General features: G+C 57.0%; 53 protein-coding genes, 3 tRNA genes and 1 other RNA gene (2 of these 57 cut by a window edge). 17 read left to right on the top strand and 40 right to left on the bottom strand.

What is annotated here, in order from left to right; genetic code table 11:
- Window positions 1-773 carry the 3' portion of a gluconeogenesis factor YvcK family protein gene (locus tag AC6I8E_RS05575; RefSeq protein WP_033782368.1) on the top strand. It extends 151 nt beyond the left edge of the window, so 773 of the gene's 924 nt are visible here — the last part of the coding sequence; its start codon lies beyond the left edge, outside the window; it ends in the stop codon at window positions 771-773.
- On the opposite strand, the gene uvrB is transcribed toward AC6I8E_RS05575, so the two are convergent.
- Window positions 757-2778, bottom strand: coding sequence for an excinuclease ABC subunit UvrB (gene uvrB, locus AC6I8E_RS05570; protein WP_033731912.1), 2022 nt, complete (start codon window positions 2776-2778; stop codon window positions 757-759). The two genes, AC6I8E_RS05575 and uvrB, sit on opposite strands and share 17 nt — an antisense overlap.
- 891 nt (window positions 2779-3669) lie before the next feature.
- Between uvrB and AC6I8E_RS05565 the strand changes: the two genes are divergently transcribed.
- Window positions 3670-4392 carry an ABC transporter ATP-binding protein gene (locus AC6I8E_RS05565; protein WP_013357183.1) on the top strand — a complete coding sequence of 241 codons (723 nt, stop codon included), beginning with the start codon at window positions 3670-3672 and terminating at the stop codon, window positions 4390-4392.
- A 121-nt stretch (window positions 4393-4513) separates the two neighbouring features.
- Here the strand turns inward: AC6I8E_RS05565 and bioD are convergent, their stop codons facing one another.
- Genes bioD through bioB form a run of 4 tightly spaced genes read right to left on the bottom strand, consistent with a single transcriptional unit; the run spans window position 4514 to window position 8103 of the window.
- Entirely contained in the window at window positions 4514-5185 is a 672-nt protein-coding gene (gene bioD, locus AC6I8E_RS05560) for a dethiobiotin synthase (protein ID WP_147788509.1), read from the bottom strand.
- Window positions 5182-5937, bottom strand: coding sequence for a malonyl-ACP O-methyltransferase BioC (gene bioC, locus AC6I8E_RS05555; RefSeq protein WP_147788510.1), 756 nt, complete (start codon window positions 5935-5937; stop codon window positions 5182-5184). The genes bioD and bioC overlap by 4 nt, the downstream gene beginning before the upstream one ends.
- Window positions 5921-7072 (bottom strand): 8-amino-7-oxononanoate synthase, encoded by a 1152-nt coding sequence (gene bioF / locus AC6I8E_RS05550; RefSeq protein WP_147788511.1) that lies wholly within the window; start codon window positions 7070-7072, stop codon window positions 5921-5923. Before bioF ends, bioC begins: the two co-directional genes overlap by 17 nt.
- On the bottom strand, window positions 7072-8103 hold the full coding sequence (bioB, locus tag AC6I8E_RS05545) for a biotin synthase BioB (protein ID WP_033782361.1): 1032 nt from the start codon (window positions 8101-8103) through the stop codon (window positions 7072-7074). The genes bioF and bioB overlap by 1 nt, the downstream gene beginning before the upstream one ends.
- An 86-nt stretch (window positions 8104-8189) precedes the next feature.
- On the opposite strand from bioB, the gene bioA reads away from it, so the two are divergent.
- Together bioA and AC6I8E_RS05535 are read left to right on the top strand one after the other, a co-directional pair.
- Window positions 8190-9494: an adenosylmethionine--8-amino-7-oxononanoate transaminase gene (gene bioA, locus AC6I8E_RS05540; RefSeq protein WP_147788512.1), complete on the top strand. Its 1305-nt coding sequence runs from the start codon at window positions 8190-8192 to the stop codon at window positions 9492-9494.
- 75 nt (window positions 9495-9569) lie between these two features.
- Window positions 9570-10046, top strand: coding sequence for a kinase inhibitor (locus tag AC6I8E_RS05535; protein ID WP_013357177.1), 477 nt, complete (start codon window positions 9570-9572; stop codon window positions 10044-10046).
- A 333-nt stretch (window positions 10047-10379) separates the two neighbouring features.
- On the opposite strand, the gene pgl is transcribed toward AC6I8E_RS05535, so the two are convergent.
- Window positions 10380-11381, bottom strand: coding sequence for a 6-phosphogluconolactonase (gene pgl, locus AC6I8E_RS05530; protein WP_497824510.1), 1002 nt, complete (start codon window positions 11379-11381; stop codon window positions 10380-10382).
- Between the two features lie 155 nt (window positions 11382-11536).
- Here pgl and AC6I8E_RS05525 point away from each other — a divergent pair, with 155 nt between their 5' ends.
- Window positions 11537-12355 (top strand): pyridoxal phosphatase, encoded by an 819-nt coding sequence (locus AC6I8E_RS05525; protein WP_497824509.1) that lies wholly within the window; start codon window positions 11537-11539, stop codon window positions 12353-12355.
- Here the strand turns inward: AC6I8E_RS05525 and modC are convergent, their stop codons facing one another.
- The 4 genes from modC to AC6I8E_RS05505 all read right to left on the bottom strand — a co-directional run bounded on the left by modC (window position 12356) and on the right by AC6I8E_RS05505 (window position 15174).
- Window positions 12356-13414, bottom strand: coding sequence for a molybdenum ABC transporter ATP-binding protein ModC (gene modC / locus AC6I8E_RS05520; protein ID WP_013357174.1), 1059 nt, complete (start codon window positions 13412-13414; stop codon window positions 12356-12358).
- Window positions 13414-14103 carry a molybdate ABC transporter permease subunit gene (gene modB / locus AC6I8E_RS05515; protein ID WP_013357173.1) on the bottom strand — a complete coding sequence of 230 codons (690 nt, stop codon included), beginning with the start codon at window positions 14101-14103 and terminating at the stop codon, window positions 13414-13416. Before modB ends, modC begins: the two co-directional genes overlap by 1 nt.
- Window positions 14100-14873 (bottom strand): molybdate ABC transporter substrate-binding protein, encoded by a 774-nt coding sequence (gene modA, locus AC6I8E_RS05510; protein ID WP_041456714.1) that lies wholly within the window; start codon window positions 14871-14873, stop codon window positions 14100-14102. Before modA ends, modB begins: the two co-directional genes overlap by 4 nt.
- A gap of 145 nt (window positions 14874-15018) precedes the next feature.
- Entirely contained in the window at window positions 15019-15174 is a 156-nt protein-coding gene (locus AC6I8E_RS05505; RefSeq protein ID WP_033731900.1) for an AcrZ family multidrug efflux pump-associated protein, read from the bottom strand.
- Between the two features lie 136 nt (window positions 15175-15310).
- On the opposite strand from AC6I8E_RS05505, the gene modE reads away from it, so the two are divergent.
- Both modE and modF read left to right on the top strand, forming a co-directional pair.
- Entirely contained in the window at window positions 15311-16093 is a 783-nt protein-coding gene (gene modE, locus AC6I8E_RS05500) for a molybdenum-dependent transcriptional regulator (RefSeq protein WP_095707537.1), read from the top strand.
- A gap of 69 nt (window positions 16094-16162) precedes the next feature.
- Window positions 16163-17635, top strand: coding sequence for a molybdate ABC transporter ATP-binding protein ModF (gene modF, locus AC6I8E_RS05495; protein WP_201251523.1), 1473 nt, complete (start codon window positions 16163-16165; stop codon window positions 17633-17635).
- Between the two features lie 83 nt (window positions 17636-17718).
- On the opposite strand, the gene AC6I8E_RS05490 is transcribed toward modF, so the two are convergent.
- Window positions 17719-18006 (bottom strand): hypothetical protein, encoded by a 288-nt coding sequence (locus tag AC6I8E_RS05490; RefSeq protein ID WP_497824508.1) that lies wholly within the window; start codon window positions 18004-18006, stop codon window positions 17719-17721.
- A gap of 312 nt (window positions 18007-18318) precedes the next feature.
- Between AC6I8E_RS05490 and galT the strand changes: the two genes are divergently transcribed.
- The 4 genes from galT to gpmA all read left to right on the top strand — a co-directional run bounded on the left by galT (window position 18319) and on the right by gpmA (window position 22443).
- Window positions 18319-19365: a galactose-1-phosphate uridylyltransferase gene (gene galT / locus AC6I8E_RS05485; protein ID WP_013357169.1), complete on the top strand. Its 1047-nt coding sequence runs from the start codon at window positions 18319-18321 to the stop codon at window positions 19363-19365.
- The gene (gene galK / locus AC6I8E_RS05480) at window positions 19362-20510 is read left to right on the top strand and encodes a galactokinase (protein WP_497824507.1); all 1149 of its coding nucleotides are present in this window, start codon (window positions 19362-19364) and stop codon (window positions 20508-20510) included. Before galT ends, galK begins: the two co-directional genes overlap by 4 nt.
- Window positions 20504-21538: a galactose-1-epimerase gene (galM, locus tag AC6I8E_RS05475; RefSeq protein WP_497824506.1), complete on the top strand. Its 1035-nt coding sequence runs from the start codon at window positions 20504-20506 to the stop codon at window positions 21536-21538. The genes galK and galM overlap by 7 nt, the downstream gene beginning before the upstream one ends.
- A 152-nt stretch (window positions 21539-21690) precedes the next feature.
- The gene (gene gpmA, locus AC6I8E_RS05470; RefSeq protein ID WP_003851893.1) at window positions 21691-22443 is read left to right on the top strand and encodes a 2,3-diphosphoglycerate-dependent phosphoglycerate mutase; all 753 of its coding nucleotides are present in this window, start codon (window positions 21691-21693) and stop codon (window positions 22441-22443) included.
- A 420-nt stretch (window positions 22444-22863) separates the two neighbouring features.
- Here gpmA and aroG read toward each other — a convergent pair whose 3' ends face one another.
- A complete protein-coding gene (gene aroG, locus AC6I8E_RS05465) occupies window positions 22864-23916 on the bottom strand; it encodes a 3-deoxy-7-phosphoheptulonate synthase AroG (protein WP_013357166.1) in 1053 nt (350 codons plus the stop codon).
- A 287-nt stretch (window positions 23917-24203) separates the two neighbouring features.
- Here aroG and AC6I8E_RS05460 point away from each other — a divergent pair, with 287 nt between their 5' ends.
- The 4 genes from AC6I8E_RS05460 (at window position 24204) to zitB (ending at window position 29293) form a co-directional block, all read left to right on the top strand.
- Entirely contained in the window at window positions 24204-24572 is a 369-nt protein-coding gene (locus tag AC6I8E_RS05460; protein WP_013357165.1) for a YbgS-like family protein, read from the top strand.
- Between the two features lie 98 nt (window positions 24573-24670).
- Window positions 24671-25252 (top strand): response regulator transcription factor, encoded by a 582-nt coding sequence (locus AC6I8E_RS05455; RefSeq protein WP_033782354.1) that lies wholly within the window; start codon window positions 24671-24673, stop codon window positions 25250-25252.
- Window positions 25234-28320 (top strand): hybrid sensor histidine kinase/response regulator, encoded by a 3087-nt coding sequence (locus AC6I8E_RS05450; protein WP_497824505.1) that lies wholly within the window; start codon window positions 25234-25236, stop codon window positions 28318-28320. Before AC6I8E_RS05455 ends, AC6I8E_RS05450 begins: the two co-directional genes overlap by 19 nt.
- Complete coding sequence (zitB, locus tag AC6I8E_RS05445; protein WP_497824504.1) at window positions 28298-29293, top strand: CDF family zinc transporter ZitB; 996 nt, start codon at window positions 28298-28300, stop codon at window positions 29291-29293. Before AC6I8E_RS05450 ends, zitB begins: the two co-directional genes overlap by 23 nt.
- Here zitB and pnuC read toward each other — a convergent pair.
- The 3 genes from pnuC to AC6I8E_RS05430 all read right to left on the bottom strand — a co-directional run bounded on the left by pnuC (window position 29287) and on the right by AC6I8E_RS05430 (window position 31754).
- On the bottom strand, window positions 29287-30009 hold the full coding sequence (gene pnuC / locus AC6I8E_RS05440; protein WP_013357161.1) for a nicotinamide riboside transporter PnuC: 723 nt from the start codon (window positions 30007-30009) through the stop codon (window positions 29287-29289). The genes zitB and pnuC overlap by 7 nt on opposite strands.
- Window positions 30010-30032: 23 nt before the next feature.
- Window positions 30033-31094, bottom strand: a complete 1062-nt coding sequence (gene nadA, locus AC6I8E_RS05435; RefSeq protein WP_013357160.1) for a quinolinate synthase NadA — start codon at window positions 31092-31094, stop codon at window positions 30033-30035.
- Between the two features lie 126 nt (window positions 31095-31220).
- The gene (locus AC6I8E_RS05430) at window positions 31221-31754 is read right to left on the bottom strand and encodes a methylated-DNA--[protein]-cysteine S-methyltransferase (protein WP_033782350.1); all 534 of its coding nucleotides are present in this window, start codon (window positions 31752-31754) and stop codon (window positions 31221-31223) included.
- Between the two features lie 158 nt (window positions 31755-31912).
- On the opposite strand from AC6I8E_RS05430, the gene AC6I8E_RS05425 reads away from it, so the two are divergent.
- Window positions 31913-33388 (top strand): AlkA N-terminal domain-containing protein, encoded by a 1476-nt coding sequence (locus AC6I8E_RS05425; protein ID WP_147788519.1) that lies wholly within the window; start codon window positions 31913-31915, stop codon window positions 33386-33388.
- Window positions 33389-33787: 399 nt separating this feature from the next.
- Here AC6I8E_RS05425 and AC6I8E_RS05420 read toward each other — a convergent pair.
- The 23 genes from AC6I8E_RS05420 to sdhC form a co-directional block, all read right to left on the bottom strand.
- A non-coding RNA gene (locus AC6I8E_RS05420) (RtT sRNA) lies at window positions 33788-33921 on the bottom strand.
- Between the two features lie 43 nt (window positions 33922-33964).
- Window positions 33965-34040, bottom strand: a tRNA-Lys gene (locus AC6I8E_RS05415).
- Between the two features lie 46 nt (window positions 34041-34086).
- Window positions 34087-34162, bottom strand: a tRNA-Lys gene (locus AC6I8E_RS05410).
- 69 nt (window positions 34163-34231) lie between these two features.
- Window positions 34232-34307, bottom strand: a tRNA-Lys gene (locus tag AC6I8E_RS05405).
- 164 nt (window positions 34308-34471) lie between these two features.
- Window positions 34472-35266 carry a cell division protein CpoB gene (gene cpoB / locus AC6I8E_RS05400; protein WP_033782347.1) on the bottom strand — a complete coding sequence of 265 codons (795 nt, stop codon included), beginning with the start codon at window positions 35264-35266 and terminating at the stop codon, window positions 34472-34474.
- A gap of 9 nt (window positions 35267-35275) precedes the next feature.
- Window positions 35276-35803 carry a peptidoglycan-associated lipoprotein Pal gene (pal, locus tag AC6I8E_RS05395; RefSeq protein ID WP_003853135.1) on the bottom strand — a complete coding sequence of 176 codons (528 nt, stop codon included), beginning with the start codon at window positions 35801-35803 and terminating at the stop codon, window positions 35276-35278.
- A 51-nt stretch (window positions 35804-35854) separates the two neighbouring features.
- Window positions 35855-37150, bottom strand: coding sequence for a Tol-Pal system beta propeller repeat protein TolB (tolB, locus tag AC6I8E_RS05390; RefSeq protein WP_013357155.1), 1296 nt, complete (start codon window positions 37148-37150; stop codon window positions 35855-35857).
- Between the two features lie 115 nt (window positions 37151-37265).
- Window positions 37266-38591, bottom strand: a complete 1326-nt coding sequence (tolA, locus tag AC6I8E_RS05385; RefSeq protein ID WP_013357154.1) for a cell envelope integrity protein TolA — start codon at window positions 38589-38591, stop codon at window positions 37266-37268.
- Between the two features lie 27 nt (window positions 38592-38618).
- On the bottom strand, window positions 38619-39047 hold the full coding sequence (gene tolR, locus AC6I8E_RS05380; RefSeq protein WP_013357153.1) for a colicin uptake protein TolR: 429 nt from the start codon (window positions 39045-39047) through the stop codon (window positions 38619-38621).
- A 13-nt stretch (window positions 39048-39060) separates the two neighbouring features.
- Window positions 39061-39747 (bottom strand): Tol-Pal system protein TolQ, encoded by a 687-nt coding sequence (gene tolQ, locus AC6I8E_RS05375; protein ID WP_003853142.1) that lies wholly within the window; start codon window positions 39745-39747, stop codon window positions 39061-39063.
- Entirely contained in the window at window positions 39744-40148 is a 405-nt protein-coding gene (gene ybgC, locus AC6I8E_RS05370; protein WP_010260759.1) for a tol-pal system-associated acyl-CoA thioesterase, read from the bottom strand. Before ybgC ends, tolQ begins: the two co-directional genes overlap by 4 nt.
- A 178-nt stretch (window positions 40149-40326) precedes the next feature.
- Entirely contained in the window at window positions 40327-40620 is a 294-nt protein-coding gene (ybgE, locus tag AC6I8E_RS05365; protein ID WP_013357151.1) for a cyd operon protein YbgE, read from the bottom strand.
- On the bottom strand, window positions 40620-40724 hold the full coding sequence (cydX, locus tag AC6I8E_RS05360) for a cytochrome bd-I oxidase subunit CydX (RefSeq protein WP_013357150.1): 105 nt from the start codon (window positions 40722-40724) through the stop codon (window positions 40620-40622). The genes ybgE and cydX overlap by 1 nt, the downstream gene beginning before the upstream one ends.
- Window positions 40725-40739: 15 nt before the next feature.
- On the bottom strand, window positions 40740-41879 hold the full coding sequence (gene cydB / locus AC6I8E_RS05355; protein ID WP_312216717.1) for a cytochrome d ubiquinol oxidase subunit II: 1140 nt from the start codon (window positions 41877-41879) through the stop codon (window positions 40740-40742).
- Window positions 41880-41890: 11 nt separating this feature from the next.
- Window positions 41891-43462, bottom strand: a complete 1572-nt coding sequence (gene cydA / locus AC6I8E_RS05350; RefSeq protein ID WP_061061929.1) for a cytochrome ubiquinol oxidase subunit I — start codon at window positions 43460-43462, stop codon at window positions 41891-41893.
- 575 nt (window positions 43463-44037) lie between these two features.
- Window positions 44038-44913, bottom strand: coding sequence for a succinate--CoA ligase subunit alpha (sucD, locus tag AC6I8E_RS05345; protein ID WP_013357147.1), 876 nt, complete (start codon window positions 44911-44913; stop codon window positions 44038-44040).
- Entirely contained in the window at window positions 44913-46079 is a 1167-nt protein-coding gene (gene sucC, locus AC6I8E_RS05340; RefSeq protein ID WP_003853151.1) for an ADP-forming succinate--CoA ligase subunit beta, read from the bottom strand. Before sucC ends, sucD begins: the two co-directional genes overlap by 1 nt.
- Window positions 46080-46146: 67 nt before the next feature.
- Window positions 46147-47370: a 2-oxoglutarate dehydrogenase complex dihydrolipoyllysine-residue succinyltransferase gene (gene odhB / locus AC6I8E_RS05335; RefSeq protein WP_195857234.1), complete on the bottom strand. Its 1224-nt coding sequence runs from the start codon at window positions 47368-47370 to the stop codon at window positions 46147-46149.
- Between the two features lie 15 nt (window positions 47371-47385).
- Complete coding sequence (gene sucA / locus AC6I8E_RS05330; protein ID WP_013357145.1) at window positions 47386-50193, bottom strand: 2-oxoglutarate dehydrogenase E1 component; 2808 nt, start codon at window positions 50191-50193, stop codon at window positions 47386-47388.
- A gap of 201 nt (window positions 50194-50394) precedes the next feature.
- Window positions 50395-51111: a succinate dehydrogenase iron-sulfur subunit gene (locus AC6I8E_RS05325; protein WP_013357144.1), complete on the bottom strand. Its 717-nt coding sequence runs from the start codon at window positions 51109-51111 to the stop codon at window positions 50395-50397.
- 14 nt (window positions 51112-51125) lie between these two features.
- The gene (sdhA, locus tag AC6I8E_RS05320; protein ID WP_095707548.1) at window positions 51126-52892 is read right to left on the bottom strand and encodes a succinate dehydrogenase flavoprotein subunit; all 1767 of its coding nucleotides are present in this window, start codon (window positions 52890-52892) and stop codon (window positions 51126-51128) included.
- The gene (gene sdhD, locus AC6I8E_RS05315; protein ID WP_095707549.1) at window positions 52893-53240 is read right to left on the bottom strand and encodes a succinate dehydrogenase membrane anchor subunit; all 348 of its coding nucleotides are present in this window, start codon (window positions 53238-53240) and stop codon (window positions 52893-52895) included.
- Window positions 53234-53623: a succinate dehydrogenase cytochrome b556 subunit gene (sdhC, locus tag AC6I8E_RS05310; RefSeq protein ID WP_033782341.1), complete on the bottom strand. Its 390-nt coding sequence runs from the start codon at window positions 53621-53623 to the stop codon at window positions 53234-53236. Before sdhC ends, sdhD begins: the two co-directional genes overlap by 7 nt.
- A gap of 632 nt (window positions 53624-54255) precedes the next feature.
- On the opposite strand from sdhC, the gene AC6I8E_RS05305 reads away from it, so the two are divergent.
- The gene (locus AC6I8E_RS05305; protein WP_033731874.1) at window positions 54256-55539 is read left to right on the top strand and encodes a citrate synthase; all 1284 of its coding nucleotides are present in this window, start codon (window positions 54256-54258) and stop codon (window positions 55537-55539) included.
- 338 nt (window positions 55540-55877) lie between these two features.
- On the opposite strand, the gene nei is transcribed toward AC6I8E_RS05305, so the two are convergent.
- Both nei and pcp read right to left on the bottom strand, forming a co-directional pair.
- Entirely contained in the window at window positions 55878-56666 is a 789-nt protein-coding gene (gene nei / locus AC6I8E_RS05300; protein ID WP_013357140.1) for an endonuclease VIII, read from the bottom strand.
- Between the two features lie 11 nt (window positions 56667-56677).
- Window positions 56678-57164, bottom strand: partial view of a pyroglutamyl-peptidase I gene (gene pcp / locus AC6I8E_RS05295; protein ID WP_033782339.1) — the 3' portion only. It continues 161 nt past the right edge of the window; 487 of the gene's 648 nt are visible here — the last part of the coding sequence; its start codon lies beyond the right edge, outside the window; its stop codon occupies window positions 56678-56680.

Below are 57164 nucleotides of genomic sequence, written 5' to 3'. Positions count from 1 at the left end.
GTCGATCCGAAGGCGGTATCGCCTGGGGCGACATGCGCAACTGTCTTAACCAGCTGATTGCAGAACCCAGCGTCGCCTCCGCGATGTTCGAGTACCGTTTTGCCGGTAACGGCGAACTGGCCGGTCACAACCTCGGCAATCTGATGCTACGGGCGCTGGATCACCTCAGCGTTCGCCCGCTGGAAGCGATCAACATCATCCGTAACCTGCTGAAGGTCGACGCCTTTTTAATCCCGATGTCGGAGCAGCCGGTGGACCTGGTGGCGATGGATGCCGAAGGCAATATGGTTTACGGCGAAACCGCCATCGATGAGATGAAGCAGCCGCCGCAGGAGCTGATGCTGCATCCCAACGTCCAGCCGACGCGGGAAGCGCTGCAGGCCATTGCAGAAGCGGATCTGATCCTGATTGGTCCAGGCAGTTTCTACACCAGCCTGATGCCGATTCTGCTGATGGAAGAGATGGCACAGGCCCTGCGTCGCACGCCTGCCACTATGGTGTTTATCGGCAATCTGGGCCGTGAGCTCAGCCCCGCCGCGGCCAGTCTTTCAGTGGCTGACAAGCTTCAGATGATGGAACGTTATATCGGCAAGCGGGTGATCGATGCCGTAGTGGTCGGACCGTCGGTCGCCACAGAGGGCATTGAAAACCGGCTGATTGTCCGTGAACCGCTGGAGGCCGCCGACATTAAATATCGTCACGACCGCCAGCTGTTACGGGTGGCGCTGGAACACGCCATTCAGAGCTTTGACGGCACTACGAGGCCGCGATAAACAGCGTTCGCAGCTCATGCAGCTGATCGCGCACGCTGGCCGCCTGTTCGAACTCCAGGTTCTGCGCGTGCTGCTGCATCTGCCCTTCCAGCTCGTGGATTTTCTTCTGCAGCGCCTGCGGCGTTAACAGCTGGAAATCGGCCAGTGCCTGAGCCTCGCCAGGACGAGCCGGTTTCGCTTTGCCGCGGGTTTTCACCACATTCTTGCCCAGCTCCAGAATATCCGTGATCTTCTTGTTCAGGCCCTGCGGCACAATGCCATTCTTTTCGTTGTGCAGCTGCTGTTTCTCGCGGCGGCGCTCTGTCTCTTCAATGGCACGCGCCATCGACGGCGTGATTTTATCGCCATAGAGAATCGCTTTACCGTTGATGTTACGCGCCGCACGACCAATGGTCTGAATCAGCGATCGTTCGGAACGCAGGAAGCCCTCTTTATCCGCATCCAGAATCGCCACCAGCGACACTTCCGGCATATCCAGCCCCTCACGCAGTAAGTTGATGCCCACCAGCACATCAAACTCACCCAGACGTAAGTCGCGGATAATCTCCATACGCTCTACGGTGTCGATGTCGGAGTGCAGATAGCGCACCTTCTCGCCATGCTCCGTCAGATATTCAGTGAGATCTTCCGCCATGCGCTTAGTCAGCACCGTCACCAGCACACGTTCGTTGATCGCCACGCGCTGATGGATTTCCGACAGCAGATCGTCAACCTGGGTGCCGACCGGACGCACTTCGATGATCGGATCCAGCAGACCGGTAGGACGCACCACCTGATCGACCACTTCGTCGCCCGATTTTTCCAGCTCATATTTGCCCGGCGTTGCCGAGACATAGATGGTCTGCGGGGCCAGCGCCTCAAACTCTTCAAACTTCATCGGACGGTTGTCCAGCGCCGACGGCAGGCGGAAGCCATACTCCACCAGCGTCTCTTTGCGCGCCCGGTCCCCTTTGTACATGCCGCCAATCTGCGGGATGGTGACGTGCGACTCATCCACCACCAGCAGGCCATCGGCAGGGAGATAGTCAAACAGCGTCGGTGGCGCTTCGCCCGGTCCGCGTGCGGAGAGGTAGCGCGAGTAGTTCTCGATGCCGGAGCAGTAACCCAGCTCACTCATCATCTCCAGATCAAACTGGGTACGCTGAGTAATACGCTGCTCTTCCAGCAGTTTATTGTTCTCCAGCAGCACCCGGCGGCGATCCGCCAGCTCGACTTTGATGTCTTCCATCGCCTGCAGAATGCGCTCACGCGGCGTGACGTAGTGCGTCTTGGGATAAATGGTAAAGCGCGGCACCACTGAATCGATCTGCCCGGTCAGCGGGTCAAACAGGGACAGACGCTCGACCTCTTCGTCAAACAGTTCGACGCGCAGCGCAATATCGTCCGACTCCGCCGGGAAGATATCGATCACTTCGCCACGCACGCGGAAGGTGCCGCGCTGAAACGCCTGGTCGTTGCGGGTGTACTGCAGCTCTGACAGACGGCGCAGAATGCTGCGCTGATCGATAATCATGCCGCGTGTCAGGTGCAGCATCATTTTCAGATAGAGATCGGGATCGCCCAGACCATAGATCGCCGAAACCGATGCCACCACGATAACGTCGCGCCGCTCCAGCAGCGCCTTGGTCGCTGACAGACGCATCTGTTCGATGTGTTCATTCACCGACGCATCTTTTTCAATAAAGGTGTCGGAGCTCGGCACATAGGCTTCAGGCTGATAGTAGTCGTAGTAAGAGACGAAAAACTCGACGGCGTTATCCGGGAAAAACTCTTTCATCTCGCCATAGAGCTGCGCCGCCAGCGTTTTGTTCGGTGCCAGCACCATCGTCGGGCGATTGAGGTCGGCAATGACGTTGGCGACGGTAAAGGTTTTACCGGAGCCGGTCACGCCTAATAAGGTCTGGTGGGCCAGTCCATCCTCCAGCCCCTCTTCCAGGCGACGGATCGCCTCAGGCTGGTCGCCCGAAGGTTTAAAGGCGGAATTGAGTTTAAAAGCTTTGGTCATGAATGCAGTTCCTGCTGGAGAAGTCGGCGGGCAGCCACTTATTTTACTCTGCTATGGTGATTTTGCCAGAAAATAATACTGGATATAAAAACAGTAATCGTGCAAGGTTAATGCAATCAGGGTAAGACTTAGCCCGCCTGCTTCAGATACGTGATATCGCAAAGCGTGTTGCGCAATGTTATCCCCAGACCGGGATCGGATTTAACATTTGTCAATAGAACGTCACAAAATTACAGTTCGGTTACCTGACAGAAAATTCGCAGGCTTGTTTTTTGATAACCAGCTGATTTTACTGGTTTAAGCTAATAAGGCCAGAATCTCGTCATTATGTTACCAGGCCGCGTATTTCCTCGCTTCTAACCGGTTTTCATTACCTAATGCACAAGGTTATCCACAGGAATAGTGGATAAGTGATGGCAGCCCCGCCGCCATCAGCTGTGTATAATTTTTCCCTGCCGTCCCGCCTCGTTGAAAATAATTTTTTTTGCGTTAAATTTCGCGTCGGCTGCTGACGGATTATTCTGCATTTTTAATCTGTCGCCTGGCGTGGCACGCAAATTTTCATCATTCCACTAAGATTCTTAATCAGACATTCTGCGTTACGCAGCATGTCTGCACCACAAACAGCGCCCGCAGGCACTGTAAAAGTGCAGGCGCGTGATGACCATGGGTAATTGATAAGTTTTTCTCACCTTTCCTCCCTGGTACAGCGCACTTCAGCAGGAAACAGGGCCGTTTTAAGATCTGGCCTGGGAATTGCAGGAGTCAGTAACGTCACCGCGCTTTACGCGCACTGTGCTGCAATGGTGAGGCTGCCGTTGCTGATGACTTGTTTGCCAGACGACAAAGAGCGGAAGCAATCAGGCTAATGATCGGGAAGGAGAGTGTCAGATGCTGAGTCTACGTTCGGTAAATCAATTTTACGGTCAGAACCATATCCTGTGGGATGTGGACCTGGATCTGTCGCCTGGCACCTGCACCGGCATTCTGGGCCGTCCTGGCATGGGCAAGACCACGCTGGTCAACTGCATCATGGGCAGACTGCCGATTAACAGCGGCACCATTTCCTGGAAAGAGGATGGCTCGCCGCCGGAAGATTTGCTGCTGCAACCGGCCGAACAGCGGGCGCAGATGGGCATCGGCTATGTGCCGCAGGGCCGCCATATTTTTACCCAGATGAGTGTGGAAGATAACCTGCTGATTGCCCTGCTGGCGGGTGCCAGCCAGCGCGATCGTCATCGCGCCATTCCCGAAATGGTCTTTGATTTGTTCCCGGCGCTCTACTCCCTGCGCCAGCAACGCAGCGGCGATCTGCCCATCGATCAGCAGCAACAGCTGGCCCTGGCGCGCGCGCTGGTGCTGCAGCCCAAACTGCTGATTCTGGATGAGCCGACTGATGGGATGTCACCGTGGCTGGAAGAGGAGATGGGCAACTTGATCCGCCGGCTTAACCTCGACTACGGGCTGACCATCCTGCTGCTGGAGCAGCGCCTGTCGCTGATTCGGCGGGTGGCGGACTATTTCCTGCTGCTGCACCGTGGCCGTAATGTGGCGCAGGGCAGCATGGAGCAGCTCGATGACCACACCGTGGATAAGTGGCTGACGGTGGCCTGACGCTGAGTCCCTGTCACGGCAGGCGTCAGGATTGCAGGCAGCGCGCAACAACCTGACGTTCAGGCTGGTGAGCACTGCACAGGCTCATACTGATTGAGCAAAAGCCGGTGGGGCCAGTTTTTTACTCTGGCAGCGTCAGATACTGTCCACAGGAGGCCTGCTGCTGCGCATCGGTGAGATACGGAATGGTGCCCAGACAGGGCGCAGGCAGTCGCTGCTTCAGGCTGGTGAGATATTCCTGATAGCGTTTGCCAGGCGGCTCGACGGTGTTGGCGATCCAGCCCACCAGTGGCAGGCCGCACGCACGCACCGCCTCGGCGGTGAGCATGGCGTGGTTGATGCAGCCGAGCTTAATTCCCACCACCAGAATCACGGGCAGCTGTTCGCTGACCACCCAGTCCGCATAGGTGTGCGTCTCTGACAGCGGGGTGTACCAGCCGCCTGCACCCTCGACCAGAATCCAGTCCGCCAGTGGCTCCAGCGCCGCCAGACCCGCTGACAGTGCCAGATGGGTGATCGGCCTGCCCTCTTCGGCGCTGACGATGTGTGGCGAGGTCGGCTCCATAAACGCCAGCGGATTGACCTGCTGATAGCTTAACGGCACGTTGCTGAAGCGCTGCAGCGCCAGCGCATCACTGTTACGAATGCCTTCTGGCGTCATCTCACAGCCTGACGCAACCGGCTTGTAGCCCGCACAGCGGTAGCCCGCTGCGGCGGCTGCCTGCAACAGTGCGCCGCTGGCGACCGTTTTACCGACTTCGGTGTCGGTGCCGGTGATAAAAAGCCGTTTCATGAAAGCGTAACTCCGTAAATTAAATGGTAACTCAGGCGATAGCCGTGCCGATCGCGCGGCCAGTGTGCCTCTAACTGGTTGAGCCGTTGTCGGGTGAGTATCTGCCTGTCGCGGCCCTGATGCAGATGGGTCGCGCCAATCCCTTTCAGCGAACGCATGGCACTGAGCGCATCGGGAAAATGCAGCGTCACCCTTTCTGCGCTGCAAACCAGTTGCTCTGCATGGCAGGCCGCCGCAATCTCCGCCTCGCTGAGAAAGCGGTTAGCATGGGGTAACGCATCCAGATGGGACCAGGCTTCATGCACCTCATGCAACGAACCGTCGCCCAGCGTGGAAAACAGCAGCGTGCCCTCGGGCCGCAGCACCCGCCGGAACTGGCGCAGCGCGCCGGGCAGATCCTCACTCCACTGCACCGCCAGGTTGCTCCACACCATGTCGATGCTGTTATCCGCCAGCGGCAGCGCGTCGATGTCGCCCGCCAGATAGTGCTGCGCCGCGTCGTTGTCCCGCGCCTGTTGCAGCATCTGTGGTGAGAGATCCAGCGCCGTGACCTGTTTGCCGCGTTCGCGCCACAGCCTGCTGTACCAGCCGGTGCCACACCCGGCATCCAGCAGCTGCAGCCCGCTGTGAGCCGGTGCGCGTGCCAGCAGCGCATCGCCGCTGAGCCGTTGCAGTGCCGCATGGGCATCGTAATGGCTGGCCGCCCGACCAAAGGCACGTGCCACCGCCTGCTTATCAACCCGCAGCGTCATGCAGCGCCTCCAGTAACCGATCGATATCTTCCGGGCGATGTGCCGCCGTCAGGGTAATGCGCAGCCGGGCCGTTCCCGGCGGCACGGTAGGTGGCCGAATCGCACTGACCCAGCAGCCCGCCTCCGCCAGCCGCGCCGAGAGCGCCATCGCATCGCCATTTTCACCGATCAGCAGCGGCTGGATCGCGCTGGCTGAGTCCATCAGTTGCCACGGCAGCGCGGCCGCGCCACGCCGGAAATGCGCAATGTTCTGCTGCAACAGCTGGCGCAGCGCATCACCCTGCTGAATTTCGCGCAGTGCCGCCTGTAGCGCCACAGCCTGCGCAGCGGGCATGGCGGTGGAATAGATCAGATGCCGGCTGAACTGCAGGAAATAGTCGGCGGTATCCGCATCGCACAGCAGCGCGGCACCGCTGACGCCAAAGGCTTTGCCAAAAGTGACCACCAGCAGTTCCGGCTTAACGCCCTGCTGCCAGCAGCTGCCCCGCCCCTGCTCACCTGCCACGCCGATGCCGTGCGCATCATCCACCAGCAGCCAGCCCTGTGCCTGACGCGTCTGTTGCGCCAGCGAAGCCAGCGGTGCGCTGTCGCCATCCATGCTGAAAATCCCCTCGGTCACCACCAGCGTTTCCCCCTCGCAGGGTGACGCGAGCCGTGCCGTCAGGCTCTCCGGGTCGTTATGACTGAAACGCCGCAGCTGCGCCGGGCTGTGGCTGGCGGCGTCGAGCAGCGAGGCATGGCTGAGTTTATCGGCCAGGATGCGATCGTTTTTCTCGCCCAGCAGATGAATCACTGCCTGATTGGCCGCGAAGCCGGAGATAAACAGCAGCGCACGGTCATAGCCGAGCCAGTCGGCCAGCTGCGCCTCAAGTTCGGCGTGCTGACGGTGATAACCGGTGACGTGACCTGAGGCACCCGCCCCCGCGCCCGCCAGCGCCGCGCCCTGCTGCCAGCCCGCAATCACCGCCGGATGGCGGGTTAAACCGAGATAGTCATTGCTGGAGAAGTGCAGATAGCGGCGGCCACCGCTCTCTAACGTGCGGGTGGCTTGCTGATCGATGATTCGACGCTGTCGCCAGCCATCGGCCGCACGGCGCTGCGCCAGCCCCTGCTGAAGTCGTTGCTGCCAGCTCATTACAGCGCCGCGTTGTAGAACTGTTCTGTATCGGCATGGAACAGCTGCTCGCTGAGGTGTTCTTCCTGCTGCTGATCGCCGTGTTGGGTGTGGGTATGCTCCGGGTTCAGCCCCAGTTTGCGGAACAGCACGCGGTCTTTATCCTCTTCCGGATTCGGCGTGGTCAGCAGTTTGCAGCCGTAGAAAATCGAGTTCGCCCCGGCCATAAAGCACATCGCCTGAGTCTGCTCGCTCATCTGCTCGCGGCCCGCGGAGAGGCGCACATGCGAGGTCGGCATCATGATGCGCGCCACCGCGATGGTGCGGATAAAATCGAACGGTTCAACGTCATCGTTATCCGCCAGCGGCGTGCCTTTGACTTTAACCAGCATGTTGATCGGCACGCTCTCCGGCGGGGTCGGCAGATTGGCTAACTGCACCAGCAGACCGGCGCGATCGTTCACGGTTTCGCCCAGGCCGACGATGCCGCCCGAACAGACTTTGATTCCGGCGTCGCGCACTTTGCCGAGCGTATCCAGACGTTCCTGATAGCTGCGGGTGGTGATGATGGAGCCATAGAATTCCGGTGAGGTGTCGAGGTTATGGTTGTAGTAATCGAGGCCCGCGCCCGCCAGCCGCTGCGCCTGTTGATCGCTGAGCGTGCCGAGCGTCATGCAGGTTTCCATTCCCATCGCCTTCACGCCTTCGACCATCTTTTCCAGGTAGGGCATATCGCGCTCGTGCGGGTTTTTCCACGCGGCACCCATGCAGAAACGGGTCGAACCGGCGGCTTTGGCCTGACGCGCGGAGGTCAGTACCTCCTCCACTTCCATCAGACGTTCCGACTCCAGGCCGGTCTTGTAGCGCGCGCTCTGCGGGCAATATTTGCAATCTTCCGGGCAGGCGCCGGTTTTGATCGACAGCAGGGTACTGACCTGCACCTGGCGCGGGTCGAAGTGCTGACGATGCACCTGCTGCGCTTTAAACATCAGTTCAAGAAAAGGTTGATCAAACAGCGCTTGCGCCTGTGCAATTGTCCAGCGTTGAGCCATTACGTACTCCAGAAAAGGGTGTCATCCCGACAGAAAGCAGGGGTATACTTGTAAACTATATTTTTTTATTTTGGTTTACAACTCCGATGACTACCCCCGTTTTCTCCTCCGATGATGCCCGTTTTGACCGCCAGCACATCTGGCATCCCTACACCTCGATGAAGGATCCGCTGCCCTGCTACCCGGTCGTCGCTGCGCAGGGTTTTCAGCTGCAGCTGGCCGATGGCCGTGAGCTGGTGGATGGAATGTCATCGTGGTGGGCGGCGATTCATGGTTACAACCACCCGCGACTGAACCGGGCGCTAACGGAGCAGGTCACGCAGATGTCGCACGTGATGTTTGGCGGCATTACCCATCCGGCAGCAGTGGCGCTCTGCCGTCAGCTGGTGGCGATGACGCCCGAGGCGCTGGAGTGCGTCTTCCTGGCCGATTCCGGCTCGGTGGCGGTGGAAGTGTCGATGAAGATGGCACTACAGTACTGGCTGGGCCGGGGTGAGACGCGCCAGCAGTTCCTGACGCTGAAGCGCGGCTATCATGGCGATACCTTTGCCGCGATGTCGGTTTGCGATCCCGATAACTCGATGCACAGTCTGTGGCGCGGTTATCTGCCTGAGCACCACTTTGCGGCGGCACCGGCCTGCGGCTTTAATGATGAATGGGACGAACGCGATTTCGATGATTTCGCCCGACTGATCGAACAGCATCACCGGCAGCTGGCAGCGGTGATCCTTGAGCCGATTGTGCAGGGTGCGGGCGGCATGCGTTTCTATCATCCGCGCTATCTGCAGCAGGTGCGGGAAGCGTGCGACCGCTATGGCGTACTGCTGATAGCGGATGAGATCGCTACCGGCTTTGGCCGCACCGGCAAGCTCTTTGCCTGTGAACATGCAGGCATTACCCCGGATATTCTCTGCGTCGGCAAAGCGCTGACCGGCGGCATGATGACGCTGGCAGCGACCCTGACCACCCGCGACGTCGCCGACACCATCAGCCGCAGCGCGGCAGGCTGTTTTATGCATGGCCCGACCTTTATGGGCAATCCGCTGGCCTGTGCGGTGGCGGCGGAGAGCCTGAGCATGCTGGCGGACGGTCACTGGCAGCGTCAGGTGGCCGCAATCGAACAGCAGCTGCGGGCTGAGCTGCTGCCGCTGCGCCGTTCACCGCAGGTGGCCGATGTGCGCGTGCTGGGGGCGATTGGCGTGGTGGAAACCCATCAGGTGGTCAACATGGCGGCGCTGCAGCAGTTCTTTGTTGAACAGGGCGTCTGGATCCGGCCATTCGGTCGGCTGATTTACCTGATGCCGCCCTACATCATCACGCCCCAGGCACTGAGTCAGCTGGTGCAGGCAATTGGCGGCGCGCTGGAACATTCGCAACATTTTGCCGCCTGAAGCGGGCTGACCACTGGCACTGGTGGCGCTTTTGGTTATGATGAAAGGCTATTCATCGACAGTTAAGGAGATGTGATGCGCGTTTTTAGTCAGGATTTTAATGACGGCGAGAAGATGCCAGAAAAGCATGTTTTCAACGGCATGGGTTATCAGGGCGAGAATATCTCTCCCCATCTTGCCTGGGAAGCGGCACCGGAAGGCACCAAAAGTTTTGTGGTGACCTGCTACGATCCTGATGCGCCGACGGGTTCCGGCTGGTGGCACTGGGTCGTGGCGAATATTCCGGCCAGCACCACGTCACTGCCGCAGGGTGCCGGTTCCGGCAAAGCGTCACTGCCAGCAGGCGCAATCCAGACCCGCACCGATTTCGGTCAGGCGGGCTATGGTGGCGCGGCACCGCCACAGGGCGAAACCCATCGCTACATTTTCACCGTGCATGCGCTGGATGTGGAGACGATTGAGGTGGATGAAGGCGCCAGTGGCGCAATGGTCGGCTTTAATGTGCATTTCCACGCCCTGGCGAGCGCCTCGCTGACCGTGAATTATCAGTAAGACTGACAACTGACAAACCCAAAGCTAAATGATCTGGCAGCAACGCATTAGCTTAAATAGCAGGGAACAGGGTCAGAAGAGGAAAGCGTCCCGCGCCAGGGACAAAAACGCCGGGAGCGTTTTTGAACAACGCAACGCGTTGGCCCGGCAACGGGCGCACCTCAGGGATGAGGTGCGTAATTGCGCGGGCCGAGCGTGCCATGGATGGTGGCTTTTGCGTCTTTCTGATCTGACCCTATTCCCTGTGTCTGCACGATCTCATAGCTGGCAGTGGCAGACTTCGTTAACAATCTCACGCCCCTCCCGCTCAGGAGAGGCGTTTTTCAGGATGCGTTACGCCTGCAGCTGATGAATCACCACCCACATCGGGCCCTGCCCTACCGCATAACGTCCCAGCGGCTGTAACAGCCCCTTCGGTTCGCTAATCGCATACACTTCGATGTGATGCGATTTCTGTCCCGCCGCCACCAGAAAACGTCCGCTGTGATCGATATTGAACCCGCGCGGCTGCGTTTCCGTCGGCTGGAACCCTTCCAGCGTCAGTTCATCGCCCAGTTCGCTGACGCTGAAAATTGCCAGCGTGCTGCTGGTGCGATCGCAGGCGTAGAGGAAACGGCCATCCGGCGTCAGATGAATATCGGCTGCCCAGCGCGTACCGCTGAAGTCAGGCGGCATCATATCCAGCGTCTGCACGCTTTCTGCTTCGCCTTCACCGGTATTTAATGCCCAGACATCAACCGTGCTGTCGAGCTCGTTGACGCAGTAAGCAAACTGCCCGCACGGATGAAACTGCATATGACGCGGACCTGCGCCTTCTACCGTCGTGACCTGCGCCTGTTTGCGCGGCGTCAGCTGACCGTCTGCGCCCAGCGCAAACAGACAGATACGGTCCTGCTTCAGTGCCGGTACATAGAGTGTCTTGTTATCGGTATCGATATTGGCCGAGTGGCAGCCATCCAAACCGTTGATCACCTGCAGCGGGGCCTGCGGAATGCCATCATCGCCAATCGGGCTGACGCTGACGCAGGCATCATTGTAGGAACCGCAGAACAGGAACCGGCCCTCGCGATCGGTGGAAATGTGGGTCGGACTGCCCGGCAGCGGTGCCTGACCGGCTTCGGTCAGCGTGCCATCGGCGGCAATCTGGAACGCCAGCACGCGAAAATTGGGACGCACACCGACATAGAGAAAATCGCGTTTCGGACTCACCACCATCGGCTGAACCTGGCCGGCGACATCAATCACCTGAAGCAACGTCAGCGCACCCTCATCATTCATCTGCCAGACGTGAATCTGCTGGCTCTCGGGACTGGCGGTGTAGACAACCTGTTTCATGCATTCTCCTTTTTTGCTGCCTGATCATGATCTGTGAATCACTGTAGCGTGTTTTATTGGCCTGCGCTGGAATCATTTGTGCCCTGTTTTTTGTCTCCGGACCGTGGACAGGTGTAGACTTCAGCCTCTGCAAACCTGAAAAAACGAGAGGATGAATGAGCTACCGGGTAATTGCCCTCGACCTCGACGGCACGCTGCTGACCCCAGCCAAAACGATTCTGCCGCAGTCAATTGACGCACTGAACCAGGCCCGCCAGGCGGGTGTTCATGTCGCTATTGTGACCGGACGCCATCACTGCGCTATCCACCCTTTTTATCAGGCACTACAACTGGATACACCCGCAATCTGCTGTAATGGCACCTATTTGTATGATTACCAGGCGAAACAGGTGCTGGCGTCCGATCCTCTCGACCCGCAGCTGGCGTTACAGGTCATTGAGAGGCTGGATCAGCAGCAGATTCACGGCTTGCTTTACGTGGATGATGCGATGCTCTATCAGACGCCGACCGGTCACGTGATGCGCACGCTGAAATGGGCCGAATCGCTGCCTGAGCATCAGCGTCCGCTGTTCCGTCAGGTGCCTGATTTAGCCCAGGCGGCACGTGACGCCAGTTCGATCTGGAAGTTTGCCCTGTCGCACGACAATCATCAGGAGCTGCAACAGTTCGCCACTGCGGTGGAAGCGGAGCTGGGACTGGCCTGCGAATGGTCATGGCACGATCAGGTGGATATCGCTAAAGGCGGCAACAGCAAAGGCAAACGGCTGGCGCAGTGGGTTGAATCGCTGGGGCTGAGCATGTCCGATGTGATCGCATTTGGTGATAACTACAACGACCTCAGCATGCTGGAAACGGCCGGACTGGGCGTGGCGATGGGCAATGCCGACGAGGCGATCAAAGCACGGGCGAAAAAGGTGATCGGCACTAACCTTGAAACCGGTATTGCCGATACTCTCCGTCAGTTCGTCCTGTAATCAGGGCGTCACGGAGACGCTTTTAATCTGGGCATAGAGCCACTGTTCGGGCCGGATGCCCAGTTCATCGCGCGCCCACGGCGTGATGCGCGCCCAGAGTTCGCTGATGCCGATACGCAGCTTCACCTCTACCTGGTCTCCGACCTCCAGCAGCTCAACGACCTGTGCCGGTAAAATGTTGCGGATGGAGGTATGCTGCGGCGGTTGCAGCGCCAGCGAAACATCGGATGAGGCGATGCGAATACGCAGCGGCGTTTTCACCGGCTGATTTACCCGGCTGACCCAGATGTGCTGATCGCCCAGCGACAGTGCGGTCATCGGATAGTCGGGATGCTGCTCCAGCACCTGCACCCGCAGCACGCTGGTCAGTTCGCTCACCGGCAGCCAGGGCCGCATCGCGCTGCTGCTCCAGACCCGCTCCAGCGGACCAAAGGCTTTAACCTTGCCCGCATCCAGCACCAGCACGTTATCAGCCAGATGCAGGATTTCATCCAGACTGTGCGAGACGTAGAGCATCGGAATATCGACCTGCTTCGCCAGCTTTTGCAGATACGGCATCAGTTCACGTTTGCGCGGCAAATCCAGCGACGCCAGCGGCTCATCCAGCAGCAGCATATCCGGTGCGGTCAGCAGCGCCCGGCCAATCGCGACCCGCTGCTTTTCACCGCCCGACAGCGACAGCGGAAAGCGCGACAGCAGCGCCTCCAGCCCCAGCAGCGAGACCAGACTGTCGAACTGCGCTTTCATTGACGGCGCCATACCATATTGCAAGTTGCCCCGGACCCGGTAGTGCGGGAACAGCCGAGCATCCTGAAACACATAACCGATGCGGCGTTTTTCCGGCGGCAGCGCAATCTTCTGCTCTGCATCAAACAGCAGGCGATCGTTAAGCTCAATTCGCCCGCGCTGCGGCTGAGTCAGTCCGCTGATGGCGTTGATGAGTGAGGTTTTACCGGCACCGGAAACACCGAAAATGGCGGTGATCCCTTTGGCCGGGATCTGCAGATCGACCTCAAGCTGATGATCGCCCTGCTGCTGCATAAAGTTGAGTGATAGCATCAGCTTCCCATCCGCTTACGGCCTGCCCGTGCCAGCCATTCCGACGCCAGCAGTGAACCCAGTGCCAGCACGATAGCGATCACGCAGAGTCGCGCCGCCGCACCCTCTGCACCGGGCGTTTCGATCAGGGTAAACATCGCCAGCGGAAGCGTGCGCGTTTCACCGGGAATATTGGAAACGAACGTGATCGTGGCGCCAAATTCGCCCAGCGATCGGGCAAACGCCAGTACCGTTCCGGCGATCACACCCGGCAACGTCAGCGGCAGTGTAATGGTGAAAAAGACCCGCCAGCGTCCGGCACCCAGCGTACGCGCTGCCTGCTCCAGCCGGCTATCCACCGCTTCCAGCGCCAGCCGGATGGCGCGTACCATCAGTGGAAAGGCGATGACGGCAGACGCCAGTGCCGCACCGCGCCAGCTGAACGCAAAGCTGAAACCAAACCAGTCAAACAGCTTTTCACCAATGATCCCGCGTCGTCCCAGGCTAACCAGCAGCAGATACCCCACCACTACCGGCGGCAGCACCAGCGGCAGGTGAATCAGGCTGTCGAGCAGCGCTTTGCCGGGGAAACGGCAGCGCACCAGAATCCAGGCCATCAGGATGCCAAACGGCAGACTGCCCAGCACGGCTATGCCAGAGACTTTGAGGCTAAGTAGTACTGCCTGCCATTCGGGATCGCTGAGTATCATTTCGTTGGTGTGAATCCGTAATGTTTGAAAATCGCCGCAGCCTGCGGCCCTTTCAGGTAATCATAAAAGGCTTTAACGGTAGCCGTGTCGTGATCGTTTACGATCGCCATCGGATATTCCACCGGTTTATGGCTGTCTGCCGGAAAACGCCCCACCACCTGCACTTTGTCGCTGGCGACGGCGTCCGAACCGTAGACAATGCCATAAGGCGTTTCGTTACGCTCGACCAGCGCCAGCGCTGCCCGCACATTATTAGCGGGCGCTAACGCGGGCGCAACGCCGTCCCAGGCGCCCAGTTTTTGCAGCGCTTCTTTGGCGTAAATTCCCGCCGGAACGTGGTCCGGATCGCCAACCGCCAGACGTTCGCCGTGCAGCAATGTTTTCCAGTCGGTCTGAGGATCCAGCGTCACCGCTTTAGCTGCGGCACTGCGTGGCGCAATCAGTACCAGGTCGTTGCCCAGCAGGGTGTAGCGGGTGCGGGTGATCACGCTTTTCTTCGCTACGGCATCATCCATCCACTGCTGATCGGCAGAGATAAACAGGTCGGCAGGCGCGCCCTGTTCAAGCTGACGCGCCAGCGTGGAGGATGAGGCGAACGAAGAGACGACCGTTACGCCCTTTTCCTTCTGATACTGACTGGCAATATCCTGCATCGCATTGGTCAGCGAAGCCGCGGCAAACACGGTAATGTTATCGGCGGCCACGGCCTGTCCGGCCAGCGACACGGTAACCAGCGCCGCGACGCCCCAGCGGGTGTAATTAAATGACATGATTCTCTCCGGCTATTCGTTGTGTAGCGGATAATATAACGCAATATCAGGGAGGTTCAGTAAATTATCGGCAGGCGTCAGAGAAGGTTGAATCGGTGCGTTACAAAAATGACGACGCCCGCCAGGATGGCGGGCGTGGCAGAAATTAATTATGCGAACGGGCTGAAGATTTTTCGCGATGACCCACTTTAGAGAAGATATTAAACACTTCACCCAGGCCATAAATCATACCCAGCATCAGCGCCATTACCACAGGGACCATCAGTACGGCCACGGCGAGGCTTTTCAGTAATTCCAGCATGGAGAGTCTCACTCTGCTAACAAAAAAGTGATTGTAACGGGTCAGTAAAATTTTGCGCAGCCCTTTTCGTGCTTTTACTTTGGTCATAAAACGCCGCTATCATCGGCCTTCGCCTTAACCCTTTGCCGGAGCTGTCATGGAAGCTGAACTATCCCTTCATATCCGTTTACAACAGAAACTGTTTGCCGATCCGCGGCGTATTGAGCTGCTGAAACGCGTCCAGCAGACCGGATCGATCAGTCAGGGGGCGAAGCTGGCTGGCATCAGTTACAAAAGTGCCTGGGATGCGATTAATGAGATGAACCAGATGGCGGATGAGACGCTGGTGGCGCGGGCAACCGGCGGCAAAGGCGGCGGCGGAGCCACGCTGACCCGCTACGGTGAACGCCTGATTCAGCTGTTTCATCTGATGGAGCAGATCCAGCAGAAAGCCTTCGATGCGCTGCAGCAGGATACGCTGCCGCTCGACAGCCTGCTGGCGGCCATCGCTCGCTTCTCACTGCAGACCAGCGCCCGCAACCAGCTGTTCGGCACCGTGGTCAGCAACGATGCGCAGCAGGTGGTTCAGCATCTGCTGATTCAGCTGGCTGATGGCGTCACTCAGCTCAATGTGGCGCTGACCCAGCGCAGCGCCGATCGTCTGCAGCTGGCGGCGGGTAAAGAGGTGCTGGTGCTGATCAAAGCGCCGTGGATCCGCATCAGTCGTGACGCCGCAGAGGAAGACAATCAGCTGGCCGCCACCGTCACTGCCATCGAACCGGGTGAGCAGATGACTGAGGTGCTGATGCAGCTCGCCAGCGGCGAAACCCTGTGTGCCACTCTTACTAATGAACAGCTACAGCAGCTGAAGCTGCAGCCCGGCGACGCGGTGATCGCCAGTTTCAATGCGGAGAACGCCATCGTCGCCACCCTGCTCTAGCAGCTGATTTGACATCATTACAGCCAATGGTTACAACTCAATGACACGATGCAGAAAATGGAACAAATCATGGCTTCATTGCATATTTTGCAAGGCACGTTTCATCTTAGCGATACCCGGATACTGACGCTGAATCAGGTGGAACTTCAGCGCGGCGAAAGCTGGGCCTTTGTCGGTGCCAACGGCAGCGGTAAATCCTCACTGGCGCGCGCACTCTCCGGTGAACTGCCGCCGCTTGCGGGTTCAGTGAGCAGCGATTTCACAAGGCCGGTCCGTCTGTCGCTGGAGCAGTTACAGACGCTGGTGGCGCAGGAGTGGCAGCGCAACAACACCGATATGCTCAGCGAAGGCGAAGAGGATACCGGGCTGATCGTGGCAGAGGTGATTCAGGCGGAAGTGCAGCAGCCGGAACGTTGCAAACAACTGGCACAGCAGTTTGGCATCGAACCGCTGTTGTCACGCCGCTTCAAATATCTCTCAACCGGCGAAACCCGCAAAACCCTGCTTTGCCAGGCCCTGATGAACCAGCCAGATTTGCTGATCTTAGATGAGCCGTTTGACGGACTGGATGTGGCGTCGCGTGCCAGCCTGACCGACACGTTATGCAATCTGCAGCATCCGGCGTTTACGCTGGTGCTGGTGCTTAATCGCTTTGACGATATTCCCGATTTCGTTCAGCAGGTGGGTGTGCTGGCGGAGTGCACGCTCACGCACAGTGGCCCGCGCCAGACGATCTTAACGGAAGCGCTGGTGGCACAGCTGGCACACAGTGAGCAGCTGATGGGTATGGCGCTGCCCGAAGCGGATGTGCCGGATCAGCTGCCTTCACTGGCGGATGATGCCCCGCGCGTTATCCTGCGCAACGGCACCGTCTCCTACAATGATAAGCCGGTGATTCAGGGGCTGAACTGGCAAGTTAACGTGGGCGAGCACTGGCAGATTGTCGGTCCGAACGGCGCCGGAAAATCGACGCTGCTGAGTCTGGTAACCGGCGATCATCCGCAGGGCTACAGCAATGATCTCACCCTGTTTGGCCGTCGTCGCGGCAGTGGCGAAACCATCTGGGATATCAAACAGCATATTGGCTATGTCAGCAGCAGCCTGCACCTCGATTATCGCGTCAGCACCAATGTGCGGACGGTGATCCTGTCGGGTTTCTTCGACTCCATCGGTCTGTATCAGGCGGCGTCCGATCGGCAGAAAGCGCTGGCACAACAGTGGCTGACACTGCTGGGAATGGATAACCGGCTGGGCGATGCGCCGTTCCACTCGCTCTCATGGGGACAACAGCGGCTGGTGCTGATTGCCCGCGCGCTGGTTAAGCATCCGACGCTGCTGATTCTGGACGAGCCACTCCAAGGCCTCGACCCGATTAACCGTCAGCTGGTACGGCGCTTCGTCGATGTGCTGATTGGCGAAGGTCGCACGCAGCTGCTGTTTGTTTCCCATCATGCCGAAGATGCGCCCGCCTGCATCACGCATCGTCTGAGCTTTATTCCCCATGATGGCGGCTACGCTTTTCAGCAGGAAACGCTGCGCTAACGCGTTAACAATGTCCCTCAACGAGATTGCTGACAAAGTCTGCCATACCCAGCGGTGAGACCGAGTCTGCGAAGGCAACACGGTCAGATCGGAAAGTCGCTTAAACCATCCATGGCCGCTCGGCCCGCGCGATTACGCACCTCATCCCTGAGGTGCGCCCGTTGCCGGGTCAACGCGTTGCGTTGTTCAAAAACGCTCCCGGCGTTTTTAGTACGCACCTCATCCCTGAGGTGCGCCCGTTGCCGGGCCAACGCGTTGCGTTGTTCAAAAACGCTCCCGGCGTTTTTAGTACGCACCTCATCCATAAGGTGCGCCCGTTGCCGGGCCAACGCGTTGCGTTGTTCAAAAACGCTCCCGGCGTTTTTGTCCATGGCGCGGGACGCTTTCCTCCTCTGCCCGTGTTCCCTGCGCTTTTAGCTAACGCGTTGCTGTCAGAGCAACCCTGATTGGGTTTGTCAGCAATCTGCAACGCCGCTATCGCGGCATTTTAATGCACCTTTGTGTAAGCGCTACCATTCCTACCCGCCTTTAATCTTCTGAATGCGCACGCAACGCCACGGAATAAGAATATTCAGCTTGTGTAAACGATACCATTTATCCAGACTTGATCACGCTTTCGGGCGCGCTGATGTGCTACTTTTTACCGATGCCTCTCTGGCTTTTGACGCTTACCAGGATCTCACATGGAAAAATTCAACCCGGTCGATCACCCGCATCGCCGTTACAATCCACTGATTGATCAATGGATTCTCGTTTCACCTCATCGGGCCAAACGTCCGTGGCAGGGCGCGCAGGAAACGCCGGCGGTCAATACCTTACCGTCGCACGATCCGGACTGCTTCCTGTGTGCCGGAAATACCCGCATCACCGGTGACAAAAACCCGGACTATGCTGGCACGTACGTCTTTACCAATGACTTTGCTGCACTGATGACCGACACGCCTGACGCGCCCGAGAGCGATGATATCCTGATGCGCTGTGAAAGCGCACGCGGCACCAGTCGGGTCATCTGCTTCTCGCCCGATCACAGCAAAACTCTGCCGGAGATGTCACTGAGCGCGCTGGAAGAAGTGGTGCGCACCTGGCAGGCGCAGACCGCCGATCTGGGTCAGCACTATCCGTGGGTGCAGGTGTTTGAGAACAAAGGCGCGGCGATGGGCTGCTCTAACCCGCATCCGCACGGTCAGATCTGGGCTAACAGCTTCCTGCCGAATGAAGCGCAGCGCGAAGATGATCATCAGCGCGACTATTTCGCTAAACATGGCTCGCCGATGCTGGTCGATTATCTGGCACGTGAGCAGCAGGATGGCAGCCGCACCGTGGTGGAAACCGAACACTGGCTGGCCGTCGTGCCGTGGTGGGCCGCCTGGCCGTTTGAAACCCTGATGCTGCCGAAAGCGCACGTTAAACAGCTAACCGATCTCAGTGAAGCGCAGAGTGCCGATCTGGCGAAAGCCATCAAGCTGCTGACCAGCCGCTACGACAACCTGTTCCAGTGCTCCTTCCCCTACTCCATGGGCTGGCACGGCGCGCCTTTTAACGGCGAAGCCAACGATCACTGGCAGCTGCATGCGCACTTCTATCCGCCGCTGCTGCGCTCAGCAACGGTACGTAAATTTATGGTTGGCTATGAAATGCTGGCCGAAACCCAACGCGATTTAACGGCGGAACAGGCGGCGGAACGTCTGCGTTCTGTCAGCGACGTTCACTTCCGTGAGGCACAACAATGAGCTTAAAAACCATCACGCAGCAGCTTTTCTCTGACACCTTCGATTACGCCGCCACCCACACCATTCAGGCGCCGGGCCGCGTTAACCTGATTGGCGAGCATACCGACTATAACGACGGCTTCGTGCTGCCGTGCGCCATCGATTACCAGACAGTGATCGCCTGTGCCCGCCGTGACGACCGCCAGATTCGCGTGGTCGCGGCCGATTATGAGAATGCGCAGGACACCTTCTCGCTGGACGAAGAGATCGTCAGCGTGCAGGAACCAATGTGGGCTAACTATGTGCGCGGCGTGGTGAAACATCTGCAGCAGCGTCATGCTGATTTCGGCGGCATCGATATGGTGATCAGCGGCAACGTGCCGCAGGGCGCGGGCCTGAGCTCATCGGCGTCGCTGGAAGTCGCGGTCGGCACCGTGGTGCAGCAGCTCTATAACCTGCCGCTGGATGGCGCAGCCATCGCGGTGAATGGTCAGGAAGCGGAGAACCAGTTTGTTGGCTGTAACTGCGGCATCATGGACCAGCTGATTTCCGCACTGGGGCAGAAAGATCACGCCATGCTGCTCGACTGCCGCACGCTGGGCACGCGTCCGGTGTCGATGCCGGAAGATATCGCGGTGGTGATCATCAACTCCAACTTCCGTCGCAGCCTGGTCGGCAGCGAATACAATACCCGCCGCGAGCAGTGTGAAGCGGGCGCGCGTTTCTTCAGCAAGAAGGCGCTGCGTGACGTTGAACTGGCCGAGTTTGAAGCGGCGCAGGCGCAGCTCGACCCGCAGGTGGCAAAACGCGTGCGTCACGTCCTGACCGAGAACGCCCGTACGCTGGAAGCGGCCGATGCGCTGACTCAGGGCGACCTGACCCGTATGGGCCAGCTGATGGCCGAATCACACGCCTCGATGCGTGACGACTTCGAGATCACCGTGCCGCCGATCGATACGCTGGTTGAGATCGTGAAAGCGCAGATCGGTGAACGCGGCGGCGTGCGTATGACCGGCGGCGGCTTTGGTGGCTGCATCGTGGCACTCATGCCACTGGATCTCGTCGATCAGGTGAAAGCCGCCGTTGCTGAGCAGTATGAAGCCGCGACTGGCATCAAAGAGACCTTCTACGTCTGCAAAGCCTCTGAAGGAGCGGGCCAATGCTGAATGACGTCAACTCCCATGCGCCCGACGGTCAGCCGTGGCGCATAACGGTACTGCGCAATGCCAACGGCATGCTGGCGACCTTTATGGACTGGGGCGCAACCTGGCTTTCTGCCCGCATCCCGATGCAGGATGGCACCGTGCGTGAAGCGCTGCTCGGCTGCGCCACACCCTCTGACTATCTGCATCAGGATGCCTATCTGGGTGCCACGGTGGGCCGTTACGCCAACCGCATCGCCGGAGCAAAGCTCAATAAGCTGAACCGCCAGCTGGTGCCCAACCAGGGTGCCCATCAGCTGCATGGCGGGCCGGAAGGCTTTGATAAACGCCGCTGGCAGATTGTCAGCCAGTCCGACAGCGAGGTGCATTACCGCATCGATTCGCCGGATGGCGATCAAGGCTATCCGGGCAATCTGATTGCCGACCTGCACTATCAGCTGGATGACCAGAACTGCCTGAGCATCCGCTATGAAGCGCGCTGCGACCAGCCCTGCCCGGTCAATCTGACTAACCATGCCTACTTTAACCTTGATGCGCATCATGGCGACGCACGCCAGCATCGCTTACAACTGCACGCCGACCAGTATCTGCCGGTCGACAGCGAAGGGATTCCGAATGCCCCGCTGAAAGCCGTCGCCGATACCAGTTTCGATTTCCGCAACGCCAAAGTCGTGGCGCAGGATTTTCTGACAGACGACGATCAGCGGGCGGTGAAGGGTTATGACCATGCGTTTCTGCTCAACAGTGCAGGCGACGATAGTCAGCCTGCGGCGGAACTCTGGTCAGAAGATAGCAGGTTACAGCTCAGCGTGACCACCTCGGCACCGGCACTGCAGTTCTACACCGGCAACTACCTGGCCGGTACGCGTGCCCGTGAGCAGGCGAGCTATACTGCATTCCAGGGCATTGCGCTGGAGAGTGAATTTTTACCGGATTCGCCTAATCATGCTGAGTGGCCTCAGCCGGATTGCTGGCTGCAGCCGGGAGATCGCTGGGAATCGGTGACGCGGTATCGCTTCACGCCACGCTGAGCCTCCGGCTGAAAAACGCGCAGTGCGTCACACACAGGCTTACGCGCTGCCCGCTTTTCCGTTATGGTATGGCGCAATCAGCTCGTGTTTTCAGGCGGGCAGCAGCAGGTTTCCAATCTCACAGAAACATCACAGTATTAAGGAGTTAAGCTATGGCTGTAACTAAGCTGGTTCTGGTGCGACACGGCGAAAGCCAGTGGAACAACGAAAACCGCTTTACCGGTTGGTATGATGTTGACCTTTCTGAGAAAGGTCGTGGCGAAGCCAAATCAGCAGGTCAGCTGCTGAAGAAAGAGGGCTTTGTTTTTGATTTCGCTTACACCTCCGTACTGAAGCGTGCGATTCATACGCTGTGGAATGTGCTGGATGAGCTGGATCAGGCCTGGCTGCCGGTTGAGAAAACCTGGCGTCTGAACGAGCGTCACTACGGTGCGCTGCAGGGTCTGGACAAAGCGGAAACTGCTGCCAAATATGGCGACGAGCAGGTTAAACAGTGGCGTCGCGGCTTTGCCGTTACCCCACCAGAGCTGGATCGTTCAGATGAGCGCTTCCCGGGCCATGACCCGCGTTACGCGAAACTGACCCCGGAGCAGCTGCCAACGACCGAAAGCCTGGCGCTGACCATCGACCGCGTTATCCCTTACTGGAACGACACCATTCTGCCGCGCATCAAAAGCGGTGAGAAAGTGATCATTGCCGCACACGGCAACTCACTGCGTGCGCTGGTGAAATATCTGGATAACCTGAGCGAAGATGAAATTCTCGAGCTGAACATCCCTACCGGCGTTCCGCTGGTGTATGAGTTCGATGAAAACTTCAAACCGCTGAAACGCTACTACCTGGGCGACCAGGACGAGATTGCTGCGAAAGCTGCCGCTGTTGCGAATCAGGGTAAAGCGAAGTAATTTCTCGCTGACATGCAAAAAGGCCAGACGAAAGTCTGGCCTTTTTTATTGGGCTGCGCCCGGCAATGCTGCGCGTCATGTTTAACTGCCAGAGTAAAAGCCTGGATGTCAGCACGTACCAGACTAATCACATACTCAAATCCGTCTAAGTCTGGCAGCAATAAACTAGCTCGACGCGCAGGGAACAGGGTCAGAAGAGGAAAGCGTCCCGCGCCAGGGACAAAAACGCCGGGAGCGTTTTTGAACAACGCAACGCGTTGGCCCGGCAACGGGCGCACCTCAGGGATGAGGTGCGTAATCGCGCGGGCAGAGCGACCAGGGACTGGCTTGAGCGTCTTTCCGATCTGTCCGTGTTCCCTGAGCAGGCTCACTCTCCACAGCAAATCCGGCCAGACTTTGTTAATGAGTCTGAATAACCAATCAACCGCGGCGCTGTTTAACCGCTGCCGCCAGCTGACGCAGCACTTTATCAGTATCTTCCCAGCCGATACAGGCGTCGGTGACGCTTTTGCCATAGACCAGCGGCTCGCCGCTCTCCAGGCTCTGGTTGCCTTCCACCAGATGACTCTCAATCATCACACCGACAATCGCCTGCTCACCGTTGATCAGCTGCTGTGAAACATCGTCTGCCACAACCATCTGACGCTGGAACTGCTTGCTGCTGTTGGCATGGCTGAAATCGATCATCACCTGCTGTGGCAGACCCGCTTTCGCCAGACCCGCTTTAACATCAGCGACATGCTGCGCGCTATAGTTCGGCTCTTTGCCGCCGCGCAGGATGATGTGGCAGTCACCGTTGCCGCTGGTTTCCACAATCGCGGAGTGACCATACTTGGTTACTGACAGGAAACAGTGCGGGGAGCCCGCTGCGTTGATCGCATCAATCGCCACCTTGATCGTGCCATCGGTGCCGTTTTTAAAGCCTACCGGACAGGAAAGACCGGATGCCAGCTCGCGGTGAACCTGAGATTCCGTAGTACGCGCACCAATCGCGCCCCAGCTCATCAGGTCTGCCACATACTGCGGGGTAATCATATCCAGAAACTCGCCCGCCGCCGGTAAACCGCTGTCATTAATCTCCAGCAGCAGCTTACGCGCCAGACGCAGACCGTCGTTCAGCTGGTAGCTGTTATCCATATACGGGTCATTAATCAGCCCTTTCCAGCCCACCGTCGTGCGCGGCTTTTCAAAATAGACCCGCATGACCACTTCCAGCTCGCCTTTCAGCTCATCACGCAGTGCCAGCAGGCGGCTTGCATACTCTTTCGCCGCGTCAGTGTCATGAATTGAGCAGGGTCCAATCACCACCAGCAGACGATCATCCTTGCCCTGCAGGATCTGATGAATCGCCTGACGGGCATGTGAAACGGTCTGTGCAGCACGATCGGTCGCCGGGAATTTTTCGAGCAGCGCAACAGGAGGTAACAGCTCTTTAATCTCTTTGATGCGTAAATCATCGTTCTGGTAATTCATACTGATTCCATATTATTTCTTGCCCGGCGCCCGCCGGACACATCCTGTCCAATGTAGCCCGAAGCGTCAGGGGTGTAAATTCCCGCTGCGGGTTAAATGTGCGGGTCATATTTGCATTAATCAGGTTAGCGACTAAACTTTTTAATGGTAAGCACTGAGGAACGTCCCGCTTACCTTATTTAATTACCCTGTTTAAGCCAACTGGCGAATTTTATTTCGTCAGGGATTTCTTTACCCGAAATTGCACCTCTGGGCTTAAAGCCTCTTCATTTATTAACGGGAGCATAATGATGAAAAAGTTTGCCTTAATTTTTTTGACAGCAGCAATGACACTGAGCAGCGGCGCGGTACTGGCTGCAGACAGCAGCAGCAATAACGGTACAGCGAACCAGGCGGCCAGTGCAGGTGCAGCAGCGGGTGGAGCGAAAGAGAATCTGCCACCAAATAATGTCGATAACAGCAAAATTAATAACACTGGTACTAACACTAATCCTGCAACGTCTGGTAGCACCACCAGCAATGGTAATATGTCTGCTAACGAAATTGACCAGAACAGCCAGTGTAAAGATGGCAAATGTCCGAACGTGAATAAAAAAGTTCAGACCAAAGTGGGCGGCGGTGACGTAAATACGAAAACCGACGGCACTTCACAGTAATTCTGTTTAGCCTGGAGAGCTGCGGCTCTCCGGGTTTTTCTCCCCTCAGCCCCACTCTTCCGCTATGCTAATCCTGTGAAATTTACAGGAAATCCTTCATGGCCGTTTTGCTTTTGATTGACGATCATCCGCTGGTTGAAGTGGCACTTGAAGCTGCCCTGAGCCAGTCGCCCATACCCGTTAAGCTGCTTTCTGCCAGCAGTGAAAAAGCCGCCCGCCCCTTACTTGAGGAGCAACCGGACATTATTGTGCTGGATATCGGCCTGCCGGACAGCGATGGGCTGGAGTTCCTGCGTCGCCTGAAGATCCATCGTCCTGATTGCCCGGTCCTTATCTACTCTGCGCAGCAGACCCGCCACTATATGCGTCGCGCTCAGGCGCTGGGTGCCGCCGGTTACGTGGTAAAGAGTCAGCGCATGACGCAGTTGCTCAGCGCCATCCTGGCGGTGCTGGGCGGTCAGACGGCCTTTCCGGAGATGGATGATGAGCCTGAACTGCCGCTGACCCAGAAGGAGCGTCAGATTCTGGCACTGCTGGCCAGTGGGTTATCCAATCTGCAAATCGCGGCTCAGCTGCACATCAGTAACAAAACGGTCAGTACCCATAAAAAGAACATTCTGGAAAAAACCGGTGCCCGATCAGTGGTGGAACTGGCTGACCTGTGGAAAGCCCAGCAGTGAGAATTATTCTGCTGATCCTGCTGTTCTGGTGCGGCTCCGCGCTGGCTGATGTGCGTCCGGTGAGCAGCGTGAATCTGCCGATGATGCTGCCGGTGACCCATGCGGAAACCATGCAGGGCAGGATCCTGCGCGTCGGCCTGCTGGAAGAGAACCACGCACCCTGGGCGATGCGTATCGGCAATGACCTCTATGGTATCAACGCCGACTATCTTTCCGCGCTGCGACAGCTGACCGGCGCGCAGTTCACGCTCAATCTCTACAGCGATCAACCGCACCTGATGCAGGCGCTCAGCAGCGGCCAAATCGATTTTGCGCTGGGCATGTGGAGTGCCCCGCTGCCACCCGGCACCCTGAGCAGCGAAAACTGGTTAAGCAGTCCGCTGCGGGTTTATCGCAATCAGCAAAACCAGCGTGCCGTAATGTTCAACAGCCAGAATGCCTCGCTTGCAATCAGCGACAGCACCCTGGCTCAGCTGCCATCTGCGCTGGCGGCCCGTCACAGCTGGCGACGCTACAGCAGCGATCTTCAGGCGCTCTATACCCTGCTTAATCAGCAGAATGACTATGTGGTGGCGGATGAGACCAGCGCCGGCTTTCTGCTGAGCCAGCTGCAACAGGGCCAGATTTATCAGATCGCCTCCCACATCGAGGCCGGCCAGCTCAACCTGCGCGCGGTGGCGCGCGATCCTCAGCTTATCAGCTGGATAAATCAGAGCCTGCGTCAGCTGCCTGCAGAACTGATGAACACGCTACAGGCGCGCTGGAGCAGCAGCCTGCCGCGCTATCAGGATACGCAGACCCTGATGCTCAGCCCCGCTGAGCGCGCCTGGATTGCCGATCATCCGCGTATTACCTACACCGCCGAACCGGACAACTATCCCTGGAGTTATCGCGATGCCAGCGGAACCGCCCGGGGCTATGGCGTCGACCTGCTGAAAGCGATTGCGCAGAGCACCGGATTAGCGTTTGAGCCGGTGTGGGTCAGTAATCCCCGCCAGGCCAGCACGCTGATTCAGCAAAAGCAGGCGATGCTGCAGCTGATGCAGCCGCTGAATGGCGATGCGATGCAGAGCACGTCGCTGCCGGTGTGGCGCGCGCTGTGGGGCATCTACAGCGTCCAGTCCGATACGCTGGCACACTGGCGCGACCTGCGCGGCAAGCGGATCGGCGTGTTGCAGGATGACCTGGCGCTGCGTCTGCTGCCTGCGGATCTGCAGCCACAGCTGTTTGCCGACCGTAATAGCCTCTATGACGCGCTGGCAAAGGGGCAGATCGATGCGCTGGTCGATAACGTGCTCTCCGCCCGCTGGCGTATCGCCAGCCGCGATGATGCCCGTATTCACCTCGCCTTTGCCGCCAGCGACATCGCCTGGCCGATTGCACTCGGCGTCACACCGGACCAGCCAGCGCTGCGCACCCTGCTGGATCGCGCGCTGCAGCAGATTCCGGCCGATACCCAGAGCCAGATGCGTGATAGCTGGTCAACGCCGCCGCAGCCCGGCAGCGTGATGGTGATGCGTTCGCTGCCGATGGTGGTGCTGGCAGTAGCCGGTGCAGCCATTGTGCTGCTGCTGTTACTGCTGGCGCGCCGCTACTGGCAGCAGCGCCGGGAACGTCAGCAGCGTGAGCAGGCGGAACATGCCAATGCGATGAAAAGCCAGTTCCTGGCGACCGTCAGTCATGAACTGCGCACGCCGATGCAGGCGATCCTGGGTCTGCTGGAGCTGGAGAAACAACAGCACAGTAGCCAGAATCTTTCGCTGCTGCACAGCAGCGCACAATCGCTGCTGACTCTGCTGAATGACCTGCAGGATCATGCGCGCATCGAGAGCAACAGTTTTACCCTGGCACCACGTCCGCTGGCGCTGGCGCAGTGGCTCAATCAACAGCAGCATTTTTATCATCCGTTGATGCGCACTGACGGCCCGCGTCTGATCGTCGAGGCGCTGACGCCGCTGCCTGACACCGTGCTGATCGATGCCGACCGCCTGCAGCAGGTGGTTAATAACCTGATGACCAATGCGCTGAAATTTACCCGTCACGGCGCGATTCGTCTGACCCTGGCCGCAGAGCAGCAGCTGGTTCTGACGGTGAGCGACAGCGGCAGCGGGATTCCGCCGGAGGAACAGCAGAAGCTGTTTGATCCGTGGTATCAGGCGCCGTCCGGAAAATCCGTTTCGGTGCAGGGCAGCGGGCTGGGACTGTTTATCTGCCGCGAAATGGTGTTGCGGATGGGCGGCGACATCCGGCTCACCTCTGAACCTGGTCACGGCACTCAGGTCACCGTAACGCTGCCGCTGGAGATCTGCGCGCCGCTAAGCCATGCGGATGAGACGTCCCTGCCCGGCTTTCCTCATCTTAGGGTGGCGATTGTCGATGACCATCCAGCCAATCTGCTGGTGATGCAGCAGCAGCTGGTGCGCTTTGCGATTCAGGCTGACACCTTCGAACAGGGACGCGCGCTGCTGCAGGCTGACGCAAAGCAGCCTTATGATCTATTGTTTATCGACCAGATGATGCCGCGCCCTGACGGTACGCTGCTGCTGCGGATATTGCGTCGGCGTGACCGCCAGCGTGGACGTCAGGCGATGCGGGTGCTCTGCTCGGCTGACGCGCAGCTTCTGTCACGACCGCCTGAGGCGGGCGAGCGGGTGCTGATTAAACCGGTGCAGTTAGCCGATCTCAGCGCGCTGCTGGCAGAGTGGCAGCAGGCGTGGCAGGAAGATCCGCTGGCGACACTGGATGACAATCTGTGGCAGCTGGCGCAGCAGAATGACAAATTCCTCAGCCGTCTGAGCCAGACGCTACACAGTACAGTGACACAGGACCTGGCTGTGATGCGTGAGGCACACGAACGCGCAGACTGGACGCAGTTCGCCGAAGCAGCACACCGGATGAAAGGAAGCTGCCTGCTGGCAGGGCTGGAGCATGGCGCGCAGCTCAGCCAGCAGCTGACGGAGCAGGTTAAACAGCATCAGGATACGTCTGAGACGTGGCAATTACTGATATTATTCGTAAACAGGTTACTGAAAAAACTGGAAACTTATGGCACATACCCACACTCATAGCGGGCAGGATAGTAATCGCACGCGTCTGGCGGCCGCCTTCGGGGTGACCGTCGTCTTCATGGTTGCTGAAGTGATTGGCGGCTGGCTCTCGGGTTCACTGGCGCTGCTGGCGGACGCAGGGCATATGCTGACCGACGCCGCCGCGCTGCTGATGGCCTTGCTGGCGGTGCAGTTCTCGCGCCGTAAACCTAATGCACGTCACACCTTTGGCCTGCTGCGCCTGACTACGCTGGCCGCATTTGTTAACGCCATCGCACTGCTGGGCATTACCGCGCTCATCGTCTGGGAAGCGGTGCGCCGCTTTGCCGACCCTCAGCCGGTCACGGGCGGCCTGATGCTGGGGATCGCAGTTGGCGGCCTGCTGGCCAATATTCTGTCGTTCTGGCTGCTGCACCACGGCAGCGGAGAGAAGAATCTCAACGTGCGTGCCGCCGCGCTGCATGTCATGGGTGACCTGCTGGGTTCGGTGGGCGCGATTGTGGCAGCGGTAATCATCCTGCTGACCGGCTGGACGCCTATCGACCCGATTCTGTCATTGCTGGTGTCGCTGCTGGTGTTGCGCAGCGCCTGGGCGCTGCTGCGTGAAAGTCTGCAGGAGTTACTGGAAGGGGCACCGCATTCACTGGATGTGAACCGGCTGATACGGGATCTGACGCTGAACATCGCCGAAGTGCGCAATGTTCACCATGTGCATTTGTGGCAGGTCGGCGAAAAGCCGCTGCTGACACTGCATGCGCAGGTGATCCCGCCTTACGATCACGATGCGCTGCTGCATCGTATTCACGACTACCTGCGCCAGAACTACCAGATTGAGCATGCGACGGTGCAGATGGAGTATCAGCCCTGTGCCGGAGCCGAGTGTGAACTCGGCTTAAGCAGCGCGGCTGCCTCCGGCCATGATCACAGTCATTCTCACGACCATGATCATGATCATGACCCTGCTCACGCTAAAGGCGAAGCACACACTCACTGAGCCGACAGCGCGCGGGAACCCTGTTGCCGCGCGCTGCGGATCCACATACGCGATCCGTTCAGCGCAATCAGTGTCAGGATCACATACTCCAGCGACATCGCATAGACGCCCTGACGGGCGAAAATCATCACGCTAATCACGTTGATGATGACCCACAGCAGCCAGTTCTCAACATATTTGCGCGTCATCAGCACCATCGCCGCAATCGACAACACCATCATGCAGGAATCCCAGAACGGGAAGGCATCCGGCTGCAACGCGGGCATCGCCACCGATAGGCCAATACCGTTCATCAGCGTCACCGCTGCACGGGTTAACAGCGCAAACACCGGGTCGATATAAAGCGTCATCAGCGCAATGGCGATCACGCAACCCGCCGCCCAGGCGAGCGCTTTGGGCAGTGGCAGCCAGCGGATTTTCAGCTCGGCCTGATGATCGGCGGTCTGACGGCTCCAGGCGTACCAGCCATAGATATTGGCGGCAAAGAAGAAGAGCTGCAGCAGAAGGCTGGCATAGAGCTGGATTTGAAAGAAGATCACCGCAAACAGCGTCACGTTGATCAGACCGAACGGATAGTTGATGATTTTTTCCAGGCTGGCAAACCAGATACAGAGTAAGCCCGCCAGCGTGCCGATGGCCTCAATCCATGAGAGATCGTAGCCTCCGGCACCCAGAGGAATGTGAACCAGAATATTATGTGTGCTGAAGAAGTCCATGCTGAGCACCTGTCCGGGAACGCTTAGGCGTTGCCCTTCACGTTGAGTTTAAGTTCCGCTGCAAAGGATAGCATGCGATTTAGCGGCAGTAACGCCGCCTCTCGCAGCGTCTCATCCACCTGAATCTCATGTTCCGCGCCGCCCGTCTCCAGCGCTTCTGCGATAGCTTTAAGGCCGTTCATCGCCATCCACGGACAGTGAGCGCAGCTGCGGCAGGTTGCGCCCTCGCCCGCGGTCGGCGCTTCCAGCAGCTCTTTATCCGGCACCATTTGCTGCATTTTGTAGAAGATGCCGCGATCGGTCGCCACAATCATCTGTGGATGTGGCAGGGATTTCGCCGCCTGAATCAGCTGGCTGGTCGAGCCGACCGCGTCCGCCAGATCGACAATGGCCTGTGGCGACTCCGGGTGCACCAGCACCGCCGCGTCGGGATAGAGCGCTTTCATACGCTGCAGCGCCTGGGTTTTAAACTCGTCATGCACAATGCAGGCGCCCTGCCAGCACAGCACATCCGCGCCCGACTTCTGAGTGACGTAGCGGCCCAGATGACGATCCGGCGCCCAGATAATCTTTTCGCCCAGGCTGTCGAGATGCTCAATCAGCTCAACCGCAATGCTGGAGGTCACTACCCAGTCGGCCCGCGCTTTGACTGCCGCTGAGGTATTGGCATAGACCACGACGGTGCGATCGGGATGGGCATCACAGAAGGCGTTAAACTCTTCAATCGGGCAGCCGAGATCCAGTGAGCACTCCGCCTGCAGCGTCGGCATCAGCACGGTTTTTTCAGGGCTGAGGATTTTGGCGGTTTCGCCCATAAAGCGCACGCCTGCCACCAGCAGTGTGGTGGCGGAATGATTACTGCCGAAACGCGCCATCTCCAGCGAGTCGGAGACGCAGCCGCCGGTCTCTTCCGCCAGCGCCTGGATTTCCGGATCGGTGTAGTAGTGCGCCACCATCACCGCGTTACGCGCCTTCAGCAGCGCTTTGATTTTCTCACGGTAAAACGCCTTCTCGTCATCACTCAGGCGGGCAGGTTTAGGCGGAAAAGGGTAAACGGCGCTTTCAGGATCGAACATCACACTCATGACACAGCTCTCGTTTTATCTAATTAACGAAAATAGCCAGTAAAGGCGAATAATGGCGTTCAATCCACCATCGTGTTTTATATGCTAAACACGATAGCGGAAAAGCCAGACTGTGTCGTGGGATTTTTAGTCCGCCTGTATCACTAACTGGACCGGCTCTGAAGCTGCTTTATCGATAAGCGACTGCGGCGCTTCCAGCGCCAGCAGGAAAGCTTTAATGTCCAGCCCGCCTGCAAAGCCGGTCAGCTTGCCGTTAGCGCCAATCACGCGGTGGCATGGCGCAACAATGGAGAGTGGATTACGACCATTGGCCGCGCCGACCGCCCGTACTGCCTGCGGATGACCGATCTCTCTGGCAATCTGACTGTAGCTGCGCGTTTCACCAAATGGAATCGCCACCAGCGCCTGCCAGACTTTTTTCTGAAAGTCGGTGCCGACCATGTCGAGTGGCAGCTCAAAGCAGCGACGCTCACCGGTAAAGTATTCGCTGAGCTGACGCTCAGTTTCGATCAGAATGGGATGATCGTCATTGCGCGTCTGCGGCAAAAATCGGGTGCGCTTCGGATCGTCGTTTTCCCACAAGATGCCCGCCAGGCCACTGTCGCTGGCGACCAGTTTCAGTTCACCTACCGGGGTAGCTATCGGTTTGAAGTAGTACATGGTGATTCTCCCGTCACGGTTCCGTCATCCAGTATCGCACTTTTTTTCCCCCTGACTGGCTGTTTCCGGTCATGGAGTTAAACTGTTTTGCTGTCCGAAAACAGCCAGTCTGACGGATCCAGCCGGTATAGGCTGTCCCTATTTGCCGGAGAAATGCCATGCTCGATCCCGAAATTGCCTACCAGGCGCTGACCTCTCGTGATACCCGCTTTGACGGCGTTTTCTTTGTGGGTGTGACGTCAACCGGTATCTATTGCCGTCCGGTCTGCCCGGTTAAAGCACCCATGCAGAAGAACTGCCTTTTCTTCAGCAGCGCTGAGGCGGCGGAAAAAGCGCGCTTTCGCCCCTGCCTGCGCTGTCGGCCAGAACTGGCACCCGGCAATGCGCCGGTTGATCAGCCGCATCGCGTCGCAGAGCGGCTGATTCAGCGTATCGAGGAAGGCATGCTGGAGGAGCGCGAAGGCCTGGAAGCAATTGCTGCGGAATTCGGCCTCAGCCTGCGTCAGCTGCGCCGTATCGTGCAGCATGAACTCGGCGTTTCGCCGCTGGAGCTGAAGCAGACGCGGCGAATGCTGCTGGCAAAACAGCTGCTGACAGAAACACAACTGCCTGTCATAGAGGTCGCCTACGCCAGCGGTTTCAGCAGCCTGCGCCGGTTTAATGATGTTTTCCAGGCGCGCTACCGCATGACGCCGAGCGCGCTGCGCCGGGATGACACTGGCACTAAGCGTGCGCAGCCCGGCGACCGCGTGACGCTGCGGCTGACCTATCGCCCCCCCTATGACTGGGCGGCGATGCTCTGGTTTTTGCAGACGCACCTGATGAAGGAGGTCGAAGCGGTGGAAGATGGCAGCTGGCGACGCACTGTGGCGCTGGGTCGCTGCCGGGGCTGGGTCAGCGTTTCCCATCTGCCGCAGAAGAACGCATTGCAGGTGACGCTCTCAACGTCCCTGACGCCAGTGCTGCCTCTGCTGCTGCGCCGTCTGCGTGACCTGTTCGATCTCGATGCGCAGCCACAGCGTATCGCCGCCTGCCTGGCCCAGGATCCGCTGCTGGCACCCAGCCTGATCGCACATCCCGGTCTGCGCGTGCCCGGCGCATTCGACGCCTTTGAGCTGGGCGTGCGCGCCATTATCGGCCAGCAGGTAACCGTCAAAGCGGCCACCACGGTCAGCAGCCGTTTTGCCGCCGCCTTTGGTGAGCCCTGCGAGACGCCTTTTGCCGATCTCACCCGTTATACCGCGCTTCCTGAACGCATCGCCGGACTGACGGTGGACGATGTCGCACCGATGGGCATTGTCAGCGCCGCGCGCTCCCGCGCCATCATCGCCTTTGCCAGCGCCTGCGCCAGCGGTGACCTGCGTCTCAGCGCCGCTCAGCAGCCTGACGAGGTGATAAAAAAGCTGGTCAGCCTGCCGGGCATTGGTCCCTGGACTGCGCACTATATCGCGATGCGCGCCCTGCGCTGGCCGGATGCCTTTCCCAAGGAAGATATCGCCATCCGTAACAACCTGGGCGGCATGTCATCCAGAGAAGCGGAAGCGCGTTCGCAATCCTGGCGTCCCTGGCGCAGCTATGCGGTGATGCATATCTGGGAGAGCCTGGCAGTGGCGAAGGTGAAGAAAAAGGCGTGAGGATGAGTACAGGGCAACTCTCCCCGCAAAGCAAAAGCAAAGCGAGCAGTTAATACGCTCAGAAGAAGAAAGCGTCCTGCGCAATTATCGCCAGCAGCGCTTTTAGATGGCTGAGAAAGCTAAATCAGCTTTAATCCTCCAGCAACAATTAAGCCCGATGCGCAGGGAACACGGTCAGAGGAGGAAAGCGTCCCGCGCCAGGACGGCGCGGGCCGAGCGTGTCATGGATGACGGCTTTTGCGTCTTTCCGATCTGACCGTGTTCTCTGCGCAGGCTGGATCTCTCAGCGAACTGCGCCAGACTTTGCCCACTACCTCAAACGCCAGTGGCTTTATACATTTAACGTGAGCCAGATACCGCAGAAACGAAAAAAGCGCCCAAAGGGCGCTTCTTTCTAATTGGTGGGTCGTGCAGGATTGCCTCGGCCCTTCCAGGGCCTCGCCCTCCGGGTGATGCTGAAGCATCAGCCTGAATCGCCGGGCGATTCAGTCGAACTTGCTGCAGGTTCTCACCCTGCACGGTGAATACCGTGCTCTGAAAACGAAAAAAGCGCCTTAAAGGCGCTTCTTTCTTAATTGGTGGGTCGTGCAGGATTCGAACCTGCGACCAATTGATTAAAAGTCAACTGCTCTACCAACTGAGCTAACGACCCGCTGGAGGCTTACAACCGTTCAGCGCGCCAGGCGGCTGAGATAAGATGGTGGGTCGTGCAGGATTCGAACCTGCGACCAATTGATTAAAAGTCAACTGCTCTACCAACTGAGCTAACGACCCATCTTAGGTTGTGAAGCAATGCTGAAGTGTTCTTCTTAAAACTGCGCGGTAAAGCGCGTCTGAAGGAGATGGTGGGTCGTGCAGGATTCGAACCTGCGACCAATTGATTAAAAGTCAACTGCTCTACCAACTGAGCTAACGACCCATCTTCAGGCTTACCAGACACTTTGCAATGTGTCCCGGCAACGGCGGCATATATTACTGATTTAGCGGGGTAGCGCAACTCTTATTTCTGCTAAATGCTTCAGTTGCTTACCTTTCATACGGCAAGACCAGAAATCACACGATATCTGGTCTGAACCGGACAAATTACAGGCTTGCCAGACGTTTCTGCGCCTGTTTAGCAGATTCGGTGTCTGGATAAAGTTTGATCACCTGCTGGAAGACCGCTTTGGCTTTCGCCGTGTCTTTCTTCTCCTGCATGATGACACCCACTTTCAGCAACGCTTCTGCAGCTTTCGGCGACTTCGGATAGTTCTTCACCACCGTAGCGTAATAATACGCCGCGTCGTCCTTTTTGCCTTTGTTGTAGTTCAGCTGACCCAGCCAGTAATTCGCATTCGGCTGATAGGTCGAATCCGGGTAACGTTTTACCCACGCCTGAAGCGCACTGATCGCCTGGTCATACTGTTTCTTCTCCAGAATCAGCGCCACAGCCGCATTGTAATCGCTGTTAGCGTCACCGGTCTGAGCAGGTGCGCTCTCCGTGGATGCTGCCGCGCCTGCGGTGGCTGCTGCGCCGGTATCTGCTGCGGCATCGCTGCCGGCTGCCTGTTGCCCGCCGCTGCTGCTGGCGCTGCTCAGGCTGTCAATCTGCTGGTAAAGCTGCTTCTGCCGCTCAACCACCTGATTCAACTGATACGAGTTTTGCTGGATTTGCCCACGCAGCGCATCGATATCACGCTGGTTATCGCTCATCTGCTGCTGCAGTTGCTGCATCAGCTGTGCCTGGGCATTAGAGATTCGTTCAAGAGTGGTGACACGGTCTTCGACCGAGCCGGAGCCAACGCTACTGATTGACGCTTGGGCATTAGCGGCCCAGGGGGCCGCTACGCCAATCAGTAACGACAGACTCAACAGATGACGTCTGAAGTTACTAACCATGTGATTCTCTTAGTAGACCAGTACGGCACGACGGTTTTTAGAATACGCTGCTTCGTCATGACCCAGAACGGCTGGCTTCTCTTTACCGTAAGAAACGATAGACATCTGATCAGCCGACACGCCTTTACCCTGCAGGTACATTTTAACGGCGTTAGCACGACGTTCGCCCAGGGCGATGTTGTATTCTGGCGTACCGCGCTCATCCGCGTGACCTTCGATGGTCACTTTGTATGATGGGTTGCTGCGCAGGAAGGTCGCGTGCTGATCCAGCATCTGTGCGTAATCAGACTGAACGTCATACTTGTCCAGGCCGAAGTACACGATGTTGTTCTGCTGCAGCTGCTGCATCTGCAGACGAGCTTGCTCGTCAGAAGACATGTTGCCGCCGTTACCGTTCATGCCAGAGTTAGCACCGTAAGCGCCATCAGCGCCCATGCCAGTCTGGTCATTGTTGTTGTTTTTGTGTGAGCTACAAGCCGCTACTGCCAGAACCGGCAGAGCCAGCATCAAACCCTTCAGCACTTTGTTCAGTTGCATTTCAAAAATCCCATTATTGTTTATTGTTTGCGATGTCTGAACTGTCAGACATTACAGATACGGCGACCAGGCAGGAAATTTGACCTGTCCATCAGTTGCCGGAAGACGCGCTTTGAAACGACCGTCGGTTGAAACCAACTGCAGCACGGAACCCATCCCCTGAGTAGAGCTATAGATTACCATTGTGCCGTTTGGTGCCAGGCTCGGCGTTTCATCCAGGAACGTGTCCGTTAACGTTTGAACGGCTCCCGTTTCCAGATCCTGTTTGGCGACGTGTTGAGCACCACCGCTGGTGCTAATCATCACCATAGATTTACCATCTGTTGCGACATCCGCATCCTGGTTCTGACCACCTTCCCAGGTAATACGCTGTGGCGTGCCGCCATTCAGACCAACTTTATAGATCTGAGGGGCACCCGCCTGATCCGAGGTATAAGCCAGCGTCTGGCTGTCCGGGAACCAGGTCGGTTCAGTGCTGTTATAGCGACCATCTGTCACCTGACGCGTCTGACCTGACGCCAGATCCATCACATAGAGGTTCAGGCTGCCGGTTTTAGAGAGCGCGAAAGCGAGCTTAGAGCCATCTGGCGAAAACGCAGGTGCACCGTTATGACGTGGATAAGAGGCGACCTGACGGATAGCACCGTTAGACAGCGTCTGAACCACCAGCGCAGATTTGCCGCTTTCAAAGGTCACGTAGGCAACTTTGCTGCCATCCGGAGACCAGGCTGGCGACATCAGTGGCTGTGGTGAACGATGTACCACGAACTGGTTGTAACCATCGTAGTCAGCCACGCGCAGCTCATACGGGAACTGACCGCCATTGGTCTGCACGACATAGGCGATGCGGGTACGGAAAGCACCTTTAATGCCGGTCAGCTTCTGGAACGTCTCATCACTGGCCGTGTGGGCAGCATAACGCAGCCACTGTTTAGTCACTTTATACGAGTTCTGTGCCAGTACGGTACCTGGCGCACCGCCGGTATCAACCAGCTGGTAAGAAACCTGATAGCTGCCATCCGGGTTAGAAGCGACCTGACCGACGACAACGGCATCAATGCCGAGCGCGCTCCAGGCGGCAGGCTGAACTTCCTGCGCGCTGGCAGGCTGCTGTGGCAGACGCGAGCGGTCCAGTGGATTAAATTTGCCACTGTTACGCAGGTCAGCCGCTACGATGCCGCCGACATCTTCCGGCGCAGCACCCGCACCCGCCCATTTAAACGGCACCACGCCAATCGGGCGCGCAGTGTTGACACCCTGGGTGATCTCAATTCGAACTTCTGCATGCAGCATGGCTGCCCACAGCAGGATAAAAAAGCCTAACGTAACGCGAAGAGCTTGCTTCATTTTATCTCCCTTATCTGAACCTCAGTCCACGATAATTGGCACTGTTCCTGGAAACCACGAGTACAACTTAAGTACGGCAAGCTAAACATAGAACAACTTGCCGCCCGTTACTGCATTATTGCGGTTTAAAACGCATTGGGGCGTTTTTAAACACTTCGTAGACCGCCTGCGAAGGCGGCTTCGGAATGCGTGCCTGTTTAGCGGCAGCAATCGCGGCCTGACAGAGCGCAGGATCGCCACCCTCTGACTTAACATCGATTAACAAGCCATCAGGCGCAAGTTTAATCCGCAAATCACAGGTTTTTCCGCGATACAGATCGGCATCGTAGAATCGGCTCTGAATCGCACTGACAACCTGCCCCATATAGGAGTTGATTTCCGCGCCTGATGCGCCCGCTTTCTTCTGGTTTCCCTGCCCTGCTGCGCCACCGGAAGTGCCGCTTTTCGGTGCATTTTTGCCGGAAGCGAGTCCGCCCAGTAAATCATCGACATCGCTGCCATTGGCGGCATCCGCTGCAGCTTTCGCTTTCGCATCTGCTTTGGCCTTAGCAGCAGCATCCGCTTTTGCTTTGGCTGCCGCATCGGCTTTGGCTTTTGCCGCAGCATCGGCTTTCGCCTTTGCAGCCGCTTCTGCCTTCTCTTTAGCCGCTTCTTTAGCGGCCTCAGCTTTCTCTTTCGCCGCTTCTGCAGCTTTCTCTTTCGCTGCCTCAGCTGCTTTTTCTTTGGCTTCAGCGGCTTTTTCTTTCGCCTCTTCGGCCGCTTTAGCTTTTGCCTCCGCCGCCGCTTTCACTTTGGCTTCGGCTGCCGCTTTTGCATCCGCTTCAGACTTTGCTTTGGCTTCCGCAACAGCTTTCTCTTTTGCGGCGGCCGCCGCGGCGGCTTTCGCCTGCTGATCAGCCTGCTTCTTTGCGTCGGCTGCGGCCTGCTTCGCCTGCTCGGCGGCGGCTTTTGCCTGTGCATCCGCCTGGGCTTTCGCATCCGCTTTCGCTTTGGCTGCCGCCGCTTCAGCGGTTTTTTGTTGCTCCTGAGCCTGTTTAGCAGCATCGATAGCCGCTTTCTGCTGCTCAGCCTGCTGTTTAGCCTCTTCTTTCGCGGTTTCCTGCGCGGCTAAACGCTCTTTCTCCAGCGCTTTCAAACGCTGCTGTTCAGCAGCCTGTTTCTGTTGCAGCTCTTCAGCCTGCTGCTGCGCCTGCTTTTTACGCTGCTGCTCAGCCCGCTGGCTGTCGCTCTGCTGGTTCTGCTGACGATTGTATTGACTCACGACGGCACCCGGATCGACCATCACTGCATCGATATCGCTGCCTCCGCCACCCGCACTGCTGGGGTCAACGTGCTCATTAAACGAGCTCCAAATCAGCAGCGCGATCAGCACGATATGCAGAATCACCGAAATGATTATCGCGCGCTTTAACTTCTCGTTTTGCTCGGTTGCCTTCGACACACTCGGTTCCCAAAAAACGGTTCGATTTTAAATCGGCTGCGTCATCAAACCGACAGATTTAACACCCGCCTGGTGCAGCAGGTTGAGCGCTTTAATAATTTCATCGTAAGGCACCTCTTTCGCGCCCCCGATCAAAAAGACCGTCTTAGGATTCGCTTCCAGTCGACGCTGCGCTTCGCTGATCACCTGCTCAGGCGGGAGTTGGTCCATGCGGTCGTGATCCACGACCAGGCTGTACTGCCCCACGCCCGCGACTTCAACAATTACCGGCGGATTATCATCGCTGGAAACCGTTTTAGAGTCGGTCGCATCAGGCAGATCCACTTCCACGCTCTGGGTAATAATGGGTGCCGTTGCCATGAAGATCAGCAACAGCACCAGCAGGACGTCCAGTAGCGGAACGATGTTGATTTCCGACTTCAGGTCGCGGCTTTTGCGACCACGTACTCTGGCCATCATTAACCTCTATTTACTTAGCGCTATCGCTGGAGAAAGCCTGGCGATGCAGGATGGCAGTGAACTCTTCCATAAAGTTGTCGTAGCCCTGCTCCAGTTTGTTCACGCGCTGGTTCAGACGGTTGTACGCCATAACCGCCGGAATCGCGGCAAACAGACCGATAGCGGTCGCAATCAGTGCTTCAGCGATACCCGGTGCCACCATCTGCAGCGTCGCCTGCTTCACCGCGCCCAGCGCGATAAAGGCGTGCATAATTCCCCAGACGGTACCGAACAGCCCGATGTAAGGACTGATAGAGCCGACGGTGCCGAGGAATGGAATGTGGTTTTCCAGTGCTTCCAGCTCACGGTTCATTGAGATGCGCATAGCACGACTCGCCCCGTCAATGACCGCTTCCGGCGCATGATTATTGGCGCGATGCAGGCGGGCAAATTCTTTGAAGCCGGAATAGAAAATCTGCTCCGAGCCGCCCAGTTCTTCCCGGCGCTCCTGGCTCTCCTGATACAGGCGCGAGAGTTCGATACCGGACCAGAATTTGTCTTCAAACGCCTCCGCTTCTCTTCCCGCCGCATTCAGAATACGTGTGCGCTGAATAATGATGGCCCAGGAGGCAATAGAAAAGCCGATCAAAATCAACATGATAAGTTTGACCAGAAGGCTCGCCTTCAGGAACAAATCAAGAATGTTCATGTCAGTCACTGCTTGAACTCCGCGACAATAGACTTGGGAAGCGCAATCGGCTTCATCAGATGTGGGTTAATGCAGGCAATCAGGACTTCTGCCTCATTGAGCACTTTGCCTTCAGTATTCACGATACGCTGCGTGAACGTCATGGTTGCCCGTGTCATTGAGGTGACCTCACTCTGGATCTCCAGAAGGTCATCAAGACGCGCCGCCGCCAGATAGTCCACCGATATGCGCCGTACCACAAAAGCGATCTGCTGTTCTAACAGCGTCTGCTGATTGAAATGGTGCTGTCGCAACATTTCGGTACGTGCTCGTTCATAAAAAGCGATATAGCTGGCGTGATAAACCACACCACCGGCATCAGTATCTTCGTAGTAGACCCGAACCGGCCAGCGAAACAGCGTTGTACTCACTCTACATCCCGGCCTCGTTTTAAACGTTGCTACTATACGCAAGAGAATTGGGGTTGGGAATGGGTCGCCAGAGCCAGGCGAAAATAATTATCGCTCCGTAACAAACGGAACGATTTCAGAGAGATTTATTGACCAGATGCTGACAAATATTCACTGACAGCGCGGGTAAGGTGGGGGATTAAAGATAAAAACGGTAAAGCGCAATCACTAACGCCAGCAGAGCCGGTAACGGCGTAAACAGCGCCTGCCATCGGGTTTTCCGTGGCCGGAAACCCACACCGTGAATTACGCCGCAGCAGACCGCCCAGATCAGCACCAGCCCCTGCAGAGCAGGAAGCTGGCCCGCCTGATTGGCAAAACGGGTCGGATCCCACATTACGCCGCCCGCCGTCAGCAGCGCCAGCAGCAGTGAAAGGGCCCGTAACGGGCCCTTATCCATCAGATCATAGAGCATCCGAACTGGCGTGCGCATCAGTGAGTCTCATCCTGCGCTTCAACGTGCTCAATCGCCAGCGCGGTCACGATACCAAAGGCACAGGCCAGCAACGTGCCGAGAATCCAGGCAAAATACCACATGCGACATCTCCTTTATTAATAGAGTGAGTGACTGTTGCTTTCAATCTGCTCTTTGGTAATACGGCCAAACATCTTCCAGTAGCACCAGGTGGTGTAAATCAGAATGATTGGGACAAAGATAGCGGCGGCCACGGTCATGGTTTGCAACGTCAGCAGACTGGACGTGGAGTCCCACATGGTCAGGCTGGTCCCCGGTACGGTGCTGGATGGCATGATGAACGGAAACATCGCAATGCCGGCAGTCATGATGACGCAGGCCAGCGTCAGTGATGAGAACAGGAACGCCCAGGCACCCTTTTCAACCCGCGAGCAGAGTACGGTAAGCAGCGGCAGCACCGAACCAAGCAGCGGGAACAGCCACAGTACAGGATGATTCTGGAAGTTAACCATCCAGGCACCCGCTTCGCGCACGACGGTTTTTCCCAGTGGGTTCGAGGCGGCGAAGTGATCCATTGTGCTGGTCACCACATAACCCTCAATACCGTATTTTACCCAGGCACCCGCCAGGATGAAGCAGACCATCATCACCAGCGCGGCAAGTTGTGCAGCGGTACGCGAACGCAGATGCAGTTCGCCAGTGGTGCGCATCTGCAGGTAGGTTGCGCCCTGTGCCAGAATCATCGCCACACTGACCACACCCGCCAGCAGGCCAAACGGATTCAGCAGTTGGAAGAAGTTGCCGGTATAGAACAGGCGCAGATACGCATCGGCATGGAACGGCACGCCCTGTAACAGGTTGCCAAAGGCCACGCCAATCACCAGCGGTGGCACGAAGCTGCCAATGAAAATGCCCCAGTCCCAGGCACCGCGCCAGCGGTTATCTTCAATCTTCGAGCGGTAATCGAAACCGACCGGACGGAAGAAGAGTGACGCGAGCACCAGAATCATCGCCACATAGAAGCCGGAGAAGGCCGCCGCGTAGACCATCGGCCAGGCGGCAAACAGTGCGCCACCCGCGGTGATCAGCCAGACCTGGTTACCGTCCCAGTGCGGGGCGATACTGTTAATCATGATGCGACGTTCAGTATCGGTGCGGCCCAGAATGCGTGTCAGCATGCCGACGCCCATATCAAAACCATCTGCAACAGCAAAGCCAATCAGCAGCACGCCAATCAGCAGCCACCAGACAAAGCGCAGAACTTCATAATCAAACATGGTCGCTCTCCTTATCCCTGAACCGGCTGAGTAGTTGCCGTAATCTGCTCATGATGATATCGCCCGGTTTTCAGGCTGCTCGGCCCAAGGCGGGCGAATTTGAACATCAGGTACATTTCTGCCACCAGGAACAGCGTGTAGAGTCCGCAGATCAGGATCATCGAGAACAGCAGATCGCCAACAGTCAGCGAGGAGTTGGCCACCGCGGTCGGCAGGATTTCACCGATAGCCCAGGGCTGACGACCATACTCGGCTACGAACCAGCCTGACTCGACGGCAATCCAGGGTAACGGAATACCAAACAGCGCCGCTTTCAGTAACCAGCGATTTTTGCCCACGCGATTGCGTATTACGCTCCAGAAAGAGAGCGTGATAATGCCCAGCAGCAGTACGCCACACAGCACCATGATGCGGAACGCGAAATAGAGCGGCGCTACGCGCGGGATAGAGTCCTGCGTCGCCTGTTTGATCTGCGCTTCGGTCGCATCCGCCACGTTATCGGTATAGCGCTTCAGCAGCAGACCATAACCGAGATCCTGCTTGTGGCTGTTGAACGCGTCACGTACTGCGGGATCCTGACTGCCGCTGCGCAGTTCATTCAGCAACGTGTAGGCTTTCATGCCGTTGCGGATGCGCACTTCATGCTGAGCCATCAGATCTTTCAGGCCGGTAACCGGCTTATCGATGGATCGGGTCGCGATCAGGCCCAGCAGCCACGGGATCTGCACGGCATACCGGTTCTCCTGCGTTGCCTGATCGGGCAGGCCAAACAGCGTAAATGAGGCTGGTGCCGGCTGGGTTTCCCACTCCGCTTCGATAGCGGCCAGCTTGGTTTTCTGCACGTCGCCCATTTCATAGCCTGACTCATCGCCCAGCAGGATCACGGAGAGCACCGCCGCCATGCCAAAGCTGGCCGCAATAGCGAACGAGCGTTTAGCAAAAGCAAGATCGCGCCCTTTCAGCATGTACCACGCGCTGATGCCCAGAATGAACATCGCGCCGGTGGTGTAACCGGCCGCAACGGTGTGAACGAATTTCACCTGCGCCACCGGGTTCAGTACCAGCTCTGAGAAGCTGACCATCTCCATGCGCATGGTTTCGAAGTTGAATTCAGAGGCGATGGGGTTCTGCATCCAGCCGTTAGCAACCAGAATCCACAGCGCGGACATGTTCGAGCCCAGCGCCACCAGCCAGGTCACCGCCATGTGCTGCACTTTACCCAGCCGATCCCAGCCAAAAAAGAACAGGCCGACAAAGGTCGATTCCAGGAAGAACGCCATCAGACCTTCAATGGCGAGCGGCGCGCCGAAGATATCGCCGACGTAGTGAGAGTAATATGACCAGTTTGTCCCGAACTGAAATTCCATGGTCAGGCCAGTGGCGACACCCAGCGCAAAGTTAATACCAAATAACTTGCCCCAGAACTTCGTCATATCTTTATAAATTTGTTTACCGCTCAGGACATAGACCGTCTCCATGATCGCCAGCAAAAACGCCATACCCAGCGTTAAAGGGACGAACAGAAAATGGTACATCGCTGTTAAGGCAAACTGTAACCGCGACAGTTCGACGATATCTAACATAAGGACTCCTTGCTCCTCGCTTTGTCTCCGTCACGCGCGCGATCAGAACGAACGTAATCAGAGTCAGGAACGACTGTTTATTGATTCCAGTTTTTTTATGACCAGCAGAACAGATTTGTGAGCTGCCCGAACAGGCGAGTAGCGAATAAAGCAGCTCTGAAAATTGTCAATCCGCGCTTTCATTAACGCGTGCTTTAACAGGAGGAAAGCGGGTGTCATCCCGGGCTGAGCAGACGTTTGAATATTTGTGTAAAAGGCTGGATTGATGCAGCGCAATTTACGCTCTTAGCGTTGCGCTTTGCCAGCGATATAGTTGGATATAAATCGCGATTAATTGATCTGGATTAACGCAATAAGTTTCCAGATAGAGCCAGGTGGGTTTCTTGTTAATGAGATGTCATTAATGAAATAAGGCGGGGAAAAATAGTTTACCTTTGCCACTTTTTATTAACGTAACTAATACCTGCGTGGTTATCTGACCACGCCCTCTTTTCTTTAAATGTCTGGGTGATGTCTGTGTGTTACCGGCATAAAAAAAGCCACCCGGAGGTGGCTTAGTCTCAGATGACGACGACTTATTTTGCCGGTAATACGGCTTTAACTGCGTCACCGATGTCAGCCAGGCTGCGAACGGTTTTCACGCCTGCGGCTTCCAGTGCAGCAAATTTCTCATCTGCTGTACCTTTACCACCGGCAATGATGGCGCCCGCATGGCCCATGCGCTTGCCTTTCGGCGCGGTGACGCCAGCAATGTAGCCTACAACCGGCTTGGTCACGTGCTCTTTGATGAAGGCTGCGGCTTCTTCTTCTGCGCTGCCACCGATTTCACCGATCATCACGATCGCTTCAGTCTGTGGATCATCCTGGAACATTTTCAGGATGTCGATGAAGTTAGAGCCAGGGATCGGGTCACCACCGATGCCGACGCAGGTTGACTGGCCGTAGCCGATGTCAGTGGTCTGCTTAACTGCTTCATAGGTCAGGGTGCCTGAACGGGATACGATACCGACACGGCCCGGCTGGTGAATGTGGCCTGGCATGATGCCGATCTTACATTCACCTGGGGTGATTACGCCCGGACAGTTTGGACCGATCATCCGCACGCCCGCTTCATCCAGCTTCACTTTCACAGTCAGCATATCCAGCGTCGGGATACCTTCGGTGATGGTGATGATCAGCTTGATGCCCGCTTCGATCGCTTCCAGGATGCCATCTTTACAGAAAGGTGCCGGAACGTAGATCACGGTGGCAGTTGCGCCGGTCGCTTCTACCGCTTCGCGTACGGTGTTGAACACCGGCAGGCCGAGATGCGTCGTGCCGCCTTTGCCTGGCGTCACGCCGCCAACCAGCTGAGTACCGTAAGCCAGCGCCTGCTCAGAATGGAAAGTCCCCTGGCCACCGGTGAAACCCTGGCAAATGACTTTGGTGTTTTTGTCGATCAGAATGGACATTATTTACCCTCCGCGGCAGCAACAACACGCTGTGCGGCGTCTGTCAGGCTGGTTGCTGCAATGATGTTCAGACCGCTGTCCGCCAGTTTCTGTGCGCCCAGCTCGGCGTTGTTACCTTCCAGACGTACCACCACTGGCACGTTAACACCCACTTCAGCGACTGCGCCGATGATGCCGTCGGCAATCAGGTCACAGCGTACGATACCGCCGAAGATGTTAACGAAGACGGCTTTAACCGCATCGTCAGACAGGATGATTTTGAAGGCTTCGGTCACGCGCTCTTTAGTTGCGCCGCCGCCGACATCAAGGAAGTTGGCTGGCTGACCGCCATGGTGCTTAACGATGTCCATGGTGCCCATCGCCAGACCTGCGCCGTTAACCATACAACCGATGTTGCCTTCCAGCGCAACATAGTTCAGTTCCCACTGTGTCGCATGCGCTTCACGTGGGTCTTCCTGGCTTGGATCGCGCATTTCGCGCAGCTCTGGCTGGCGGAACAGGGCATTGCCATCGGCGCCCAGTTTGCCATCCAGGCAGATCAGATCGCCCTGCTTAGTGATGACCAGCGGGTTGATCTCAACCATCGCCAGATCGCGCTCCAGGAACAGCGTTGCCAGACCCATGAAGATCTTGGTGAACTGACCAACCAGCTTACCGGTCAGGCCCAGTTTGAATGCCAGCTCGCGGCCCTGATAAGGCTGCGGACCGGTCAGTGGATCCAGCGCCATTTTGTGGATCAGGTGCGGGGTCTCTTCCGCCACTTTTTCGATTTCCACGCCGCCTTCGGTTGAGGCCATGAAAATCACGCGACGCGTTGCGCGATCGACCACAGCGCCCAGGTAGAGCTCCTGATCGATGTCGGTTGCCGCTTCAACCAGAATCTGGTTTACCGGCTGGCCGTTTGCGTCTGTCTGATAGGTCACCAGACGTTTGCCCAGCCAGTTTTCAGCAAATGCGCGGATCTCTTCTTTGCTGTTAACCACTTTCACACCGCCCGCTTTACCGCGGCCACCGGCATGAACCTGACATTTAACTACCCACGGGCCTGCGCCAATTTTAGAGGCTGCTTCTTCCGCTTCACGTGGTGTAGTACAGGCGTAACCCGTTGGTGCCGGCATGCCATACCGTGCAAACAGTTGTTTCGCCTGGTATTCGTGTAAGTTCATGATGTTCTATCCATTCAGGTCTGAAAAGAGTATTGAGGTTGGGCGCGCGAGGCGCGCCCGGTGAAAATCAGACATCCAGCAGCAGACGCGCCGGATCTTCCAGCATCTCTTTCACTGCAACCAGATAACCCACTGATTCACGGCCATCGATCAGACGGTGGTCGTAGGAGAGCGCCAGGTACATCATTGGCAGCACCACAACCTGACCATTGACCGCCATCGGGCGATCTTTGATAGCGTGCATGCCCAGGATGGCGCTCTGCGGTGGGTTGATGATCGGGGTGGACATCAGGGAACCAAAGACGCCGCCATTGGTAATGGTGAAGTTACCGCCGGTCAGATCGTCTACTGTCAGCTTGCCGTCACGGCCTTTCACTGCCAGCTCTTTGATTTTCTTCTCAATGTCCGCCATGCTCAGCGCATCAACGTCACGCAGAACCGGTGTCACCAGACCGCGTGGCGTAGAGACCGCGATGCTGACGTCGAAGTAGTTGTGGTAAACCACATCTTCGCCATCGATGGAGGCATTCACTTCCGGGTAACGTTTCAGTGCTTCAACAACCGCTTTGATGTAGAAGGACATAAAGCCCAGACGGACACCGTGACGCTTCTCGAAGGCCTCACCATACTGCTTGCGCAGATCCATGATGGGCTTCATGTTGATTTCGTTGAAGGTGGTCAGCATCGCAGTGCTGTTTTTCGCTTCCAGCAGACGCTCGGCAACACGCTTACGCAGACGGGTCATCGGCACGCGTTTTTCGCTGCGATTCGCCACAGGCTGCTGCACGGCTGCAGTTTCTGACGCAGGTGCGGCGGCTTTAGCGGCCTGTGGTTTGTTGGCCAGATGTTTTTCAACATCTTCACGGGTCAGACGTCCGCCCACACCGCTGCCTTTGATCTGCGAAGCATCAAGGTTGTGCTCGGCAATCAGACGGCGGATGGCCGGGCTGAGCGCATCGTTGCTCTCTTCTTCCAGTGACGCAGTCTGACGCTGAGCCGGGGTAGACTCTTTGCTTTCAGACTTCGCGCTGGTCTCTTTACCGGCGCTGTTGCCCTCTTTCAGACGACCCAGAATCTGGCGTGAAGTGACGGTGGCGCCCTCTTCTTCCAGAACCGCTTCCAGAATACCGTCAGCAGAGGCTGGCACTTCCAGCACCACTTTGTCGGTTTCGATTTCAACCAGCACTTCATCGCGAGTCACTGCATCGCCTGGTTTTTTGTGCCAGGTTGCCACGGAGGCATCGGCAACCGATTCAGGCAGGTCGGGAACGAGAATATCTACGCTACTCATTATCTTTCCTTTTAATTAATTAACGTTCAGCGCGTCATTAACCAGGTCTTGCTGCTGTTGTTGGTGTACGGACATGTAACCCACGGCCGGTGAGGCGGAGGCCGGGCGGCCTGCATAACGTAAGGTCGCACCAAACGGCACAACTTCACGGAAATGATGCTGGCTGCAGTACCAGGCGCCCTGATTCAGCGGCTCTTCCTGACACCAGACAAAATCCTGTACGTGAGAATACGCTTGTAATGCTTCCTGAACCGCATGATGCGGGAACGGATAGAGCTGCTCGATACGGACAATGGCTACATCGGTCTGCTCATTTTTACGACGCTGCTCAAGCAGGTCGTAATAGACTTTACCAGAGCACAGCACGACGCGTTTCACGCCCTGCGCATCCAGATTATCCACTTCGCCAATCGCCGGCTGGAAGCTGCCGTTAGCCAGTTCATCCAGCGTGGAGATCGCCAGCGGATGACGCAGCAGCGATTTCGGCGACATCACAATCAGCGGACGGCGCATACCGCGCAGCGCCTGACGACGCAGCATATGGTAAACCTGCGCAGGCGTTGACGGTACGCAGACCTGCATGTTCTGCTCAGCGCAGAGTTGCAGATAACGCTCCAGACGCGCAGACGAGTGCTCTGGCCCCTGACCTTCATAGCCGTGCGGCAGCAGCATGACCAGGCCACACATACGGCCCCATTTCTGCTCACCGGAGCTGATGAACTGGTCGATAACAACCTGTGCACCGTTGGCGAAGTCACCAAACTGCGCTTCCCAGATGGTCAGGATGCGTGGCTCAGCAGTGGCGTAGCCATATTCAAAGGCCAGTACCGCCTCTTCTGATAGCACGGAGTCCCAGACTTTGAACTGGCCCTGGCCGCTGTGCACATGGTGCAGAGGGGTGTAGGTTGAGCCGTTTGCCTGGTTATGAACCACCGCGTGACGATGGAAGAAGGTGCCGCGACCGGTATCTTCACCCGACAGGCGAACCGGAATGCCTTCATCAACCAGCGTGGCGTAGGCCAGGTTTTCCGCGCCGCCCCAGTCAAAGGCTTTCTCGCCTTCAGCCATCAGACGACGGTCGTTATAAATCTTGGCAACACGCGACTGCACCTCAACCTCTTCAGGTACCTGGCTGATACGCAGCGCCAGTTCCTTCAGACGTTTCATGTCGACCTGGGCCGGGTAAGGCTCATCCCACTCATGGTTCAGGTAAGGTGACCAGGTAAAGGAGTGCAGGCTCATCGGACGCCATTCTGGTACTACGCACTCGCCCGCATCCAGCGCATCACGGTAAAGATTGACCATTTCGGTCGCATCTTCCTGCGTGGCAACGGCTTCACCTTCCAGACGGTCGGCGTAAATTTTACGCGGCGTCGGGTGCTTTTTGATTTTCTGGTACATCAGCGGCTGAGTCGCACTTGGCTCATCGGCCTCGTTGTGACCATGACGGCGATAGCAGACCAGATCGATAAACACATCACGCTTAAAGGTGTTGCGATAGTCGAGCGCCAGACGGGTCACAAAAGCGACTGCTTCCGGGTCATCCGCGTTGACGTGGAAAATCGGTGCCAGCACCATTTTGCCGATATCGGTGCAGTAAGGGGTTGAACGCGCATCTTTCGGGTTGGACGTCGTAAAACCAACCTGGTTGTTGATGACGATGCGAACAGTACCGCCCACTTCATAACCGCGTGCCTGTGACATGTTCAGGGTTTCCTGAACCACGCCCTGGCCAATCACCGCCGCGTCACCATGAATGGTGATCGGCAGGACTTTGTTGCTCGCAGGCTCATCCAGACGATCCAGACGGGCACGTACGGAACCCATAACGACCGGGCTGACGATCTCCAGGTGTGACGGGTTAAACGCCAGCGCCAGGTGAACCAGGCCGCCTTCGGTTTCTACGTCAGAAGAGAAGCCCATGTGGTACTTCACGTCACCGGTGCCAAGATGCTCTTTATGCTTACCGGCGAACTCGTCGAACAGATCCTGTGGCTTTTTACCCAGCACGTTGATCAGCACATTGAGACGACCACGGTGCGCCATGCCCAGCACGACTTCACGGGTGCCGCTCTTGCCGGCGTGACGGATCATTTCGCGCAGCATGGGCACCAGCGCATCGCCGCCTTCCAGCGAGAAGCGTTTGGCACCCGGGAATTTCGCCCCGAGATATTTTTCCAGTCCTTCTGCCGCGGTCAGCTCTTTCAGGAAACCTTTTTTCTCTTCGTTGCTGAACGCTGCACGGCCCGCCACAGACTCAAGACGCTGCTGGATCCAGCGCTTCTCATCCGTGTTGTTGATGTGCATATATTCCGCACCGATTGAGCCACAGTACGTCTGCGTCAGCGCGTCGAAGAGATCGGCCAGCTTCATGGTCTCTTTACCGATGGCAAAAGAGCCTACGTTAAAGCTTTCCTGAAAATCGGCCTCGGTCAGGTCATGAAAAGCGGGATCAAGATCGGCGACCCGATCCTGTTTCCACAGGCCAAGCGGATCGAGATTGGCGTGCTGATGACCGCGAAAACGAAACGCGTTGATCAGCTGCAGCACTTTCACTTGCTTGGAGTTGGTTTCCGGATCGGAGACAGATGAGGTGTAACGAGATGCGTCTTTCGCCAGGCGACGGAAGTACTCACGTGTGGTGGAGTGAAACTGCTCAGGTTTCATTCCGGTGCCCGGTAACTGTTGGAACATCGAGCGCCACACTGCATCGACAGAGTCAGGATCGGTCAGGAAATCCTCATAGAGCTGCTCTATGTAAGACTGATTCGCGCCGGCCAGCCAGGAAGAGTCCAGCCAGGGCTTCATCGCGCTGTTCTGCATTGTGATCCCTTAAGCATTGCTATGCTTTTTTGAGGTTTCATTTGTTGCCGCTTTCGCGGTTTGCCGTAGTGAGTTCAGCGATACGAGCACTTTGCGCAGCGCGCGTGGCCCGTAAGGGAACCTTTGTAAACGTGGTCATCACCGCGCTTACAGAGGCTTCCGTTAAAACACCGGGAACCTGAGGTTCCCGGCAGAAACGACTTATGCGCCGCGCTGCAGCAGCATCGACTTGATATGGCCGATGGCGCGCGTCGGGTTCAGCCCTTTCGGACAGACACTCACACAGTTCATGATGCTATGGCAGCGGAATACGCTGAAAGCGTCATTCAGATTGTCGAGACGCGCATCCGTTTCAGTGTCGCGGCTGTCAATCAGGAAACGGTATGCCGCAAGCAGGCCGGCAGGACCGATGAACTTCTCAGGATTCCACCAGAATGATGGGCATGAGGTTGAGCAGCAGGCACAGAGAATACACTCGTACAGGCCATCCAGGTGCTCGCGCTCATCCGGTGACTGCAGATGCTCACGTGCTGGCGGATTTTCCCCATTATTCAACAGGAAAGGCTTAATTTTCTCATACTGCGCATAAAACTGGCTCATGTCTACGACCAGGTCACGCACAACCGGTAAACCTGGCAATGGACGGATAACGATTTTCTGTTTGCCGTTGCCCAAGGCCGAGACCGGCGTAATGCAGGCCAGTCCGTTTTTACCGTTCATGTTGAGGCCATCAGAGCCGCAGACGCCTTCACGACAGGAGCGACGAAACGCCAGCGTCGGATCTTTCTCTTTCAGGCGAATCAGCGCGTCCAGCAGCATCATGTCGCGACCATCTTCCGATTCCAGGGTGTAATCCTGCATGCGCGGCTTGTCATCGACGTCCGGATTGTAGCGATAAATTGAAAACTCGAGTCTCATGATCGTCTCCGAAATTAGTAGGTACGCACTTTCGGCGGGAACGCCGCGCGCAGTTTCGGCTGCATGTTCACCTCACGGCGCGTCATGCTTTCGGTTTCCGGGACATAAAGACTGTGGCACAGCCAGTTTTCATCATCACGATCCGGGAAGTCGAAGCGACTGTGCGCACCGCGGCTCTCGGTGCGATAGTTAGCCGCTACCGCCGTGGCAAAGGCCGTCTCCATCAGGTTATCCAGCTCCAGACACTCAATACGCTGGGTGTTGAAATCCGGTGAGCGGTCATCCAGACGCGCTGATTTCAGACGCTGGCGAATCTCTTTCAGCTCTTCCAGACCCTGCGCCATCGCGTCGCCTTCGCGGAATACAGAGAAGTTGTTCTGCATGCAGCGTTGCAACGCTTTACGAATCTCAACCGGATCTTCACCGGTGGTGTTGTTTTCCCAGCGGTTGAAGCGCGCCATCGCCACGGCAATTTCATCTTCCGTGGCGTCACGCAGTTCGCCCTGCTCCTGAATGCTCTCCAGCAGGTGCAGGCCCGCAGCGCGGCCAAAGACCACCAGGTCGAGCAGTGAGTTGCCGCCCAGACGGTTGGCGCCGTGTACCGATACGCAGGCAATTTCGCCGACAGCGAACAGGCCAGGAATCACTACATCTTCACCCTGCTCATTCACACGCAGTGCCTGACCGGTCACTTTGGTCGGAATACCGCCCATCATATAGTGGCAGGTCGGAATGACCGGGATAGGTTCTTTGATCGGATCGGCGTGAGCAAAGGTGCGTGACAGCTCGAGAATGCCAGGCAGACGTGACTCAAGCACCTCTTTACCCAGGTGATCCAGTTTCAGCTTAAGATGTGGACCCCATGGACCATCACAGCCGCGACCTTCACGGATTTCAATCATCATTGAGCGCGCAACCACGTCGCGGCCCGCCAGATCTTTAGCGTTTGGCGCATAACGCTCCATGAAGCGTTCGCCATGTTTGTTCAGCAGATAGCCGCCTTCACCACGGCAGCCCTCGGTGACCAGCACGCCCGCACCGGCGATACCGGTTGGGTGGAACTGCCACATCTCCATATCCTGCACCGGCACGCCCGCACGCAGTGCCATACCCACGCCGTCGCCGGTGTTGATATGTGCATTGGTGGTGGACTGATAAATACGGCCCGCGCCGCCGGTGGCCAGAATGGTCGCTTTCGCTTTGAAATAAACAGTTTCGCCGGTTTCGATGCAGATAGCGGTACAACCGACTACCGCGCCATCGGCGTTTTTCACCAGATCCAATGCATACCACTCAGAGAAGATGGTGGTTTTGTTTTTCAGGTTCTGCTGATAAAGGGTATGCAACAGGGCGTGGCCTGTACGGTCTGCAGCAGCAGCGGTACGTGCCGCCTGCTCGCCGCCGAAGTTCTTCGACTGACCACCAAACGGACGCTGATAGACACGACCATCTTCCAGACGCGAGAACGGCAGGCCCATGTGCTCCAGTTCCAGAATCGCTTCCGGGCCGGTTTTACACATATATTCAATCGCGTCCTGGTCACCGATGTAGTCGGAACCTTTGACGGTGTCGTACATATGCCATTCCCAGTTATCTTCATGGGTATTACCCAGCGCAACGGTAATACCGCCCTGCGCAGATACGGTGTGGGAACGGGTCGGGAAAACTTTCGACAACAGGGCACAGCTCTGGCCGGCCTGGGAGATTTGCAGTGCGGCCCGCATTCCTGCGCCACCTGCGCCGATCACCACGGCATCAAACTCTCTGATTGGCAAACTCATTTACACACCCCACACCACAACAAATCCATAAATCGCATACCACAGCAGCGCCACGACAATCACAAACTGCAACAACAGGCGCGCTGGCAGTGATTTAACGTAGTCTGTTAACACCTGCCACATGCCGATCCAGCCGTGAATCAGAATGGAGAACAGCGTCAGCAGCGTGAACACTTTAGTGAATGCCGAAGCGAAGAAGCCACGCCACAGGTCATAAGTCAGCGTGTCTGTCATCACAACGAAACCGAGGATGTAGACGATGTAGAGCGTAATGAGAATTGCAGTTGCCCGCAGCAGCAGCCAGTCCTGAATGCCGTTGCGACCCAATGCGGATGCATTGCTTACCATACGAGAACTCCCGCCAGAATTGCCAGCACGACAGTGATCACAAAAGTCATATGAGCAGAACGCTTGCCCACTTCCAGCGTTTCAGCCAGATAACCAAAATCCATCAACATATGACGAATCCCGCTCACCGCGTGATAGGCCAGCGCGGTTAAGATGCCCCACATAATGAACTTCGCGAAGAAGCCATCCATGATGGATGCAGCATGCTGGAAACCTTCAGGAGAAGAGAGAGAGAGACCGAGCAGCCACAGCAGGATGCCAATGGCAACCAGGGTGATTACGCCGGAGACGCGGTGAAGAATGGACGATATTGCAGTAACGGGAAACCGGATCGTCGAGAGATCCAAGTTGACAGGTCTTTGTTTTTTCACGGTTTTGCCCACACAGCTCTTTTTTATTTTGCTTCCTCCGGACCTGAGGCGGAGTCTAATCACAACGTGTGGCAGACTTAACCGTCACCAAACAAGCAACATCCAGTGTTAATTGACGCGGTAGTAAACGCTGGGTGGCTCCTGGTGTCAGGGTGTTCCGGAGACCTGCCAGGAGTATAGGAGGATCACATTCTGATTACAATTCCCCTACAAACTCTTTGGTATATTTTAGGTGGAACAGTGATCCTACTCACGATTTTCACAATTGATACAATTTTAATTATCTGATTTGACAATAGTTCAACAATTCAGTTACAAACTAAGCCTGTAAATTCCTATGATGCACAAAAGTTATGGGGATACACTTTCCCCTAAGCGCAAGTTATGTAACATTGCGAATATGAGCTTTAAAAAGCATCAGGTTATTGGTTACCAAGAAGTTATGTCCTGACCGGATCTTTAACAACCGCGATATGCAGCATGTCCATGGCTCACCGGTTCCCGCTGGGAACGCGCCGCTCACTCTGTACCCTGCACCCGCTTTATACCCGCAGAGTGATACTGTGTAGTTTTGCCAACCGCAACATGAACGCGTTTCAGGTGTCTAAAGATCCTTACCTACATAAGGCGCTATGGAGACGAAAATGACAGATAAAAAAGTAACGCTAACCCTGCAAGATGGAACATCTATTGAACTGGACGTACTGAAAGGTACGCTGGGCCAGGATGTGGTTGATGTCCGCGCTCTGGGTTCAAGTGGCCTGTTCACCTTCGATCCCGGTTTTACATCTACGGCGTCCTGCGAATCTGCCATCACCTTTATTGATGGTGATGAAGGCATCCTGCTGCACCGTGGTTTCCCGATTTCTCAGCTGGCGACCCACTCTAACTATCTGGAAGTCTGCTATATCCTGCTGAACGGTGAAGCGCCAGATCAGAAACAGTTTGATGAGTTCCGTACCACCGTTACCCGTCACACCATGATTCATGAGCAGATTACCCGCCTGTTCCATGGCTTCCGTCGTGACTCACATCCGATGGCGGTAATGTGCGGTGTGACCGGTGCACTGGCTGCGTTTTACCACGATTCACTGGATGTAAACATTGAGCGCCACCGCGAAATCGCGGCATTCCGTCTGCTCTCTAAGATGCCGACCATGGCAGCGATGTGTTACAAATATTCAATCGGCCAGCCGTTTGTTTATCCGCGCAATGACCTCTCTTACGCCGGTAACTTCCTGCACATGATGTTCGCCACGCCGTGCGAAGAGTACAAAGTGAACCCGGTGCTGGAACGCGCCATGGACCGTATCCTGATTTTGCATGCTGACCATGAGCAGAACGCCTCAACCTCTACCGTACGTACCGCCGGTTCAAGCGGCGCGAACCCGTTTGCCTGTATCGCCGCAGGGATCGCCTCTCTGTGGGGACCGGCGCACGGCGGTGCCAACGAAGCGACCCTGCGTATGCTGGAAGAGATCAGCACCGTTGAGCACATCCCGGAATTTGTTAAACGCGCCAAAGACAAGAATGACTCCTTCCGTCTGATGGGCTTTGGTCACCGCGTTTATAAAAACTATGACCCACGTGCAACCGTGATGCGCGATACCTGCCATGAAGTATTGAATGAGCTGGGTATGAAGGATGATCTGCTGGAAGTGGCGATGGAGCTGGAACACATTGCGCTGAACGACCCGTACTTCATCGAGCGTAAACTCTATCCAAACGTGGACTTCTACTCCGGTATCATTCTGAAAGCGATGGGTATTCCTTCGTCCATGTTTACGGTGATCTTCGCGATGGCCCGTACGGTTGGCTGGATTGCCCACTGGAAAGAGATGCACGACGAAGGCATGAAGATTGCCCGTCCGCGTCAGCTCTACACCGGTTATACCGAGCGCGAGTTCAGCTCACAGCTGAAGAAGTAAGATTTGATGGATGGCGGAGAGGGATCTCCGCTCAGCCAGTTGATAAGCCTGCATATGGGTGAATCTGGCCGCAACGAATAAGTTCAACGCGCAGGAAACCCGGTCAGAAGAGGAAAGCGTCCCGCGCCAGGGACAAAAACGCCGGGAGCGTTTTTGAACAACGCAAAGCGTTGGCCCGGCAACGGGCGCATCTCAGGGATGAGGTGCGTAATCGCGCGGGCCGAGCATGTCATGGATGACGGCTTTTGCGTCTTTCCGATCTGACCGTGTTTCCTGAGCAGGCTCGGTCTTACAGCAGCTTGTTTCTACCCTCACCCGCGTTTAACTTCATGCCCTTTCTATCCCTGACAACCCGGACACCAGTAAAAAGGCCGTGATGAAAGCGTGCCTTTCTCAATCACCGTGCCACAACGCCGGCATTTTTTGCCCTGCCGATGAAATACTTCAAACTGAAACGCCGCTTCCTCATGATATTTCTTCATGGTTCCACGCATCCGATAGGCATGACGTGGTACTGAAAGCAGTGCCTCGCTGAAAGCCGTCAGCTGATCGTCACTGAGATCCTGCGCCCGATGATTGGGCAGCAGTTGCGCCAGCCAGAGAATCTCGGCGCGCAGGTAATTCCCCAGCCCGGCCAGAAAAGCCTGATCCAGCAGCAGACCACTAAACTGTCGCCGCCGGAACCGGGGCGACAGCAGCCGCTCTTTCACCTCTTCAACGTTAAGCTGGCTGTTCAGCACATCCGGTCCGATGCGGGTCAGAAACGGATGCGCCGCCAGCGTATCTGCGTTGAGCAGTTCAATATCCGAGGCGCTGTAAAGCAGAATCGCTTTGCCTGCCGTCGCCAGCCGCACCCGCAACTGACGTGTGGTATTCAGTTCAGTATCGGGTTTCACGATGCGCCAGACACCATAAAGCTGGTTATGGCTGTAGAGCGTCAGGCCATTGCTGAAATGTGTCAGCAGCGCTTTGCCCCGCGTCTCAATCGCCTGCACCTGCTCACCAATCAGCGAGGGTTCGTAAGTCTTGAGCTGAGGAAACGCGAACCACGCCTCCGTTAACGGCTGCCCCACAATCGCGGCTTCAAGCTTATCCGCCACGCGGCGAATTTCCGGTCCTTCAGGCATCGTTCTTCCTCTTAATGGGTGGCGCCGCCAGCCTGTTTGATATCGTCGCCGGTCTCCAGCGTCACTTTTACCGCAATCTCCAGCGCCTGAATGATGGTCGCCACCGCCATGCTGGGTGCCCCCGGATGCTGCGCAGCCTGTTCAGGCAGATAGGGAATATGAATAAAGCCACCGCGCGCCGGGCTTTTCTGCTGCTCCAGCCAGTGCAGCAGGCCATACATCACCCGGTTACAGGTGAAGGTGCCAGCGGTTTGTGAGACCGATGCGGGGATCCCCGCTTCACGCACTGCGGCCACAATCGCTTTGATGGGCAGCCGGGAAAAATAGGCTGCCGGGCCGCCCGCGACAATCCGTTCATCCACCGGCTGGTTTCCCGCGTTGTCCGGGATGCGGGCGTCATCAACATTAATACCGATACGTTCTACGGTAATGTCGCTGCGGCCGCCCGCCTGCCCTACCGACAGCACTGCATCCGGTTTCACCTCATCCAGTGCCCGG

This window comes from Pantoea sp. X-Soil-YNGN-785, assembly GCF_059730585.1.
The sequence above is the reverse complement of the archived record's forward strand: the minus strand, read 5'-3'. Positions and strand labels throughout refer to the sequence as shown.

Coding starts and splice junctions, on each gene's coding strand:
- odhB (WP_195857234.1), bottom strand. CDS start 47,370: ATGAGTAGCGTAGATATTCTCGTTCCCGACCTGCCTGAATCGGTTGCC.
- AC6I8E_RS05490 (WP_497824508.1), bottom strand. CDS start 18,006: ATGGACAAAAACGCCGGGAGCGTTTTTGAACAACGCAACGCGTTGGCC.
- AC6I8E_RS05460 (WP_013357165.1), top strand. CDS start 24,204: ATGATGAAAAAGTTTGCCTTAATTTTTTTGACAGCAGCAATGACACTG.
- pnuC (WP_013357161.1), bottom strand. CDS start 30,009: ATGGACTTCTTCAGCACACATAATATTCTGGTTCACATTCCTCTGGGT.
- sucD (WP_013357147.1), bottom strand. CDS start 44,913: ATGTCCATTCTGATCGACAAAAACACCAAAGTCATTTGCCAGGGTTTC.
- sucC (WP_003853151.1), bottom strand. CDS start 46,079: ATGAACTTACACGAATACCAGGCGAAACAACTGTTTGCACGGTATGGC.
- bioA (WP_147788512.1), top strand. CDS start 8,190: ATGACTACCCCCGTTTTCTCCTCCGATGATGCCCGTTTTGACCGCCAG.
- cydA (WP_061061929.1), bottom strand. CDS start 43,462: ATGTTAGATATCGTCGAACTGTCGCGGTTACAGTTTGCCTTAACAGCG.
- nadA (WP_013357160.1), bottom strand. CDS start 31,094: ATGAGTGTGATGTTCGATCCTGAAAGCGCCGTTTACCCTTTTCCGCCT.
- sdhD (WP_095707549.1), bottom strand. CDS start 53,240: ATGGTAAGCAATGCATCCGCATTGGGTCGCAACGGCATTCAGGACTGG.
- ybgE (WP_013357151.1), bottom strand. CDS start 40,620: ATGCGCACGCCAGTTCGGATGCTCTATGATCTGATGGATAAGGGCCCG.
- zitB (WP_497824504.1), top strand. CDS start 28,298: ATGGCACATACCCACACTCATAGCGGGCAGGATAGTAATCGCACGCGT.
- modF (WP_201251523.1), top strand. CDS start 16,163: ATGGCTTCATTGCATATTTTGCAAGGCACGTTTCATCTTAGCGATACC.
- modB (WP_013357173.1), bottom strand. CDS start 14,103: ATGATACTCAGCGATCCCGAATGGCAGGCAGTACTACTTAGCCTCAAA.
- modE (WP_095707537.1), top strand. CDS start 15,311: ATGGAAGCTGAACTATCCCTTCATATCCGTTTACAACAGAAACTGTTT.
- cpoB (WP_033782347.1), bottom strand. CDS start 35,266: ATGGTTAGTAACTTCAGACGTCATCTGTTGAGTCTGTCGTTACTGATT.
- AC6I8E_RS05455 (WP_033782354.1), top strand. CDS start 24,671: ATGGCCGTTTTGCTTTTGATTGACGATCATCCGCTGGTTGAAGTGGCA.
- aroG (WP_013357166.1), bottom strand. CDS start 23,916: ATGAATTACCAGAACGATGATTTACGCATCAAAGAGATTAAAGAGCTG.
- bioF (WP_147788511.1), bottom strand. CDS start 7,072: ATGAGCTGGCAGCAACGACTTCAGCAGGGGCTGGCGCAGCGCCGTGCG.
- AC6I8E_RS05325 (WP_013357144.1), bottom strand. CDS start 51,111: ATGAGACTCGAGTTTTCAATTTATCGCTACAATCCGGACGTCGATGAC.
- cydB (WP_312216717.1), bottom strand. CDS start 41,879: ATGTTTGATTATGAAGTTCTGCGCTTTGTCTGGTGGCTGCTGATTGGC.
- modA (WP_041456714.1), bottom strand. CDS start 14,873: ATGTCATTTAATTACACCCGCTGGGGCGTCGCGGCGCTGGTTACCGTG.
- AC6I8E_RS05430 (WP_033782350.1), bottom strand. CDS start 31,754: ATGTACTACTTCAAACCGATAGCTACCCCGGTAGGTGAACTGAAACTG.
- sdhA (WP_095707548.1), bottom strand. CDS start 52,892: ATGAGTTTGCCAATCAGAGAGTTTGATGCCGTGGTGATCGGCGCAGGT.
- bioC (WP_147788510.1), bottom strand. CDS start 5,937: ATGACGCTGCGGGTTGATAAGCAGGCGGTGGCACGTGCCTTTGGTCGG.
- AC6I8E_RS05505 (WP_033731900.1), bottom strand. CDS start 15,174: ATGCTGGAATTACTGAAAAGCCTCGCCGTGGCCGTACTGATGGTCCCT.
- AC6I8E_RS05525 (WP_497824509.1), top strand. CDS start 11,537: ATGAGCTACCGGGTAATTGCCCTCGACCTCGACGGCACGCTGCTGACC.
- nei (WP_013357140.1), bottom strand. CDS start 56,666: ATGCCTGAAGGACCGGAAATTCGCCGCGTGGCGGATAAGCTTGAAGCC.
- AC6I8E_RS05305 (WP_033731874.1), top strand. CDS start 54,256: ATGACAGATAAAAAAGTAACGCTAACCCTGCAAGATGGAACATCTATT.
- AC6I8E_RS05425 (WP_147788519.1), top strand. CDS start 31,913: ATGCTCGATCCCGAAATTGCCTACCAGGCGCTGACCTCTCGTGATACC.
- cydX (WP_013357150.1), bottom strand. CDS start 40,724: ATGTGGTATTTTGCCTGGATTCTCGGCACGTTGCTGGCCTGTGCCTTT.
- sucA (WP_013357145.1), bottom strand. CDS start 50,193: ATGCAGAACAGCGCGATGAAGCCCTGGCTGGACTCTTCCTGGCTGGCC.
- galT (WP_013357169.1), top strand. CDS start 18,319: ATGGAAAAATTCAACCCGGTCGATCACCCGCATCGCCGTTACAATCCA.
- tolB (WP_013357155.1), bottom strand. CDS start 37,150: ATGAAGCAAGCTCTTCGCGTTACGTTAGGCTTTTTTATCCTGCTGTGG.
- gpmA (WP_003851893.1), top strand. CDS start 21,691: ATGGCTGTAACTAAGCTGGTTCTGGTGCGACACGGCGAAAGCCAGTGG.
- galK (WP_497824507.1), top strand. CDS start 19,362: ATGAGCTTAAAAACCATCACGCAGCAGCTTTTCTCTGACACCTTCGAT.
- uvrB (WP_033731912.1), bottom strand. CDS start 2,778: ATGACCAAAGCTTTTAAACTCAATTCCGCCTTTAAACCTTCGGGCGAC.
- galM (WP_497824506.1), top strand. CDS start 20,504: ATGCTGAATGACGTCAACTCCCATGCGCCCGACGGTCAGCCGTGGCGC.
- bioB (WP_033782361.1), bottom strand. CDS start 8,103: ATGGCTCAACGCTGGACAATTGCACAGGCGCAAGCGCTGTTTGATCAA.
- AC6I8E_RS05535 (WP_013357177.1), top strand. CDS start 9,570: ATGCGCGTTTTTAGTCAGGATTTTAATGACGGCGAGAAGATGCCAGAA.
- bioD (WP_147788509.1), bottom strand. CDS start 5,185: ATGAAACGGCTTTTTATCACCGGCACCGACACCGAAGTCGGTAAAACG.
- modC (WP_013357174.1), bottom strand. CDS start 13,414: ATGCTATCACTCAACTTTATGCAGCAGCAGGGCGATCATCAGCTTGAG.
- pal (WP_003853135.1), bottom strand. CDS start 35,803: ATGCAACTGAACAAAGTGCTGAAGGGTTTGATGCTGGCTCTGCCGGTT.
- AC6I8E_RS05565 (WP_013357183.1), top strand. CDS start 3,670: ATGCTGAGTCTACGTTCGGTAAATCAATTTTACGGTCAGAACCATATC.
- tolR (WP_013357153.1), bottom strand. CDS start 39,047: ATGGCCAGAGTACGTGGTCGCAAAAGCCGCGACCTGAAGTCGGAAATC.
- pgl (WP_497824510.1), bottom strand. CDS start 11,381: ATGAAACAGGTTGTCTACACCGCCAGTCCCGAGAGCCAGCAGATTCAC.